The sequence below is a fragment of the Empedobacter sp. UBA7248 genome, from assembly GCF_002472945.1.
Lineage (GTDB): Bacteria > Bacteroidota > Bacteroidia > Flavobacteriales > Weeksellaceae > Empedobacter > Empedobacter falsenii_C.
Genome location: NZ_DKSU01000008.1, coordinates 245,677 through 303,347, shown reverse-complemented (window position 1 = coordinate 303,347; position 57,671 = coordinate 245,677). Strand labels below are relative to the sequence as shown.

The 57,671-nt window shown below is 31.5% G+C and carries 54 protein-coding genes (1 of these 54 running past the window's edge); 29 read left to right on the top strand and 25 right to left on the bottom strand.

What is annotated here, in order from left to right:
• The 3 genes from B4A23_RS08445 to rsfS all read right to left on the bottom strand — a co-directional run.
• Nucleotides 1-89: the start of a hypothetical protein gene (locus B4A23_RS08445; RefSeq protein ID WP_221854182.1), read on the bottom strand. 517 nt of this gene lie to the left of the window's left edge; only the first 89 of its 606 coding nucleotides appear in the window; the start codon lies at nt 87-89; its stop codon lies off the left edge, out of view.
• 130 nt (nt 90-219) lie between these two features.
• Nucleotides 220-2,232 carry an ATP-dependent zinc metalloprotease FtsH gene (ftsH, locus tag B4A23_RS08440; RefSeq protein ID WP_291118909.1) on the bottom strand — a complete coding sequence of 671 codons (2,013 nt, stop codon included), beginning with the start codon at nt 2,230-2,232 and terminating at the stop codon, nt 220-222.
• Nucleotides 2,233-2,254: 22 nt separating this feature from the next.
• Complete coding sequence (gene rsfS, locus B4A23_RS08435) at nt 2,255-2,623, bottom strand: ribosome silencing factor (RefSeq protein ID WP_038331822.1); 369 nt, start codon at nt 2,621-2,623, stop codon at nt 2,255-2,257.
• 93 nt (nt 2,624-2,716) lie between these two features.
• On the opposite strand from rsfS, the gene B4A23_RS08430 reads away from it, so the two are divergent.
• The 4 genes from B4A23_RS08430 to B4A23_RS08415 are packed head-to-tail and all read left to right on the top strand — an operon-like array spanning nt 2,717 to nt 4,845.
• Nucleotides 2,717-3,430 carry a biotin--[acetyl-CoA-carboxylase] ligase gene (locus B4A23_RS08430; RefSeq protein ID WP_291118907.1) on the top strand — a complete coding sequence of 238 codons (714 nt, stop codon included), beginning with the start codon at nt 2,717-2,719 and terminating at the stop codon, nt 3,428-3,430.
• 27 nt (nt 3,431-3,457) lie between these two features.
• On the top strand, nt 3,458-3,973 hold the full coding sequence (idi, locus tag B4A23_RS08425) for an isopentenyl-diphosphate Delta-isomerase (protein ID WP_291066851.1): 516 nt from the start codon (nt 3,458-3,460) through the stop codon (nt 3,971-3,973).
• Nucleotides 3,974-3,985: 12 nt separating this feature from the next.
• Nucleotides 3,986-4,396: a 6-pyruvoyl trahydropterin synthase family protein gene (locus tag B4A23_RS08420; RefSeq protein ID WP_286500221.1), complete on the top strand. Its 411-nt coding sequence runs from the start codon at nt 3,986-3,988 to the stop codon at nt 4,394-4,396.
• On the top strand, nt 4,393-4,845 hold the full coding sequence (locus B4A23_RS08415) for a peroxiredoxin (protein WP_291118904.1): 453 nt from the start codon (nt 4,393-4,395) through the stop codon (nt 4,843-4,845). Before B4A23_RS08420 ends, B4A23_RS08415 begins: the two co-directional genes overlap by 4 nt.
• Here the strand turns inward: B4A23_RS08415 and B4A23_RS08410 are convergent.
• From B4A23_RS08410 to lipA, 7 genes are all read right to left on the bottom strand, one after another.
• Complete coding sequence (locus tag B4A23_RS08410; RefSeq protein WP_286484852.1) at nt 4,842-5,024, bottom strand: hypothetical protein; 183 nt, start codon at nt 5,022-5,024, stop codon at nt 4,842-4,844. The two genes, B4A23_RS08415 and B4A23_RS08410, sit on opposite strands and share 4 nt — an antisense overlap.
• Before the next feature lie 16 nt (nt 5,025-5,040).
• Nucleotides 5,041-5,361, bottom strand: a complete 321-nt coding sequence (locus B4A23_RS08405) for a hypothetical protein (protein ID WP_286484851.1) — start codon at nt 5,359-5,361, stop codon at nt 5,041-5,043.
• A gap of 38 nt (nt 5,362-5,399) precedes the next feature.
• Nucleotides 5,400-6,659: a CinA family nicotinamide mononucleotide deamidase-related protein gene (locus tag B4A23_RS08400; RefSeq protein WP_291118900.1), complete on the bottom strand. Its 1,260-nt coding sequence runs from the start codon at nt 6,657-6,659 to the stop codon at nt 5,400-5,402.
• 47 nt (nt 6,660-6,706) lie between these two features.
• Nucleotides 6,707-7,444, bottom strand: coding sequence for a GLPGLI family protein (locus B4A23_RS08395; RefSeq protein ID WP_291119490.1), 738 nt, complete (start codon nt 7,442-7,444; stop codon nt 6,707-6,709).
• Between the two features lie 21 nt (nt 7,445-7,465).
• Nucleotides 7,466-8,224 carry a GLPGLI family protein gene (locus tag B4A23_RS08390; protein WP_291118897.1) on the bottom strand — a complete coding sequence of 253 codons (759 nt, stop codon included), beginning with the start codon at nt 8,222-8,224 and terminating at the stop codon, nt 7,466-7,468.
• 6 nt (nt 8,225-8,230) lie between these two features.
• Nucleotides 8,231-9,025 carry a GLPGLI family protein gene (locus B4A23_RS08385; RefSeq protein WP_291118893.1) on the bottom strand — a complete coding sequence of 265 codons (795 nt, stop codon included), beginning with the start codon at nt 9,023-9,025 and terminating at the stop codon, nt 8,231-8,233.
• An 81-nt stretch (nt 9,026-9,106) separates the two neighbouring features.
• Nucleotides 9,107-9,976 carry a lipoyl synthase gene (gene lipA / locus B4A23_RS08380; RefSeq protein WP_291118890.1) on the bottom strand — a complete coding sequence of 290 codons (870 nt, stop codon included), beginning with the start codon at nt 9,974-9,976 and terminating at the stop codon, nt 9,107-9,109.
• A gap of 135 nt (nt 9,977-10,111) precedes the next feature.
• Between lipA and B4A23_RS08375 the strand changes: the two genes are divergently transcribed.
• Complete coding sequence (locus tag B4A23_RS08375; RefSeq protein WP_291118887.1) at nt 10,112-10,603, top strand: copper resistance protein NlpE; 492 nt, start codon at nt 10,112-10,114, stop codon at nt 10,601-10,603.
• A gap of 46 nt (nt 10,604-10,649) precedes the next feature.
• On the opposite strand, the gene B4A23_RS08370 is transcribed toward B4A23_RS08375, so the two are convergent.
• Nucleotides 10,650-11,156 carry a methylated-DNA--[protein]-cysteine S-methyltransferase gene (locus B4A23_RS08370; protein ID WP_286484846.1) on the bottom strand — a complete coding sequence of 169 codons (507 nt, stop codon included), beginning with the start codon at nt 11,154-11,156 and terminating at the stop codon, nt 10,650-10,652.
• A gap of 85 nt (nt 11,157-11,241) precedes the next feature.
• Between B4A23_RS08370 and B4A23_RS08365 the strand changes: the two genes are divergently transcribed.
• Complete coding sequence (locus B4A23_RS08365) at nt 11,242-11,694, top strand: copper resistance protein NlpE (protein WP_291118884.1); 453 nt, start codon at nt 11,242-11,244, stop codon at nt 11,692-11,694.
• Nucleotides 11,695-11,749: 55 nt separating this feature from the next.
• On the opposite strand, the gene B4A23_RS08360 is transcribed toward B4A23_RS08365, so the two are convergent.
• The 3 genes from B4A23_RS08360 to B4A23_RS08350 form a co-directional block, all read right to left on the bottom strand.
• Nucleotides 11,750-12,154 (bottom strand): NUDIX hydrolase, encoded by a 405-nt coding sequence (locus tag B4A23_RS08360; protein WP_286484845.1) that lies wholly within the window; start codon nt 12,152-12,154, stop codon nt 11,750-11,752.
• A 3-nt stretch (nt 12,155-12,157) separates the two neighbouring features.
• Nucleotides 12,158-13,171, bottom strand: coding sequence for a UDP-glucose 4-epimerase GalE (gene galE, locus B4A23_RS08355; RefSeq protein WP_291118880.1), 1,014 nt, complete (start codon nt 13,169-13,171; stop codon nt 12,158-12,160).
• 96 nt (nt 13,172-13,267) lie between these two features.
• Entirely contained in the window at nt 13,268-14,383 is a 1,116-nt protein-coding gene (locus tag B4A23_RS08350) for a DegT/DnrJ/EryC1/StrS family aminotransferase (protein WP_286500229.1), read from the bottom strand.
• 100 nt (nt 14,384-14,483) lie between these two features.
• Here B4A23_RS08350 and B4A23_RS08345 point away from each other — a divergent pair, with 100 nt between their 5' ends.
• The 9 genes from B4A23_RS08345 to B4A23_RS08305 all read left to right on the top strand — a co-directional run bounded on the left by B4A23_RS08345 (nt 14,484) and on the right by B4A23_RS08305 (nt 25,478).
• Nucleotides 14,484-15,734 carry a 3-deoxy-D-manno-octulosonic acid transferase gene (locus B4A23_RS08345; protein ID WP_291118876.1) on the top strand — a complete coding sequence of 417 codons (1,251 nt, stop codon included), beginning with the start codon at nt 14,484-14,486 and terminating at the stop codon, nt 15,732-15,734.
• Nucleotides 15,735-15,889: 155 nt separating this feature from the next.
• Nucleotides 15,890-16,525, top strand: a complete 636-nt coding sequence (locus B4A23_RS08340; RefSeq protein WP_291118873.1) for a porin family protein — start codon at nt 15,890-15,892, stop codon at nt 16,523-16,525.
• A gap of 134 nt (nt 16,526-16,659) precedes the next feature.
• A complete protein-coding gene (locus tag B4A23_RS08335; RefSeq protein ID WP_038331851.1) occupies nt 16,660-17,037 on the top strand; it encodes a BlaI/MecI/CopY family transcriptional regulator in 378 nt (125 codons plus the stop codon).
• A gap of 84 nt (nt 17,038-17,121) precedes the next feature.
• Nucleotides 17,122-18,750, top strand: a complete 1,629-nt coding sequence (locus tag B4A23_RS08330) for a M56 family metallopeptidase (RefSeq protein ID WP_291118871.1) — start codon at nt 17,122-17,124, stop codon at nt 18,748-18,750.
• A gap of 54 nt (nt 18,751-18,804) precedes the next feature.
• Nucleotides 18,805-19,419, top strand: a complete 615-nt coding sequence (locus B4A23_RS08325; protein WP_291118867.1) for a porin family protein — start codon at nt 18,805-18,807, stop codon at nt 19,417-19,419.
• A 129-nt stretch (nt 19,420-19,548) separates the two neighbouring features.
• Nucleotides 19,549-22,659 carry a UvrD-helicase domain-containing protein gene (locus B4A23_RS08320; RefSeq protein WP_291118864.1) on the top strand — a complete coding sequence of 1,037 codons (3,111 nt, stop codon included), beginning with the start codon at nt 19,549-19,551 and terminating at the stop codon, nt 22,657-22,659.
• A complete protein-coding gene (gene uvrC / locus B4A23_RS08315; RefSeq protein ID WP_115001572.1) occupies nt 22,659-24,467 on the top strand; it encodes an excinuclease ABC subunit UvrC in 1,809 nt (602 codons plus the stop codon). The genes B4A23_RS08320 and uvrC overlap by 1 nt, the downstream gene beginning before the upstream one ends.
• Nucleotides 24,448-24,888, top strand: a complete 441-nt coding sequence (locus tag B4A23_RS08310; RefSeq protein ID WP_244957963.1) for a hypothetical protein — start codon at nt 24,448-24,450, stop codon at nt 24,886-24,888. The genes uvrC and B4A23_RS08310 overlap by 20 nt, the downstream gene beginning before the upstream one ends.
• Nucleotides 24,889-24,977: 89 nt before the next feature.
• Complete coding sequence (locus B4A23_RS08305) at nt 24,978-25,478, top strand: DinB family protein (protein ID WP_291118860.1); 501 nt, start codon at nt 24,978-24,980, stop codon at nt 25,476-25,478.
• Between the two features lie 285 nt (nt 25,479-25,763).
• On the opposite strand, the gene gcvT is transcribed toward B4A23_RS08305, so the two are convergent.
• Together gcvT and B4A23_RS08295 are read right to left on the bottom strand one after the other, a co-directional pair.
• Complete coding sequence (gcvT, locus tag B4A23_RS08300; RefSeq protein WP_291118857.1) at nt 25,764-26,840, bottom strand: glycine cleavage system aminomethyltransferase GcvT; 1,077 nt, start codon at nt 26,838-26,840, stop codon at nt 25,764-25,766.
• 78 nt (nt 26,841-26,918) lie between these two features.
• A complete protein-coding gene (locus tag B4A23_RS08295; RefSeq protein WP_291118854.1) occupies nt 26,919-27,281 on the bottom strand; it encodes a hypothetical protein in 363 nt (120 codons plus the stop codon).
• A 43-nt stretch (nt 27,282-27,324) separates the two neighbouring features.
• On the opposite strand from B4A23_RS08295, the gene B4A23_RS08290 reads away from it, so the two are divergent.
• Nucleotides 27,325-27,999, top strand: a complete 675-nt coding sequence (locus B4A23_RS08290) for a YiiX/YebB-like N1pC/P60 family cysteine hydrolase (RefSeq protein ID WP_291118851.1) — start codon at nt 27,325-27,327, stop codon at nt 27,997-27,999.
• Between the two features lie 171 nt (nt 28,000-28,170).
• Entirely contained in the window at nt 28,171-29,331 is a 1,161-nt protein-coding gene (locus B4A23_RS08285; protein ID WP_291118848.1) for a dicarboxylate/amino acid:cation symporter, read from the top strand.
• Nucleotides 29,332-29,392: 61 nt separating this feature from the next.
• On the opposite strand, the gene B4A23_RS08280 is transcribed toward B4A23_RS08285, so the two are convergent.
• From B4A23_RS08280 to B4A23_RS08270, 3 genes are all read right to left on the bottom strand, one after another.
• Nucleotides 29,393-30,625 carry a DEAD/DEAH box helicase gene (locus B4A23_RS08280; protein ID WP_291118845.1) on the bottom strand — a complete coding sequence of 411 codons (1,233 nt, stop codon included), beginning with the start codon at nt 30,623-30,625 and terminating at the stop codon, nt 29,393-29,395.
• Nucleotides 30,626-30,701: 76 nt separating this feature from the next.
• On the bottom strand, nt 30,702-31,793 hold the full coding sequence (locus B4A23_RS08275; RefSeq protein WP_291118842.1) for an RluA family pseudouridine synthase: 1,092 nt from the start codon (nt 31,791-31,793) through the stop codon (nt 30,702-30,704).
• Between the two features lie 11 nt (nt 31,794-31,804).
• Complete coding sequence (locus tag B4A23_RS08270; protein ID WP_125348649.1) at nt 31,805-32,773, bottom strand: PASTA domain-containing protein; 969 nt, start codon at nt 32,771-32,773, stop codon at nt 31,805-31,807.
• 91 nt (nt 32,774-32,864) lie between these two features.
• Here B4A23_RS08270 and B4A23_RS08265 point away from each other — a divergent pair, with 91 nt between their 5' ends.
• Together B4A23_RS08265 and coaD are read left to right on the top strand one after the other, a co-directional pair.
• Entirely contained in the window at nt 32,865-33,854 is a 990-nt protein-coding gene (locus B4A23_RS08265) for a D-alanine--D-alanine ligase (RefSeq protein WP_286511435.1), read from the top strand.
• Complete coding sequence (coaD, locus tag B4A23_RS08260) at nt 33,842-34,303, top strand: pantetheine-phosphate adenylyltransferase (protein ID WP_115001540.1); 462 nt, start codon at nt 33,842-33,844, stop codon at nt 34,301-34,303. The genes B4A23_RS08265 and coaD overlap by 13 nt, the downstream gene beginning before the upstream one ends.
• A 67-nt stretch (nt 34,304-34,370) precedes the next feature.
• On the opposite strand, the gene B4A23_RS08255 is transcribed toward coaD, so the two are convergent.
• A complete protein-coding gene (locus tag B4A23_RS08255; protein WP_291118837.1) occupies nt 34,371-34,967 on the bottom strand; it encodes a ribonuclease HII in 597 nt (198 codons plus the stop codon).
• A gap of 102 nt (nt 34,968-35,069) precedes the next feature.
• Between B4A23_RS08255 and B4A23_RS08250 the strand changes: the two genes are divergently transcribed.
• Nucleotides 35,070-38,249 carry a SusC/RagA family TonB-linked outer membrane protein gene (locus B4A23_RS08250; protein WP_291118834.1) on the top strand — a complete coding sequence of 1,060 codons (3,180 nt, stop codon included), beginning with the start codon at nt 35,070-35,072 and terminating at the stop codon, nt 38,247-38,249.
• A gap of 11 nt (nt 38,250-38,260) precedes the next feature.
• Nucleotides 38,261-39,850 (top strand): SusD/RagB family nutrient-binding outer membrane lipoprotein, encoded by a 1,590-nt coding sequence (locus B4A23_RS08245; protein WP_291118831.1) that lies wholly within the window; start codon nt 38,261-38,263, stop codon nt 39,848-39,850.
• 124 nt (nt 39,851-39,974) lie between these two features.
• On the opposite strand, the gene guaB is transcribed toward B4A23_RS08245, so the two are convergent.
• A complete protein-coding gene (gene guaB, locus B4A23_RS08240; RefSeq protein ID WP_115002117.1) occupies nt 39,975-41,435 on the bottom strand; it encodes an IMP dehydrogenase in 1,461 nt (486 codons plus the stop codon).
• Between the two features lie 251 nt (nt 41,436-41,686).
• On the opposite strand from guaB, the gene B4A23_RS08235 reads away from it, so the two are divergent.
• The 3 genes from B4A23_RS08235 to B4A23_RS08225 all read left to right on the top strand — a co-directional run bounded on the left by B4A23_RS08235 (nt 41,687) and on the right by B4A23_RS08225 (nt 46,838).
• Nucleotides 41,687-45,271, top strand: a complete 3,585-nt coding sequence (locus B4A23_RS08235; RefSeq protein WP_291118828.1) for a DUF2723 domain-containing protein — start codon at nt 41,687-41,689, stop codon at nt 45,269-45,271.
• A gap of 189 nt (nt 45,272-45,460) precedes the next feature.
• A complete protein-coding gene (locus B4A23_RS08230) occupies nt 45,461-45,970 on the top strand; it encodes a hypothetical protein (RefSeq protein ID WP_280035980.1) in 510 nt (169 codons plus the stop codon).
• Nucleotides 45,971-46,175: 205 nt separating this feature from the next.
• A complete protein-coding gene (locus B4A23_RS08225) occupies nt 46,176-46,838 on the top strand; it encodes a porin family protein (protein ID WP_052217543.1) in 663 nt (220 codons plus the stop codon).
• 77 nt (nt 46,839-46,915) lie between these two features.
• Here B4A23_RS08225 and B4A23_RS08220 read toward each other — a convergent pair whose 3' ends face one another.
• Genes B4A23_RS08220 through B4A23_RS08210 form a run of 3 tightly spaced genes read right to left on the bottom strand, consistent with a single transcriptional unit; the run spans nt 46,916 to nt 50,361 of the window.
• Nucleotides 46,916-48,127 carry an ABC transporter permease gene (locus tag B4A23_RS08220; RefSeq protein ID WP_291118824.1) on the bottom strand — a complete coding sequence of 404 codons (1,212 nt, stop codon included), beginning with the start codon at nt 48,125-48,127 and terminating at the stop codon, nt 46,916-46,918.
• Nucleotides 48,111-48,752, bottom strand: coding sequence for an ATP-binding cassette domain-containing protein (locus tag B4A23_RS08215; protein WP_115001533.1), 642 nt, complete (start codon nt 48,750-48,752; stop codon nt 48,111-48,113). Before B4A23_RS08215 ends, B4A23_RS08220 begins: the two co-directional genes overlap by 17 nt.
• The gene (locus tag B4A23_RS08210) at nt 48,742-50,361 is read right to left on the bottom strand and encodes a DUF4836 family protein (RefSeq protein ID WP_291118821.1); all 1,620 of its coding nucleotides are present in this window, start codon (nt 50,359-50,361) and stop codon (nt 48,742-48,744) included. The genes B4A23_RS08215 and B4A23_RS08210 overlap by 11 nt, the downstream gene beginning before the upstream one ends.
• Before the next feature lie 213 nt (nt 50,362-50,574).
• Between B4A23_RS08210 and ileS the strand changes: the two genes are divergently transcribed.
• The 4 genes from ileS to B4A23_RS08190 all read left to right on the top strand — a co-directional run bounded on the left by ileS (nt 50,575) and on the right by B4A23_RS08190 (nt 55,438).
• Nucleotides 50,575-53,982 carry an isoleucine--tRNA ligase gene (gene ileS / locus B4A23_RS08205; RefSeq protein ID WP_291118818.1) on the top strand — a complete coding sequence of 1,136 codons (3,408 nt, stop codon included), beginning with the start codon at nt 50,575-50,577 and terminating at the stop codon, nt 53,980-53,982.
• 4 nt (nt 53,983-53,986) lie between these two features.
• A complete protein-coding gene (locus B4A23_RS08200) occupies nt 53,987-54,373 on the top strand; it encodes a TraR/DksA family transcriptional regulator (protein ID WP_115001530.1) in 387 nt (128 codons plus the stop codon).
• A gap of 9 nt (nt 54,374-54,382) precedes the next feature.
• On the top strand, nt 54,383-55,027 hold the full coding sequence (locus B4A23_RS08195) for a lipoprotein signal peptidase (RefSeq protein ID WP_038331916.1): 645 nt from the start codon (nt 54,383-54,385) through the stop codon (nt 55,025-55,027).
• Between the two features lie 69 nt (nt 55,028-55,096).
• Nucleotides 55,097-55,438 (top strand): hypothetical protein, encoded by a 342-nt coding sequence (locus B4A23_RS08190; protein WP_291118813.1) that lies wholly within the window; start codon nt 55,097-55,099, stop codon nt 55,436-55,438.
• Nucleotides 55,439-55,489: 51 nt separating this feature from the next.
• Here the strand turns inward: B4A23_RS08190 and B4A23_RS08185 are convergent, their stop codons facing one another.
• On the bottom strand, nt 55,490-56,026 hold the full coding sequence (locus tag B4A23_RS08185; RefSeq protein WP_291118810.1) for a hypothetical protein: 537 nt from the start codon (nt 56,024-56,026) through the stop codon (nt 55,490-55,492).
• Between the two features lie 350 nt (nt 56,027-56,376).
• Here B4A23_RS08185 and B4A23_RS08180 point away from each other — a divergent pair, with 350 nt between their 5' ends.
• Entirely contained in the window at nt 56,377-57,609 is a 1,233-nt protein-coding gene (locus tag B4A23_RS08180; RefSeq protein ID WP_291118808.1) for a hypothetical protein, read from the top strand.
• The last annotated feature ends 62 nt before the right edge of the window (nt 57,610-57,671 follow it).

Here is a 57,671-nt window from a genome sequence, read left to right as displayed (position 1 = left end):
GGATGAAATAAATCAATGTGATTATCATCTGAATTCTCTGCTGATTTTTCAGTAGCTTTTTTAAGTAGGTTTTTAATTGCTTTCCACATGAAAACTCATGATTTTATATGAAATTAATCAATTACAGCCTAAAGGTAATAATTTTTAACAATATAATAAGAAGTAAAAAAAAAATCGTCCGATTTGGACGATTTTTTCTGTTATTTTGAATGAATTTGATTAAATATCATTTCCAGCTTCTGGTTGAATCACTTGTTCTGGGCCAGCTTCTATAGCTTCTTCTTGTTTTTCTTCGATTTGATCCAATTCGCTTACAAATTTTCTTGGTCCGAAAATTTCTTCCAAATCTTCTCTAAAGATAACTTCTTTCTCAATTAATTTTTGAGCCAAAACATCTAATTGATCACGATGTTCACTTAAAATATCTTTTGCTCTATCATATTGAGCTTCGATCATTGTTTTTACCTCTTTGTCAATTACCTGAGCAGTTTGTTCTGAATAAGGCTTGCTGAAACCATATTCATTTTGTCCAGATGAATCATAATAAGAAACATTACCAACTTCTTTGTTCAATCCGTAAATACTTACCATTGCAGAAGCTTGTTTTGTTACTTTTTCCAAATCACTTAATGCACCTGTAGAAATGTTATTGAAAACAACTTCCTCAGCAGCACGACCACCCATTGTCATACACATTTCGTCTAACAATTGTTCTGTCGTTGTAATTTGTCTTTCTTCTGGCAAATACCAAGCAGCACCTAATGAGCGTCCACGAGGAACGATAGTTACTTTAACCAATGGCGCAGCGTGTTCTGTTAACCAACCAATTGTAGCGTGACCAGCTTCGTGATAAGCGATACGTTTTTTCTCAGAAGGTTTAATCACTTTACTTTTCTTCTCTAATCCACCAATAATACGGTCAACAGCATCTAAAAAGTCTTGTTTTTCTACGACTTCTTTGTTTTTACGAGCAGCAACTAAAGCGGCTTCATTACAAACATTGAAAATATCTGCACCAGAGAAACCTGGCGTTTGTTTTGCTAAAAATTCGATTTCAACATCTTCACCTAATTTTAATGGACGTAAGTGAACCGCGAAGATTTCTTTACGTTCGTTTAATTCAGGTAAATCAACGTGAATAATACGGTCAAAACGACCTGGACGCATTAATGCTTTATCCAATACATCAGCACGGTTTGTTGCAGCAATCACAATTACGTTAGATTCTGTTCCGAAACCATCCATTTCTGTTAATAATTGGTTTAATGTATTTTCGCGTTCGTCATTAGAGCCTGTAAAGTTAGATTTTCCACGTGCACGACCAATTGCATCAATCTCATCAATAAAGATAATTGAAGGAGATTTTTCTTTTGCATTTTTGAATAAGTCACGTACACGAGATGCACCAACTCCCACAAACATTTCTACGAAATCTGATCCTGATAATGAGAAGAAAGGAACTTTTGCTTCTCCAGCAACAGCTTTTGCTAATAAGGTTTTACCTGTACCTGGAGGTCCTACTAATAAGGCTCCTTTAGGGATACGTCCTCCTAATTTTGTAAATTTTTCTGGGTGTTTCAAGAATTCAACGATTTCTTCAATTTCTTCTTTTGCACCTTCTAAACCTGCAACATCTTTGAAAGTTGTTTTGATATGATCATCACCTTCAAATAATTTCGCTTTCGATTTTCCGACAGAAAAAATTCCTCCGCCACCTCCAGCAGATCCGCCTCCGCCCATTCGTCTAAATAGTAAGAAGTAGATTAATCCGAAGAAAATTAATGAAATGAAAAGATTCATAAACAAACTTCCAAAACCATTTGAAATTTGTGTGTTAAGAACGGCAGTTTTATTCGGACTCTTTTCTACGTTAGCATAAAAATCTTTTTCAAAATTTCCTGCATCAGCAACATTGAAAATAAAGTTTGGAGCACCTGTAGCAAAAGGATTTAAAGTTTCGTTTGATTTTTTAAACTTTTTAAATTCTTCAGTATTCAGAGCTGCGTCCGTTAAATATACACTTACACGTCCTGATTCTTTTTCTAGATTGGCTTCTTTTACGTAACCTTTTTCTACATAAGAAAGGAAAGTCGTACGGTCTATGTTTTTAGTAGTTCCGCCGGCACCTCCAATATTATCAGAAAATAATAGAAAGGCAATCAGCAATAATCCAATAATGGCATATATCCATGTAGGATTAAACCCCGAAGGTTTAAAATTATTTTTTTTCAATTTTTTTTGGTTTCAGTTATGATTAATATTCCATTTCGATACGCGTCTCTACGGCATCACCCCAAAGACTTTCGATATCGTAATATTCTCTGTATTCTTTTTGGAAAATATGGACAATAACATTAGTGTAGTCCAACAAAACCCATTGATTATTTTGCGTTCCTTCTACATGAAAAGGTCTTTCTGACATTTCTGTTTTTACAGTTCTTTCAATCGAACCAGCTAAAGCACTAACTTGTGTATTTGAGTTTCCGGTACAAATAACGAAGTATTGACAAAATGCATTTTCAATTTCGCGTAAATCTAGAATTGTAATTTCTTCTCCTTTAACATTTGTAATTCCGTCAACAATGCTATCTAGCAAGTCTTTTGTATATTGAGTATCTATCATCTTTTATTTTGTAATTCGCAAATTTAGTGAATCCTTATTAAAGTTTAAACTTTTTAAAATAACTTTAACCACTCTATAAAAATAGTAAAAAAAATGTATTTAATTAGTTTTGATTCTTTGCCTAATACGAACGAGTTCTTGGTGGATTTGTCCAAAAAAGATGCCAATAGTTGGACTGTCATACATGCTAAAAATCAAACAAAAGGAAAAGGTTATGCAGGAAATGAGTGGAAAGTTGTCGCAGGAGAAAATTTAACCTTTAGTTTTTTGCTGAAAACGGATTATAGTTTTCAAGAATTAATTTATTTTAACGAATGGATTTCGAATGTTATTTGTCTATTTTTAAAACAATTTCATCCAAAATCTAACGTAAAATGGCCAAATGATATCATTTTAAATGATAAAAAGGTTTGCGGAATTTTAATCGAAAATCATCGTTCCAATGGAATAATGAATTCTGTGATTGGAATTGGAATTAATGTCAATCAAGCTGATTTTAATCACTTACCAAAAGCAACATCTATTCGAAAAGTAACTGACAAAGAATATGACATCGAGGAAATTTTGGCAGATTTAATGCATCATTTCGAGGCAGAATATTCAATTTTAGAACAGAAAAATTTCGAAGAAATTCATCAAACATATTTAGATAATCTATTTAGAAAAGATGAAATTTCGCATTTTAGATTGGATGGAGTAGAAGTAGACGGAATTATTAGGGATGTAAACGAGGCGGGAAATCTTTTGATTGAAATCAATCAAGAATTGCGAGAATTTAAGCATAAAGAAATCGAACTTCTTTTTTAATCCTACATAAATGGTTATTTTTGTTTTATGGAAGAATTTGTAGTTTTAGTTGATCAGGACGATCAAAAATTAGGATTGATGGAGAAGCAACAAGCTCATGTGGCTGGTTTGTTGCATCGTGCATTTTCTGTTTTTGTATTCAATTCCAAAGGAGAATTGATGATTCAGCAACGAGCTGCGAGCAAATACCATTCGCCAACGTTGTGGACGAATACATGTTGTAGTCATCCGCGTGATAACGAAACATACGAACAAGCGGCGCACAGACGTTTGGAAGAAGAAATGGGATTTGATTGCGAATTAGAATATAAATTTAATTTCATCTACAAAGCACATTTAGAAAATGATTTGATTGAGCATGAATTAGACCATGTTTTTATCGGAACATTTGATAATGAACCAAAGCTAAATCCTGATGAAGTGATGGCTTATCGTTGGGTAGAATTGGATGATTTGAAAAAAGATATGGAAAAAAATCCTCAGAATTATACAGCTTGGTTCAAAATAATTTTTGAACATTACGTTTCGTATATCGAAGAATAAAAATTTATACAAATGAAAGTTACTGTCAACAGAAAAGCACATTTTAACGCTGCGCACCGATTGTTTAACAAGAATTGGAGCGATGAACAGAATTTTGAAGTTTTCGGAAAATGTTCATACCCAAATTATCATGGACACAATTATGAAATTATTGTGGCGGTGAAGGGTGAAGTTGATCCAGAAACTGGTTTTGTGATGAATTTGGACGAATTACGAAAAATAATCGCGGTTGAAGTTGAAGAGTATTTGGATCATAAAAATTTGAATGTTGATATTGAAGAATTTAAAACTATCAATCCAACTGCCGAAAATATCGTGATTTTGATTTGGAATAAAATTAGAGCAAAATTAGCGACTGATTTAGAATTGAAAGTAACCTTATACGAAACTCCACGTAATTTCGTAGAATACGCAGGCGAATGAAATTAGGCGATCATATTCCAACTTTTTCGTTGGAGGATAATAAAGGAAATTGGTTTAATTCGGACGAGTTTTTGTACAAAAAATATTTTGTTTTATTCTTTTATCCAATGGATTTTACACCAATGTGTACAAAAGAAGTCTGTCAATTTCGTGATGTAAATGCAGATTTTAATACTTTAGACGCTGTGATTGTTGGAATAAATGGACAATCAACATCTTCTCACGAGAAGTTTTATTCGAAACATCAACTCAACTTTCCGTTGCTTTCTGATAAAGGCGCAAAGTTGTCAAAATTGTTAGGAATTAAAAAGAAATTTGGCTTAATCACACCACGAGAAACTTTTGTATTCAATAAACAAGGAAAATTAATCAAACACATTGTTTCAAATGTCGCAGAAACGCACATCGAGGAAGCAATGCAAGCAATAAAAAAAGACCAAGAAAATTAGTTTTCTTGGTCTTTTTGTTTGTATAACATTTTTCTTATCACTACTCTGTAGATAAAAAACATTACAGTTCCAATTGCCGAATAAACCAACATTGTTTGGACATCGCTTTTATCGAACAAATATTTTAGTCCAAATAACGCGAAAAAGAAAATTAAACTATAAATTATATTTTGTTTCATGTGGTAAAATTAGGGATTAATCCCATTTCATATTAGTTTTTTTCATGTCATCTGTTGGTTCATCAATTTCTATTATATTAACTATAATCCAAATAGAATAATCACAATTTCTAAATATTTCATTTTCTTTCTGTTTATCTTGGGTTATTACTTTAGCATTATCTAAATCTTCTTCATCTAAAGTTAAATGTATTGTTGATGAATTATCAGTAAAATAATATGATTCATTTTTATCTTTTAAAACTTTACCATAATATACTTTTATGTCATCTTCTTCATTTGAATTTTCTAGGATTAGGCAGATAGATTTATTTAGTAGTTTTTTACGATTTCTCATTTATTAATTCATAATGCTTGTGATTTTCTAAAAAATTATTAACACTCCTCTCTCACAAACTGAATTGCCAAATTAAGTGCATTATTGGAAACAATTTTGATGAAATCTTCTCGATCTAAATAGGGATAAAAATATTTTTGATTTAATACTTTTTCACCATTTGTGACAGAAATCCAAACTGTTCCAACTTCTTTTCCATCTTCGCCTTTATTTGGACCAGCGACACCAGTTGTAGAAATACTAATATCCGTTTTTAATTGATTTCGAACACCTTTGGCCATTTCTTTAGCAACTAGTTCCGAAACAACTGTAAATTCATCAATATCAGATTGATTGACGTTTAGCAAATTTACTTTTACCGAAGTGTCGTATGAAACTATTGTTCCGAAATAATAAGCCGAACTTCCCGAAACAGATGTGATTAAGCTTGCGATATTTCCTCCAGTACAACTTTCTGCAGTCGAAATTGTCAATCCTTTTTCTTTTAAAATATCACCTAAAACTTGTTGCGCACTTCCTGAATTTTCGGAAATTAGAAATTCTCCAGCAATTAATTTGAATTGATTAATTTGATGTTGAATTTCATTTTCTAAAAATTCTTTATTCGTTCCAAACGCTGAAAATCGTAAATCAATAGAAGTTCGGTTTGGTAAATACGCCAAATGAATAAATTCAGGCAAATTATTTTCCCAATCTTCAATTAATAGAGCCAAATCACTCTCAGGAATTCCGCTGACCAAAATATCACGATGAACAATAGTTTCTGATTGAAATTGATTTTGTAATCTCGGAATAATTTCATCACGCATCAAACCTTTCATTTCAAAAGGAACACCTGGTAAATTGATGATAATTTTATCATTAATTGTAGTCCAAAGACATGGTGCTGTTCCATATTTGTTCTGAATAAAAGTTGATTTTTCTGGAATTAATGCTTGATCTTGATTCAAACTATTTAACTCTTTTGCGTAACCTCTTGTTTGAAATAATTGAACAATATTCTCTAAAATTTTGGGTTCTTGAACTAATTCACAATTTAAAAATTGACACAAAGCTGCTTTGGTTTTATCATCTTTTGTCGGTCCTAAACCTCCTGTTACAATAACGATATTTGATTTAGAAATTCCTCGTTCGAAAACTTCAATAATATGACTCATTTCGTCTTGAACAGAAATTATTTCTTCCACTTCAATCCCAATCGTATTCAATTGTTTGGCGATAAATGCCGAATTTGTATCAACAATTTGTCCGATAAGAATTTCATCACCTATTGTGAGTAATGTCGCTTTAATTTTCATACACAAAAAAACTTGCTTAAAGTTAAGCAAGTTTCGGGTTTTTATAATTATTTTTCAACTCCTTGATTGGCGGCTTCTCGTTGAATTTGGTTTGAATCTTCTATCATTTGAAGGAATTCTGCTTGAGAAACTTTCTTTAATTGATTATTAATTTTGAAAACAGGAGCTTTTTTTGATTCTTTTTTCTTGATTGCATTCCAAGAAATCATTACTTCAATATCATCTCTCATATATTTATAATGCAATTCTAAAATCAAACCTTTTGTTCCGTAAAATTTATCTGGCGAATATGCGTACAGAATTTGAGATGTATACCAAGCGATTAAATCATAGTTTTTGTGTTTTGCTGTTGCTTCTTTTACTTCAAAACCTAGAATGTTTTTTGTTTTACCAGTTTCTACGAAATCCACTTTTTGCAAAGAATCGTAAACAAGCAATTTATTTCCTGTAAACATATTCGTTTCATTATAATATAAATTTTCCTTGTAATTAAAAATTGGTTTTTCTCCAATCTCAGATCCAATTCCCATAAAACCTTGCGATTCTTGTTGAGAATTATTTACTTTATCAATATATTGTGTTTGACTTTCTGTTTGATTGTAGTTAAAACTATAAAATTGGTTAGGAATTTTTTTTGTGGTTTTTAAAAATTCTTCACGTTGTTTTTGATCTGGATAATATTGTTTTAAATTTTCTAAAGCTTTATCCGTAAAATGAATTTGAGGTTGAACTTCGTATTCAATTTCATAAAATTGAGCATTTGCAATACTAGAAATCAGAATAATTAGTGCTATTATTTTTTCATTTTAGTCCTTTTTTTCTATTCCTTGATTATTAGCGTCATTTCTTTTTTTATCAAGATCTTCCCAAATTTTCTCTAATTCATCGCTCGAAACTCTATTTCCTTTTGTCGGAACAATAAATTTGAATTTAGTTTTTTCTTTGATGGAATTTGCTTTATAAACTCCAAAATATTTCCCCATTTCATCTTCATAAAAAATTTCAAGATCAAGGACTAAACCGCCTGGACTTTTGAAATTAATAAGCATCAAATCTGTTTTAATTTCTGGAACAAACCAAGCTACAAATATTCTGTCATTAAAATTTGCTGTTGCTTTTTGTACTTTATATCCGAGAATATTTTTTGTTTCATTTGATAATTTCCAATCAAGATTATTTATATTATCGTAAACAATATATTTTTTTCCATAAACATCTTGTTGCATCAACGTTTCTTGTTTTGCATGATTGAAATAAGTTGTTCCAAAATACATATATGGTGCACTTTTCTTGATAAAAACAATCTGTCCTTGCCCATTCTGAACTTTTGGTAATTCAATTGCATTTGCTTCATCTTTATTCAAAATAAATTTAAAATCTAAAGCAGGAGGATTTTCATTCTGATCGATATTTTGTTTTCTTACTTCAGGATCAGAAATCTCTTTATAAAAATCTAAACCTTTTTCATTGTATTTTACTTTAATCTGAGTCTCATATTCTACTTCATAAATCTGAGCATTTGCAAAACTTAAAAATAATACAATAAGTGTAATTAGTTTTTTCATATAAGCTTATTTTTTATCAACACCTTCCTGATTATACATCGCACTTCTTCTATTGTTTGCTTCTTGTTCAATTTTTTGATACTCTTGAGGCGTTACAACATTATCATTTTTACCTGATTCTGTTACTAGATTTTTAAACTTATACTTTTTAGCATTTTTATTAATCGTAAGTACTCTAACGTAGTTATTAACTTTACCAACATTTTCTGCTTCAAGAAAAATATTCATTTCCAACACAAAACCTTCAATCGGTTTTACTGTAATTGGCATGAAATTAAAATCAATTTCTTTTGTAAACCAAGCTTCTACATTATATTCAGTATTATATTTATTGTATTTAGCAGTTGCTTTGTAAGCTTTATAGCCAAGAATTTCTTTTGTTTCATCTGTAAATTTCCAATCCAATCCTTCTAAAGGAGTTTTAATAATGTAATTTTTTCCATAAAGATCAACTTTTCTATAATTCTCTCCTTTTATGAGATTAGAATAAGTAAGACCAAACGGCAAACCAGGAGCTGAATTTTTCACTCCACCTTGCACTCCTTGTTGATTATCAATTTTTTCTTGTTCAATTGTATTTAACTCTGTTTTTGAAGAATAAATTTTAAATTCAATCGGTTTTGCATTTGTATGTTGATCAATATACCATTTTCTTGTTTCAGGATCTTTTGTGTCTTTATAAAATTTTTCTAAATATTCAGGTGTATATTCTGGATGATACTTGGTTTCGATAAGTACTTCATAAATCTGAGCATTTGCAAAACTTGAAAATAATACAATAAATGTAATTAGTTTTTTCATATTTAGTGATTAAGATTTAAATATAACAAAAAAGAGACACAATAACTTGTGTCTCTTTAAAATATGATGAAATAAATCTATTTATAAAATGTGTTTCTCTGCGTGATAAGAAGAACGAACCAACGGGCCAGATTCTACATGACGGAATCCTAATCCACGTGCGAAATCTTCGTATTTCTTGAATTGTTCTGGTGTGATAAATTCTTTCAAAGGTAAATGCTTTTTCGTTGGCTGTAAATATTGACCAATTGTAATGACATCTACATTTGCATCAGCAACTTCCTGTATTGTTTCGAAAACTTCGTCTTCAAACTCACCCAAACCAAGCATAATCCCTGTCTTTGTACGACGTTGACCTGCTTCTTTTGCATAACGTAAAACTTCTAACGAACGATCATATTTTGCTTGAATACGAACTTCACGCGTTAAACGACGAATCGTTTCCATATTATGAGAAAGCACTTCTGGAGCAGCTTCTACTATACGATCGATGTGTTTTTCGACTCCTTGAAAATCTGGAATCAAAGTTTCCATCGTTGTTCCTGGGCTAATTCTACGAACAGCATGTATTGTTTCTGCCCAAATAATCGATCCCATATCTTTTAAATCATCACGGTCAACAGAAGTTAAAACCGCATGTTTTATTTGCATTAATTTGATAGAACGCGCTACTTTTTCTGGTTCTGCCCAATCAACTTGCTCTGGACGACCAGTTTTTACACCACAAAAACCGCATGAACGCGTACACACATTTCCCAAAATCATAAATGTTGCAGTTCCTTCACCCCAACATTCGCCCATATTAGGACAACTTCCACTTTGGCAAATGGTGTTCAATTTATACTTATCTACTAAACCTCTTAATTCGCGATGTTTTTTCCCCGTAGGCAATTTTACACGCAACCATTCAGGTTTTTTTACTCTTCCATCTGGTAATAGCTCAACACTCATACATTACTTTTCTGATTGGCTAATTTACAAAGTTTTTTTGAAAGCTATTACTTCCTAAATAAATGAAATAAAAATATAGTTTTTAACATTTTTTGGAATATTATTTGGATTTTAATCAGTTAAAATCAATAACAAATGAAAAACTCAATTATCCTTACACTTATTTTTAGCTCAGTAATTTATAGTTGCGAAACAAAGACAGATAAAGATCTTATAAAAACTGAAGAAGCAACAACTGATCATAAAGATTCAACTATTCAAAAAGAACCAATAAACTCATCAGATACAAATATTATTGATACTCATAATGCGAAAACTTCTATTGATTGGGTAGGAACTTATGAAGGAATTTTACCATGTGCTGATTGTCCTGGAATTAAAACAACTGTAACTTTAAATAAGGATGAAACTATAAAAGTAGTTTCTGAATATATGAAAGGTAACCAAAAATTAATAGATGAAGGTCGTTTCCAATGGACTGCTGATAATAATGCTTTGTATTTAGATACAAAAGATAAAAATCGACATTTTTATAGAGTAGGTGAAAATAAACTAATTATCCTATCTCAAGAAGGTGAAGATATCAAAGGTCCATTAGCAGATAAATACATTTTATTAAAAAAGTAAGATTATTAAATCAATATGAAAGACAGCAATTAAGCGGTCTTTCATATTAAAATAAGTTTAATTGTTGCGACTCTAATTCCAACAAAAATTGTTTACGTTTCTTTCCGCCTGCATATCCAGTTAACGAACCATCTGAGCCAATTACGCGATGACAAGGCACTACGATTGCAATTTTGTTTTTTCCGTTCGCATTTGCAACTGCTCTTATCGCTAATAAATCTCCAACAGCTATCGATTGTTCTTTGTATGATCTTGTTTCTCCAAATGGAATTTTGATTAATTCGTTCCAAACTTTTTTCTGGAAATCTGTTCCAATCAAATCAAGTGGAATGGTAAATTCTTTTAAATTTCCTTTAAAATAATCGTTCAATTCATTTTCTAGACGATTCAAAATATCATCATCTTTTTCCAAAATTTCACCCAAGTTTTCTATTTCTTTGAGTTGTTTTTCGGTTGATTTTCCATCAAAAAACTCTAACATACAAAGTCCTTTTTCCGACTTTATTGCAAGCATTTCTCCAAGAGGTGTTTGTATTTTTTTTGAGCGAAACATTTTATAAAATTTTAGTTGAAAGTTAGAAAAATATAGTCGTAATTTGGTATCAAATTTGTTGTTAAAAATATCATAAAATTAATTTATGAAAAAATCTATTTTCGCGAGTATTTTCGCATCTTTCATTATATTCTCTTGCCAATCAAAAGGTGTTCAACAAGAACAAAAAAATACAGATTCTTCTAAAGAAATTACAGAAGCTGTAAAAAAAGAACACAATTCTATGAATTCGTTGGATTGGGCTGGAAAATATGAAGGAACTTTACCTTGCGCCGATTGTGAGGGAATAAAATATATTGTTGAATTGAAAAAAGATGGTAACTTTTTTATTGAACAAGAATATTTAGGAAAAGAAACGGTTTACCAAGACGAAGGATTTTATAAATGGGATGCTTCTGGAAATGTTTTACATTTAAATTCGAATGTAAGTCCGTTAGTGTTGAAAGTTGAAGAAAATAGATTGAAAGTTTTGGATCAACAAGGAAAAGAAATCACAGGAAATTTGAAAGATAAATACATCTTGAAAAAAAATAAATAATAAAAAATAAAAGGCAATCTCGATTATGGATTGCCTTTTATTTTTGAAATTATTTTTAGTTCAATAAATGATCTTTTGTCAATTTTTCAAAAACTTTGATTACACCAATTACTTGAATTTCCTCTTGTAAATATTCTTCAAAAGTAAAATAGTTGTAAGCTTCAATTTCGTTTGTTGGTTTTATTTCTTCGTTCAAATCGTACAAAAAACAATCTTGTTCCATCAAAAGATTCTGTTCTCCATACGCTTCAGCCGTAATATGACAATAAAAATTGAGGTCTTCTTTTACCAAATCTAAACTCAATTCTTCTTTTATTTCTCTTACCAAAGCTGTTTCAGAATTTTCACCTTTATCAATTTTTCCACCTGGTAAATACCACGCTTTTTTATTTTTACTAAACGTCAAAAGAAGTTTATTATTTTTAATAACTAATAAACCCGCTGTTGGTAATTGAATCATCTTTTATTTTTCTAAACTTTTTTGCCATTCCCAAGCAGTACGCATACTTTCTGACAATTTTGTTTCAGGTTTCCAACCTAATTCTTTTTCTGCTAAAGAATTATTTGCATAAGCTTCGATAATATCACCTGCACGACGCTCTTTGATTTCGTATTTTAATTTCAAATCATTGGCATCTTCAAATGCGTGAACAACTTCTAAAACCGTAGATCCTGTTCCTGTTCCAAGATTAAAGAATTCTAGCTTTGCTTTATTTTTATTTTCGATCAAACGAGTTACTGCTTTTACGTGTGCATCAGCCAAATCATTTACATCGATATAATCACGAATTGCCGTTCCATCACGCGTCGGATAATCATCTCCCCAAACCGATAATGCTTCTCTGATTCCAGCCGCAGTTTGTGTAACATAAGGAATTAGATTATTTGGAATTCCTTTTGGTAATTCTCCAATTTTAGCTGTCGGATGCGCACCAACTGGATTGAAATAACGTAAACAAATCACATTTTTATCAAATGCTGCTGAGAAATCTTCTAAAATTTCCTCTCCCATTTGTTTCGTTTTTCCATAAGGAGATTCAGGTTTTTTCAGTGGAGTTTGCTCATCAATAGGCATTTTATCCGCTTGTCCGTAAACTGTACAAGACGAACTGAAAATAATATTATCAGCATCAAAATCTTTCATTGCATCCAAAAGATTAATCAAACCTAAAAGATTATTACGGTAATACATTAACGGTTTTTCAACAGATTCTCCAACTGCTTTATGCGCTGCGAAGTTGATAATTCCATCTATTTTATTTGTTTTGAAAAATTCGTTTACTTTTTCTTGATCTTTTAAATCAATCTCAAAATAAGTTGGTTTTGTTCCAGTAATAGAAGTAATTTTATTCAACACACCAATTTCTGTGTTCGATAAATCGTCTATAATCACAACTTCATAACCTGCATTTTGTAAAGCTACAACTGTGTGCGAGCCAATATAACCCAAACCTCCAGTTACTAATATTTTACTCATTTTTAATATTTAGTTTTTATAGTGAAATCAAATTTAGGAAAATAAAAAAGCTTCTGAAACAAATCAGAAGCTTTTTCGTATTATTTTTAGGATAAATTATTTTCCAAAAAATTCGCGAACAGCTGAAGTGATGTAAGCCAATTGCTCCTCATCTAACTCTGTGTGCATTGGTAAAGACATTACTTCTTCTACCAATTTGTTTGTATTTGGGAAATCTGCATCATTATAATGCCCGTTATCATACGCTTTTTGTTTGCGTAATGGAACAGGATAATAAATCATCGCAGGAATTTCTTTCTCAGTTAAAAACGCTTGTAATTCATTACGTTTTCCATTTGTTACACGTAACGTATACTGATGGAATACGTGAGTTGTGTCTTCTCCTTTTACAGGCGTTAATAATGCATCAATATCTTTAAAAGCATCTGTATAATAAGCCGCAGCTTTGTTACGAGCAGCGTTATAATCATTTAAGAAAGGTAATTTACGACGTAAAACTGCTGCTTGAACAGAATCCAAACGAGAGTTAACACCAACTTCATCGTGGTAGTAACGTTTGTACATTCCGTGATTTACAATTCCACGTAGACGATGTGCAATATCATCATCATTTGTAAAAATTGCTCCACCATCACCATAACAACCTAAGTTTTTTGAAGGGAAGAAAGATGTACAACCAATATGACCAATTGTTCCAGCTTTTCGACCTTTGTAATCCGCTCCAATAGCTTGTGCAGTATCTTCTACAACATATAAGTTATGTTCTTTTGCAATTGCCATAATCTCGTCCATATTCGCACATTGACCAAATAAATGAACTGGAATAATTGCTTTTGTTTTTGGCGTGATTGCCGCTTTCAATTTTTCTGTATCAATTGTAAAAGTATCATAATCAACGTCAACTAAAATCGAATTTAATTTCAATAAATCAACAACTTCTACTGTTGCAGCAAATGTAAAATCTGCCGTAATTACCTCGTCACCTGGCTCTAAACCTAAGGCCATCAAAGCAATTTGCAACGCATCAGTTCCGTTTCCACAAGGAATTACGTGTTTTACATTTAAGTAATCTTGCAATTCAGTTTCGAATTGTTTTACTTCTGGTCCATTAATAAAAGCAGCCGAATCCAAAACATTCAAAATTGCTGCATCAACGTCTCCTTTTATTTTTTGATATTGACTTTGTAAGTCAACCATTTGTATTTTTTTCATAACTTAATGAATCTTTCAAAATCTACAACTTTAAAAAGTCGTTATTATTACAACAAATGTACAAAAAAAGCTCATTCTAAATTTTTAACTTTGCAACATTGTGCAAGGATTTTATAACACATCAATTAAGGCGTACGGAATGGCGCTAAAATTGGCTTCGAATTTTAATGAAAAGGCAAAACTTTGGGTAGATGGAAGAAAAAATTGGGAAGAAAAAATAGCTTCTAAAATTTCAGAAACCGATAAAGTTTTGTGGGTACATTGTTCATCTTTAGGCGAGTTTGAGCAAGGTCGACCTGTTATCGAAGCGTTGAAAGAAAAATATCCAACCCATAAAATTGCGGTTTCATTCTTTTCGCCTTCTGGTTATGAAATTAGAAAAAATTATCAAGGCGCAGATGTTATTTTTTATTTGCCTTTGGACACAAAATCGAATGCAGAAAAGCTGATAAAAGTGCTTCATCCAGAGATTTTGATTTTAGTGAAATACGAATATTGGTTCAATTTGATTACAGAATTACATCAGCAAAACATTCCAACAATTGTAGTTTCATCTATTTTTAGAGAAAGTCAAAACTTTTTCAAGAAAGATGGAAAAAATTGGTTTGCGAAAAAATTAAGTTTGATAAATCATTTCTTTGTTCAAAATCAAAAGTCAAAAGATTTATTAGATTTTATCAATATCACACAAAATACAATTGCGGGAGATACGCGATTTGATCGTGTCAAACAAATTATTCATCAAGATAATCAATTGGATTTTATGAATGATTTTAAACAAAATTCGAAATTAATTGTGGTTGGAAGTTCTTGGCCAAAAGATGAAGAATTATTTGTGAATTTAATCAATCAAAAATTAACTGATGATTGGAAAATTGTTTTTGCGCCACATAATTTGAATGATACTGAAATCAATTCGTTTCTAAGTAAAATCAATCAAAAAGCAGTTAAATTTTCAGATTTAGAAAAAACTTCGCAACAAGATTTAATCGATTCGAAAATATTTATTCTCAACACAATTGGTATTTTATCAAAAGTCTATTTTTATGCAGATATTACCTATATTGGCGGAGGTTTTGGTGCAGGAATTCATAACACGTTAGAAGCTGTAACATTTGGAAATCCTGTCGTTTTTGGTCCTAAATACAAGAAATTTCAGGAAGCTGTGGATTTGATAGAAGTTGGCGGAGGATTTTCTATAGCTAATCAACATGAATTTGATACAATTATGAATCGTTTGATGAATGATGAAAATTTCCGAAAAGAAAGTGGAAAAAAAGTTGGAGATTTTGTTCAAAATTCACCAAATGCGACTAAAATTATTTTAGAATATTTAAATGATATTTTGTAAATCTTAAAATTTTATCAATTTTTAACAAAAAAGGCACAGAAATTGTGAATCAAAAAAGCATTATTGATTTTTTTTAAGTGTAAATCAATCTTCAGTATGAATAAAACTTTACTTTTGAATTAAATATTATAACTCAGACTTAAGTAATAAAAAAAATGAAAAAACTAATCTTAGGAATAGCACTTTTTGGTGGATTAAGTGCAGCAAACGCGCAAATTGATTTAGGAGTAAAAGGAGGTCTTAACTTTCCAACTTTATCTGGTGATTCTAGAAAAATTTACTCTGATAGCCAAGGAAATGGTTTAGGGACTAAATTAAGAACAGACTTTTATGTTGGTGGTTATGCACACTACAAAATAACGGATCAAATTAGTTTTCAACCAGAACTTCTGTATTCTAAACAAGGAGCTGGATTAAAAACAAATGACAATTCAAAAGCTAAATTTGTAACACATAATATTAATATTCCTTTAATGGGACGTTATGAAATTATGGATGGTTTAAATGTTGAGTTTGGTCCGCAATTAGGATTTTTAGTTTCTGCTAAAATGAAAACTGAAGAAGGAAAAACAGATACTAAAATAAAAGCTACAGACAATTTCAAAACATTTGATTTTGGTTTAAACTTCGGAGCTGCATACAAAATTACTGATGAATTAGAAATTAATGCTCGTTTTACAAAAGGATTATCAAACATTAATGATTATTATCCAACAGGAATTGATAATAACTTTAAATTGACAAATACTTACTTTAGCGTTGGTGTAGCATATAAATTAGCTGAAATGTAATTCATTTCGAATTTAAATATAGGAAGGAGCTTTTTTGCTCCTTTTTTTGTGCTTTATCGTTAAATAATTCTAAAAAAACTTTGTCATGTTAAATTAAATTCTATATTTGTAGTAGTAAAAATACAGTTGTAGATATGAAAGTTAAATTATCAAGAAGAGAAGAGGAAGTGATGGAAGTTATCTGGAGCGGAAAACAAGTTTTTGCGAAAGATATTATCGATTCTTATGACGATCCAAAACCTGCGAATACTACAATTTCTACCTTATTAAAGAGGATGCACGACAAAGGTTATATTGATTACGAGCAAATGGGAAACTCGCGTCGATATTATGCTTTGGTAAAAAAAGATGATTATTTTTCGAAAGAAGTAAAAGGAATGATTTCCAACTTTTTTAATAATTCGGCAACACAATTTGCTTCATTTTTTGCTAAATCGAACAATATGTCGGTCGAAGAATTAGAAAAATTACGTGACATAATTGACAATGAAATAGACCGTAAAAAGAAATAGCCTATGGTTGCGTTTTTTATAAAATTTATTCTTTGTTCCGGATTTTTATATTCGTTTTATAAACTTTTTTTGGAACGTGAAAGCATGTATAAAATCAATCGATTTTATCTGTTGTTTTCGTTGATATTTTCGTTAATCGCGCCTTTGTACAAAATTGATTTACCTATCACAGCGACAGAAACAAATATTTCGCCCGAATTATTGGCTTTTCTAATGCAAAATCCTGAATTGTTGCAACAAGAAAAAGGAATCAATTTTGGTGATATTTTGAATGTTATTTACATTTTTGTTGGTGTAATATTTCTTGTAAGATTTATCTACAATTTGTACGAATTGATGTTCAAAATTAAAACTGAGGAAAAAATCAAAGATCAAGAAATTACATATATTCTTGATTTAGATTCGAATCAACCGTATAGTTTTTGGAAATATATTTTTATTCCGAAAAAGCAACTAAAAAGTTTACATCAAAATTTAATTGATCACGAAAAAGCGCATTGTATTCAGAAACATAGTTTGGACATTTTGTTGATTGAAATTTTTCAAATTCTTTTTTGGTTCAATCCGTTTATTTATTTCTATAAAAAATCAATCAAACTAAATCACGAGTTTTTGGCAGATGAATATGTATTGAAAAGAAACTCAGATTTAAAAACTTACCAACATCAAATTTTGGATTGTATTGCAACGCAAAATCCATCTATGATGGCAAGTAATTTCAATTTTATTCTAACTAAAAAACGCCTACTTATGATGACAAAAAATACATCAAAACGAAAAGTAAAAATTCTGTCTTTTGCTTCTTTACCTTTTATATTGAGTGCTTTTGTACTTTTTAGCCAAAAATCGTTCGCGCAAGAAGTTGAGAAAAAAGCTCAAAAAGTGGAACAAGCGTTGGAAAAACCTGTTCAATCGCAAGCCGAAATTCTACTTGATCAAGCAACTACTTTAAGAGATTCGCTTCTCAAAACAGATCAAGCTAAAACAACAACTCCAATAGAAAAAGTGATTACGAAAGATGAGTTAAAAACGATTTTGAAAAGTAATGCACAAAACAAAATTATCTTGAATGATGCTGGAGATATTATTCTGAATGATTCTATCAAAATAAAAGATATTGTCTTGAAAAAAGAGTTGACTCCAACGATTTTATATGGAACGGACGGAAAAATTTTGCAAAAAATTGATCCAAAAGATATAGACAAGGTTTTTGTAAGAAGTAATGAAGGTTTGATAGAAATTATCAAAAAAGATTCAAGTATCATCAAAATTTTCAATTCTGAAAAAGACATTCCGAATATCAATAAAAAAGTAAAAACAGCTAAAATGCCAACAGTAAAAAATAATATTACGTTGAAAAATGGTTACTCTATTTATACAGATAAAAATGGTGTTGAGCACAAAATTATTAGTTCTGAAATTGATAAGGTTTATATTACAAATAATAAAAATGGTGAATTTGATTTATCCAAATCTCCTAAAACAATTACAAGTTTAAAAGTTGATAATAGAAATAGTGATGATATGAATATTACGATTCTTCCAAGGAATGGATATTCAGTAGATTATAAATTTACGGAATCTAATGAATCATTATCTAAACAATTAGATAAAAAGCTAACAGAGTTGAAGCTTGATGAGCAAAATACTAAAAAGCAAATAAAAGAAATCGAAATACTACAAAAAGAAGAGCGTAAAAAGAATAAAAATTAGTACCTTTTTTACATTATTGTTATATATTTACTCAAACTTTAAAATTTTACTTATATGAAAAAATGTTTATTTTTTATTCCATTATTAGCTTTCGCTATTAATACAAATGCTCAAACTAAATTTGGAGCTAAAGCAGGTCTTAATGTATCAAATTTATCTGGAGATAACCAAAATGCTGATGCAAAAGTAGGTTTTCATATTGGAGGTTATGCTAATATTAAATTTGCTGAGAAATTTGCGTTTCAACCTGAATTGTTATATTCTACACAAGGAGCTAAAGAATCTGGAGAAATTTATGTTAATGAACAAATTGGTAACGTAAATGCTGACGTAAAGTATAAATTAGATTATATTAATGTTCCCTTAATGTTTAAATTTTATCCTACACAAGGTTTTAATATTGAAGCTGGTCCGCAAGTAGGCTTTTTAGTAAGTTATAAATTAAATGTAAAAACTACTGCGCTAGGACAAAAAATTGATGAAGATGTAGATATGAAAGATTACTTAAAATCTATAGATTTCGGATTAAACATTGGATTAGGATATGAGTTTTCAAATGGTCTTAATGCAGGAGCTCGTTACAATTTTGGGCTTTCAAATATCTCTGATGAAAACGGAGGAGATATCAAAAATTCTGTATTTTCTGTTGGTTTAGGATATTCATTCTAATCATTCTTTTATAACATATTTATAAAAATAAGGAAACTCGTTCGGGTTTCCTTTTTTAGTACGTCATGTTTTGGCATTCTGATTTTCTATTTTTGAGAAGATTGTTTAACTTTCCTAAAAATTCAGAATTTGTTACAAGCAGGCGATTTCAAAATTTACAATGCTTCCGCTGGAGCAGGTAAAACTTACACCTTGGTGAAGGAATTTCTTTCGTTGTTATTAACCAATGAAAGCGATTATCATTTCGAGCATATTTTAGCCATTACGTTTACCAATAAAGCGGCTGGCGAAATGAAGGAACGTATTATCGAAACTTTAGAAGAAATTGCAAAAAATCCTAATCCAAAAGAAGATCAATATATTCTAGAATTAGCTTCGGAGCTGAATTTGAAGCCTGAAATCATTAAGACAAAAGCATACAATATTCTGATTGCAATTCTTCATAATTATTCTAAATTTTCGATTTCTACGATTGATAAATTTAATCTTCGATTGATGAAATCTTTTGCGCAAGATTTAGGTTTATCCATGAATTTTGATGTCGAAATGAATACAAATGAAATCATTAATGAATCCGTTGATTTATTGTATTCAAAAATTGGGGAAGACGAAAAACTAACGCAAACAATGATCAAAATTGCGTTGGATAATATGGACGAAAATAAATCGTGGGATATTCGAAAAACGCTTTCTTCAGACACTTCGGACATTTCTAATGATCGCCATTTACAAGATTTAGAAAAATTAAAAAACATTTCGTTAGACGAATTTATTCGTTATCGAAAAGTCATTTTTGATGATATAAAAACTTTGAAAGATGGTTTGATTACAATCGGAAATGAGTTTTTCGAATTGCTTGCAAACAATGGAATTTCGGTAAATGAATTACCAGGAAAAAGTCGTGGAATTGCTGCTTTTTTCCAGAAATTAAAAAACTTTGATGGTTTTGGTTTGATTTTACCAACAGATGCGAATACAAAAGATATTTTGGAAGGTGGTTATCTTTCGAAAGTGAAAGATGCAACAGCAGAATCTATTTTTCTTCAAGTGAAAGATTTGTTCGAAAAAGCTGCGAATATCAATGATCACTTACTTTTGTTAACCTCAATTCAAAAAAATATATCCTCGATTTCGTTGATTAATGAAGTTGAAAAATCATTGGATTCGATCAAAAAAGATTCAAATGTTTTATTGATTAATGAATTCAATACCATCATCAGTAAAAATCTGCAACAACAACCTGCCAATTTTATTTATGAGCGAATTGGCTCGCGCTACAATCATTATTTTATTGATGAATTTCAGGATACATCGACATTGCAGTGGAATAATCTAAATCCGTTGGTCGAAAATGCACGCGCGCAATCTGACACGATTATGTTGGTTGGCGATGCAAAACAGTCTATTTATCGCTGGCGAGGTGGAAATCCTGCGCAAATGATTGATTTAATTGATCGAAAAGAGGAAGAAAATATTAAAGTTGAAGAGTTAGAAAAAAACTGGCGTAGCCACGAAAATATTATTCAATTTAACAATGAATTGTATTCGTTTATCGCGCCACAACTCAATTTGCCGAGTTTTCAATATTTGTACGAAATCGGAAATAAACAATTAACTAATCATCAAAAAGATGGTTTTGTCAAAATAGATTTTATTGAGCAAGAAGGTCGTTCGAAAGATTTATTTAAAGAACAAAATTTAGAATTGGTTCTAAAAACAATTGAAGATTGTCGAGCAAATGGTTTCTCATTAAATGATATTGCGATTTTGGTTCGTAGTAATGCGCAAGGGATTTTGTTAGCAAAATATTTGACCGAAAATAATTTGGTTGTGATTTCCAATGAAGCTTTGTTGTTAAAAAATTCATTCGAAATTCAATTGATTGAATATTTATTCAAAATCACTTCAAATCCACAAGATGAACAATCGAAAATTCGTTTTTTGATGGTGGCTTATGAATTAGAATTATTCAAAACAGATGATTTAACAATCACTGTCGAAAAAGCATTAAAAGGAGATTTACCAAAGTTTTTAAAATTAACCAAATCAATTGGAATTGATTTAGATTTTATTCAAGATCAAAACCTTTCGTTGTATGATTTTACAGAAAAAGCGATTCGAACTTTACATTTACAAGAACGTTCGCCCGCTTATATTTTGAGCTTTTTGGATGTTATTTTAGAATATTCATCAAAAAATGAATCTGATCTGAATTCATTTCTTGAGTTTTGGTCGACAATCAAAGATAAAGCGAGTATCAAAACACCAAAAGGTGTCGATGCGATTCAAATTATGACGATTCACAAATCGAAAGGATTGGAGTTTCCAGTTGTAATTTTGCCGTTTTTAGATTGGCAAAGTAAGAATTCTAAAATTTGGATTCCTTTACAAAAAGATGAAGAAAATCCGTTTGAAACATTTTATGTTGGAATTAATAATGAATTAAAATCAATCAAAAATGAGGCGATAAAATCGAAGATTGACGAAGAAGAGAATTTGGTTCAATTGGATGAAATTAATACGCTTTATGTTGCAACAACTCGTGCAAAAGAGCAACTGTATATGATTGCACTAAAACCAAAAGAGTCTTCGAAATCTAAAAATATTGCAAATTATTTACACGAATTTGTTTTTAGTAAAGGTTTTTCTGAGGATGAAGTTATTTTGAAAGGTTCTTCTGAACGAATTTCAACTCCAAAAATCATAGAAAATTCTTCGGCTGAGTTAAAAATTTATTCTTCGGATTGGAATACACGTTTAGTAATTAATACCAATTCAGAAAAAGCGCAAGAAAAGTTGAAATTCACAGAATTTGGAAATACAGTTCATAACATTTTATCACAAATTGTTACACAAAATGATTTGCCAAAAATCATTGAAAGTGAAAAACAACGTGGTACAATTTCTGCCGAAAATGTAGAACATCTGCAAAAAACCTTGCAAAATTTATTACAAGATGCTAAATTAGTTCCATATTTTGCTGAAGGTTTAACGGTTTTGAATGAACGCGATTTTATTGATGAAAATGGACAAATTTTAAGAGCTGATCGTGTGGTAATTGATGCAGAAAATAATTGTTCGATTATCGATTATAAAACTGGTCAGCCAGATTTAGATCATCATTTTCAAGTGAATAGATACGCCGATTTTTTTAGAAATTTAGGTTATAATATTCAGACCAAAATCCTGATTTATATTGATGATGAACAGCAAAAAATAAATGTTGTAGAGGTATTTTGATGAATGAAAATGTAAAATTAAAATTAGCGAGTTTACCTGAAACGCCCGGTGTTTATCAGTATTATAACAAAAAAGGAGATTTGTTATACATTGGTAAAGCGAAAAACTTGAAGCGTCGCGTGAATTCGTATTTCAATAAACAACACGATTCGAAACGTTTGCGTGTTTTGGTGAGCAATATTGATAACATCGAAACCATTAACGTAAATTCTGAATATGATGCGTTGTTGTTAGAAAATAATTTGATTAAAGAGCATCAGCCACGATACAATATTCTGTTAAGAGATGACAAAACCTACCCTTGGATTTGCATCAAAAATGAACGATTTCCACGTATTTTTTCGACTAGAAATGTCATCAAAGATGGTTCGGAATATTTTGGGCCATATTCTAACGGAAAAGCGATGAAAGTTTTGTTAGGATTGATCAAAGAATTGTATCAACTAAGAACGTGTTCATATGATTTGAGTGAAAAAAATATCGAAAATCATAAATTCAAAGTTTGCTTGGAATACCATATTGGTAATTGTCTTGGACCTTGTGAAGCTTATCAAACCGAGGAAGAATATAACGAGCAAATTTCGGCAATTCGTAATATTATCAAAGGAGAATTTAACGAAGCAAAGCAATATTTGGTTAACCAAATGACAAAATATGCTGCTGAATTGAAGTTTGAAAAAGCGCAAATGATTAAAGAAAAAATCGAGGCGTTACAGAATTATCAATCTCGTTCTACAATTGTTTCGCCTACGATTACAAATGTTGATGTTTTTTCGATTACGTCGGACGAAGAATATGCGTATGTCAATTTTATGAAAATTTATCACGGAGCAATCATACAGTCGCATACAGAGGAATGGAAAAAGAAATTGGATGAAACGGATGAAGATTTATTGGAGCGCGCAATTATTGATTTTTCGGATCGATTTAATTTAACTTCGAAAGAAATTTATGTCCCGTTCGAATTGAGTTTAGAAATTCCGTTCAGAAAAATTACAGTTCCAAAAATTGGCGATAAAAAACATATTGTAGATTTATCGTTAAAAAATACACGAATTTATCGTTTAGAACAGCTCAAACAAACCAAAATCGTCGATCCTGATCGTCATACAAATCGTATCATGAATCAAATGAAAGTTGATTTACGTTTGCCTGCAGAACCTCGACATATAGAAGGTTTTGATAACTCTAATATTCAAGGAACGAATCCTGTTTCGGCTTGTGTGGTATTCAAAAACGGAAAACCAAGTAAGAAAGATTATCGCATTTTCAATGTTAAAACCGTAGAAGGACCAAATGATTTTGCGACGATGGAAGAGGTGATTGAAAGACGATATTCGAGAGTTTTGGCTGAAGGAGAATCTTTGCCTCAATTAATTTTGATTGATGGTGGAAAAGGGCAATTAAGTTCTGCTCTAAAATCGATTGATCGTTTAGGATTGCGCGGAAAAGTTTCGGTGATTGGAATTGCGAAACGTTTAGAAGAAATTTATTATCCAGATGATCCTTATCCGTTATATTTGGACAAAAATTCTGAAACCTTGAAAGTGCTTCAACATGTGCGAGATGAATCGCATCGATTTGGAATTACACGTCACCGAAATCGACGAAGTAAAAACGCTTATAATTCGGTTTTGGAAGAAATAGAAGGTATCGGTCCGCAAACAATTAAAGAATTATTAACAAAATTTAAATCGGTCGAACGAATAAAAAATGCATCTTTGTTAGAATTAACCGATTGTATAGGAAAATCTAAAGCAAAAAAAATAAAAGATTATTTTTCGAATGATGAAAAATCTACTAATTGACAGAGATTTAACGTCTCTTTTGAACAATCCAAAGCTACAAGCCACTTTGGCAATTGTTCCTATCACTTTATTTGTACTTGGCTTGTTAAGTTATTTTGGAATTTTTTATTCTATGTTTAGCACGCTCGATGCGCAGCTAGGACATTTAGGAAGTTCTAAATCGTTATTGAGTGCGTTATTAGGAAATCTTATCATTTTTATCTTCTTGGTATTGATGAGTTTTTTCACTGGCGTGATTTCTTTTGTATACTTTATTGTACACGCTTTAAAGAATCCAAATTTGATAAAAAGTGATGATCGCTTGGTCTGGATTACGATTATTATTTTTGGAAATGGAATAGGAATTTTTGTCTATTGGCTGACTCAAATCAAGCGAAAAAAACCTCGTCCAATTATTGATTTATACACAGACGATATTTAAAAATATAAACTGCTTTACAATTTAGTAAAGCAGTTTTTTTTATGAATTATTTCAAAAATTTGTACCTTTTAACTACAAATCAAAACAACATGAAAATAGTAGAATTATTAGCAAAAGAATTGCAAAACGAGTATCAAATTACCAAAGAATTTATTGCAAGATTTCCTGAGGATAAAACGACATACAAACCTCACGAAAAAAGTATGGACATTACAATGTTGACAAATCATATTGTCGAAATATTTGCGTGGCCAGCTTTGATCTTAACAACTGATAAATTAGATTTTGCTGCAGGAGATTACAAACCGACAAGTTTTACTTCTGTGCAAGATTTACAAAAGAAATTAGACGATGATTACGAAGTGGGTGAAAATGCGCTGAAAAACGCAACGGATGAAGAATTGAATAATAATTGGAAAATTGTTGCTGGTGATGCAGTCTTCGCAGATTTTACAAAATATGAAGCAATTCGTCATGCGTTAAATCAAATCACGCATCATCGTGCTCAATTAGGGGTATTTTATCGTTTATTGGGAATAGATTTACCTTCGAGTTATGGACCAAGTGCTGATTCTCAAAAGTTTCAATAAAAAAAAGACCTCTTAAATAAGAGGTCTTAAAATCATAATTAGTGTTAATTGTATTACTGATCAGTAATATTGTTATCTCAAAAATATTACATATATCATATTTAAACAAATCTAAGTTGTGTTTTTTTTAAGAAATATTAACAATTTTATAATATTCGTAGTTAATAATCTATTTTATTAATTTTATCTAAAAAAGACATCAATAAATGTATCAATTAATATGAATTCATAAAAAAAGCTTTCGAAATCCTCGAAAGCTTTTTTGTATTTTGATTTTATATTGTTTTAAACAAAAGGAGTTTTTACAACTTCTGCTAATACATTTTTATCACGAATCTGAATTCTAATTGTTGTTCCAACTTTAGCAAAATCTGTATGAACGTATGCTAAACCAATTCCTTGTTTCAACATTGGAGACTGCGTTCCTGATGTTACAATACCGATTGTATTCTCGTTGTCATCTACAACTTTATAATCGTGGCGAGGAATTCCTCTTTCGATCATTTTGAAACCAACTAATTTTTTCTCAATTCCAGCTTCTTTTTGAGCTTTCAAAATATCAGAAGAAATAAAGTTTGTATCTAATTTCGTAACCCAACCTAAACCAGCTTCTAATGGAGTTGTATCATCGTTGATATCATTTCCGTATAAACAGTAACCTTTCTCTAAACGCAACGTATCACGAGAAGCCAAACCACAAGGCTCGATATCGAAAGATTTTCCAGCTTCCATAACTTTGTCCCACATTTCGTTTGCTTGTTCATTCGCGAAATAAATCTCGAAACCTCCAGAACCAGTGTAACCTGTTGCAGAAATAATTACATTTTCCATACCTGCAAACGTACCAATTGCGAAATGATAGAACGGAATTTCAGCCAAATTAACATCTGTCAACGCTTGCATTGCTTCAATTGCTTTTGGACCTTGGATAGCTAACAAAGACATCTCATCAGATTTGTTTGTTAATTCTGCACCAAACGTATTGTGTTTGTTCATCCATTCCCAATCTTTATCGATGTTAGATGCATTTACAACTGCCATCCATTCATCATCAGAGATTTTATAAATGATTAAATCATCTACAATTCCTCCTTTTTCGTTTGGCATTGCATTATATTGAGCTTGACCAATGGCAACTTTCGTTACATCATTCGTCAATAAGTGTTGTAATAAGTCTGTTGCTTTTTCTCCTTTCACAAAAAATTGTCCCATGTGAGAAACGTCAAAAACACCAACTTTTTCGCGAACAGCAAAGTGTTCTTGGTTAACACCTGCGTATTGCACTGGCATTTCATATCCAGCAAAAGGAACCATTTTCGCACCTAAATCTTTGTGCTTTTGGTTTAATGCAGTTACTTTCATTGTTTGTTTGCTTTGATAAGTTTATAATTCTCCCAAAAATAAGGAATTAATTGTTAGGAAAATTTCTTAAATAGAAGATTATCTAATTTTGTGAATAATTTTTAAATCCCCTTCCGTCGCTTTATACGGCTCGAAACGCATAACCGATTTTCCTTTACCAAATTTGTTCATAAACTTTTCGTTTATTTTTCCTGATAATTTCAACGGTTGACAACCTTCACAAGGAATAATCAAAATGGTATCGTTTGTTTTACCTTTTACTTTTACAATTTCGTACGAATAATCTGTATCCAAACGAGAATTAATAACATTTTCAATTGGTTTATCGAAGCTTTCAATAAAGAAAACACGTCGATCTTTGTTACTTCCAATAATAATTGCAACACCAACTAAAATCAATAAAACGACAATTGATATGGTCAAAATTTTTTTAAAATCCATCTTTTTGGTTAATTCGTAGATTAAAAGTAATAATTCATTCTGAATGAAAAAAATATTCGTTTTATTTCCTATCTTTTTACTCCTATTTACATTGATAATGAATAGTTGTACAAAATCAAAAATATTAAAAGAAAAACATACAATTTCATTACAAAATATTCAAAATGGTGATTTGATTTTTGTTGGTGCGCAAATAGAAGAACTTTCGGGCGCAATAAATAGAGTGACAAAAATAAATGACGAAACCAATTTTGATCATGTTGGATTGATCGAAAAAACGGCTGATTCTATTTTTGTTCTACATGCTGCACCAATGGGCGGATCACAACGAGAGGAAATTCATCATTTTTACATTTCTCAAACCGAAAAGAATAATAAAATTGTTATTTATCGTCTCAAAAATGAATATCAATCTACGATTCCTCATGCAATTGAAAAAGCTAAAACAATGCTAGGAAAACCTTATAATTGGTTATATATTTTGAATGATGACGAATTATATTGTTCCGATTTTGTGGAAAGAGCCTTTCGTGATGATAACGTTTTTGAACTAATTCCGATGAATTTTAAAAACAAAGAAACCGGAATTATTGATAATTTTTGGATAGATTTTTATCGTAAAAAAGGAAAAGAAGTTCCGCAAGATGAACCTGGAACAAATCCAAATCAGTTGGCTAATTCTGAGAAATTAATTAAGGTTGGAGAGGTGAAACTTTAAAATAATTTTGAAAAACTAATATGCTTGTTATATAAATCAGAATGACAGTATACTTTTTATTTTGTACTTTTTTAATGTCATATAATTTAGTAAAGAGATTTAAATATTTTCTAAAACATATTTAGTCTATTAAATTAATAGAGTTTATATTTGTCGCAAATTTTGTGTCAAATGTTAAAAAAGATTGCGAGCAATACATTATTTCGATTGCTTTTGGGTGTGATTGCCGGTTTGGTTTTAGGAAATTATCTGAATGAAAATACAATTCAAATTGTTTTATCCTTAAAATATTTTACAGGACAATTAATCTTCTTTTTGGTTCCGTTAATTGTAATCGGTTTTATTGTTTCTTCAATTACGAAATTAAGCGAAGGCTCAGCTAAAATAGTAGGTTTTTCATTATTAATTGCGTATTTATCTTCGATAGGAGCAGGGTTGTTTTCGATGATTGCAGGTTATCAAATTATTCCAAATTTATCCATTCCAACTTCGGTGGATTCGTTGCGAGAAGTTCCAAAAATCTTATTTCAATTAGATATTCCGCCAATTTTTTCGGTGATGACAGCATTGGTTATTTCGTTGATGTTGGGAATGGGAATTTTGATTACAAAAGCGAAGGAATTAGAAAAGATTTTTGATCAATTCAAAGATATTGTGATTCTTTTGGTGAATAAAGTTTTGATTCCTATTTTACCTTTTTTTATTGCTGCGAATTTCGCGGTTTTGAGTTATGAAGGTTCTATTGAAAAGCAATTACCAGTTTTCTTAAAAGTAATTTTGATTGTTATTGTTGGTCATTTTATTTGGATGACATTAATGTATACAATCGCAGGATTTTATCATAAAACAAATCCATTCAAACTTTTAAAATATTATCCACCTGTTTATTTAACGGCAGTTGGAACAATGTCTTCGGCGGCGTCTTTGGGAGTTGCGGTAAAAGCGGTGAATGATAGTAAGGTAATTAAACCTACGATTTCTAATTTTACGATTCCATTTTTCTCGAATACACACTTATGTGGCTCGGTTTTGACGGAAGTTTTCTTTGTGATGACAGTTTCGCAAGTATTGTACGGTCATATTCCAGATGTTGGAACAATGGTAACTTTTGTCTTGCTTTTAGGCGTTTTTGCTGTTGGTGCACCAGGAGTTCCGGGAGGAACAGTTGTGGCTTCGTTAGGATTAATTTCAAATGTTTTAGGATTTGATGAAGCTGGAATTGCTTTAATCTTGACTATTTTCGCATTACAAGATAGCTTCGGAACAGCGTGTAACATTACAACTGATGGTGCATTGAGCATGATTGTAGATAAATATGCTGAAGAGAAATAATTTCAACTCATCTATAAAGCAAAAAAAATCACTTCATTTCGAAGTGATTTTTTTTATGAATTTATTTTCTTCTTCCTCGATGAGGATTCTTTGGTTTTGTATCTTTTTTTGGTTTAAAACCAGTATTATTTTTCTTGAAATTATTATTACTATTCGCGTCAGGTAATTTATAAAACTCTTTTGGCGTTTTAATCACTGTCACATAATTACCAATTAATTTCTCAATATTTGCCAAATCTCCTCTTTCGTCAGCAGCACATAAAGAAATGGCTTTTCCTTCGCGTCCCGCACGACCAGTACGTCCAATTCGGTGTACATAGGTTTCAGGAACATTCGGTAATTCGTAATTGATCACATAAGGTAATTGATCAATATCGATTCCACGAGCAGCAATATCAGTCGCAATTAATACTTTTAATTTTTCTTCTTTGAAATCATTTAAAGCACGTTGTCTAGCATTCTGAGATTTATCACCATGAATTGCAGCAGCTGGAATTCCTGCTTTTTCCAAGTGTCTTACCAAACGATTTGCGCCGTGTTTTGTTCGTGTAAAAATCAAAGTACGATCTTCTGGATGCTCATTTAAAATGCTAACCAAAAGTTTTACTTTCATGTCTTTGTCTACATGATAAACAAATTGCTCAACCGTTTCGGCAGTCGAAGAAACAGGTGTTACGCTAACTTCTTTTGGACGACGAAGAACTGAATGAGAAAATTTTCGAATGTTTTTTGGCATTGTTGCCGAAAAGAAAAGTGATTGTCTTTCTTTTGGAATGATTTCTAAAATCTTTTTGATTTCATGAACAAACCCCATATCCAACATACGATCGGCTTCATCTAAAACAAAAATCTCGATTTGATTAATTTTTAGATGTCCTTGTCCAATCAAATCTAACAAACGGCCTGGCGTTGCAATTAAAATATCAACACCATTTTTGATAGCACCGATTTGTGGATTTTGATTAACACCTCCAAAAATCGCCAAATGTTTCAATGGTAAATTTTTACCATATAGTTTGAAACTTTCGTTGATTTGAATGGCTAATTCACGCGTCGGCGTTAAAATTAATGTTCTAATTTTTCTTCCTTTGCTCGGAGAATTTGTTAAGTTTTGTAGAATAGGAATCGCAAAAGATGCCGTTTTTCCTGTTCCTGTTTGCGCGCAACCAATAATATCATTTCCTTCTAAAACTAAAGGGATAGATTGCTCTTGAATTTCAGTTGGTTCTGTATATCCAGCCTCTTCAATTGCTTTTAAAATTGGTTCAATTATATTTAATTCTGAAAAATTCATTGATTAAAATCGTGTAAGTTTTTATATAGAAATAGATAAGCACTTCCGTCGAAGTGCTTTATAATTAAAAATAAATCTATTCCATTTCTTTTGCGTTGCGATCAATTTTTTCATCAGGTTCTGTTGCATGAACAGAGTTTACCGAATAATTTCTCCAACGTTCTAAAATATCTATCATATCAGCAGGCATCGGAGATTCGAAATACATACGTTCTCCTGTTGTAGGATGATCAAATCCTAATGTACGTGCGTGTAAAGCTTGGCGTGGACAAGCTGCGAAACAATTGTCAACAAACTGTTTGTATTTGTTGAATGTTGTTCCTTTCAAAATGCGATCTCCACCATAACGAGCATCATTGAATAAAGGATGTCCCAAATGTTTGAAATGCGCACGAATTTGATGTGTACGACCAGTTTCTAATTTACATTCGACCAACGTAACGTAAGAAAAATTCTCCATTACTTTATAATGTGTCACCGCATGTTTACCTTGATCTCCATCAGGAAAAACAGCCATTTGCATACGATCTTTTAAATGTCGACCAATATGTCCTGTAATTGTTCCTTCTTGTTCTGCCAAAACTCCCCAAACCAATGCATTGTACAAACGGTCTGTGGTGTGAGCTGCAAATTGTTCTGCTAAACTTGTCATTGCAACTTCTGTTTTCGCAATAACCAAAAGTCCGCTTGTGTCTTTATCGATACGATGTACCAAACCAGGACGTTCCATTTGATCTGACATTGATGGTAAATTATCAAAATGAAACTTTAAGGCATTTACCAAAGTTCCTGTATAATTTCCATGTCCAGGATGCACAACCATTCCAGGTTCTTTATCAATTACGACAACTTGATCGTCTTCGTAAATAATTTTGATCGGAATATCTTCTGCTATAACTTCATTCTCACGTGGAGGAGTTTCTAACATAATCTGAATAAAATCTCCAGGCTTTACTTTGTAATTCGATTTTACAGATTCATTGTTCACTAAAATGTTTCCGTTATCGGTTGCTTGTTGAATTTTATTTCTTGTTGCGTTCTCAATTCTAACCATTAAGAACTTATCTATACGCAATAACGATTGACCTTTGTCAACCGTTATTGAAAAATGCTCGTATAATTTATTGTCGTTTTCCTCTTGTAAGAAATCTTCTAAATCTTCTGTCATTTATTCTCTTTCTATTCTATAATAATCTCTTCCGGAGCTTTAGGCGCTTCTGTAGGCTTTTGTTGCTCTGTAGGCTGATTATTTTGTTGTTGCTGTTGTTGCATATCTTTGATCTGCTGTTCAGCTTTTTGTGTTATAATATCTCTATATTGAGAACCGCTAATTGTATCTTCGCCAAAGTTTTTGTACTGAACATCCAATTCTTTTAACTGCGTTCTAATTTTATCGCGAGGTTCTGTTGATAACCAAATATCAATTGGTTGACCTTGATCGTAAGTATCCGTAGCAAATGGGAATTGATAAACAACTCTTGCGTTGATTGTATCATGAGAAGCTCCAATAAATTTGATTTGACCAATCTCGAAGAAATTATCTTTGATTGATTTTTTAGCTTCTGTCAATGTTAAATTAACCAAATTAGGCATTCTAACACCAGATAACATTCCGCGTCCTAATACCAAATCAACTGTCGCAAAACGAGGTAATTGTTCGCCTGCTTTTACAATTTTTCCGTTGTATAATATTTTAAGAACTGCATCTTTTGCTAAATCTGGTTCGTAAATTATTTTTCCGATTTTAAGACCAGAAATTTCTAATTGTGTAAACGCCAAACGTTTTGATTTTCCAACTAAATCTGGTAATTCAACTGGACGATAGGTTTTCGGATTTGATTTAATAAAGATACGACGACCTTCTTTTACACGTGATTCTGCTGCTGGATAAAAATCCATAATTGCAAAAGGTTTCGTATTTGGATCAAAACGAGAACTATCTACTTCGTATGTCAAACCAAGTTCTTCTAACTTAGCTGTAGCATCAGTAATATTCATTTTAGATAAATCCGGAACTTCAACAAATTCATTGTGATTTGTATACGAATCTAACCAAACGTTAAAAATAAAATGGTAAAGCCCAAATGATAGCGCTATTACAATAGCTACATTCAGCAAAACTTGAATGATTGATTTTACTCCTTTCATTGAAATGATAAATTGTCGCACAAATATAGTTTAAAAATAATATTTATGATTGATGTCAAAGTTCTATATTTGAATAAATTTTAAATTAAACATGTTAAGAGTAGCAGTTGTAGCAGGTGGATATACGGATGAAAGCGTGATTTCGTTGAAAAGTTGCGAGTTAATTTACTCAAGTCTAAATCCAGAAAAGTACGACAGAACAAGGGTTCGAATCTTAAAAGAAGGTTGGTTTGCCGAAATTGATGGCGAAAAATATCCAATCAATAAAGGTGATTTCTCATTTGAAAAAAATGGAGAAAAAATTACGTTTGATGTCGTTTTTAATACAATTCATGGTACGCCAGGAGAAGATGGTTATTTGCAAGCGTATTTTGAAATGATTGATTTGCCATACAATGGATGTCCTTTTTATCAATCTGCCTTAACATTTAATAAAAAAGATTGTATTGCAGTATTGAGCAAATATGGGATTCCGCATGCGAAATCAATTTATATTAATCAAGGAGATCAATATTCTGCAAAAGAAATTATTGATCAAGTTGGTTTACCTTGTTTCGTAAAACCAAATCGTTCAGGATCTAGTTTAGGAATTTCGAAAGTTCATAAAGAAGAAGAATTTGAAGCAGCCATGCAAAAAGCTTTTCTTGAAGATAAAGAAGTTTTGATTGAATCTTTTTTAGATGGAACAGAGGTTTCGGTCGGAGTTTTAAATTACAAAGGAGAAACAATGGTGTTGGGAATTACGGAAATTGTTTCGCACACAGAATTCTTTGATTATGATGCAAAATATAACGGTTTATCAGACGAAATTACGCCAGCTCGATTAACACCAGAAGTTGAAGCAAGAGTAAGAGAAATTGCGGCTAAAGCATATAAATGTATTAATATGTCTGGATTTTCTCGTTCAGAATATATTATTGTAAATGGAGAACCGCATTTTATTGAAATGAATACATTACCAGGTTTTTCTCCTGCAAGTATTTTTCCTCAGCAAGCTGCTCATGCAGGAATTGCGTTAGAAGATTTGATGGATAGTGAAATAGAATTTGCTTTAAATAGACCTTCAGCATGGATAGAATAGCCGTATTTCCAGGATCTTTTGATCCAATTACTTTAGGACATTTAGATATTATAGAGCGTGCAGTTCCTTTATTTGATAAGATTATTGTTGCAATTGGAACAAATTCATCGAAGAATTATATGTTTTCTTTGGAGCAACGAATTAAGTTTATTGAAGATTCTGTTGCGAAATTCGAAAATGTAGAAGTGATGGCTTATAAAGGTCTGACTGTCGATTTTTGTGATGAGGTAAATGCACAATTTATTTTACGTGGACTTCGTAATCCAGCCGATTTCGAATTTGAAAAAGCGATTGCGCACACAAACCGAGCAATTACAAATCATAATATCGAAACAATCTTTTTATTAACATCTTCTGGTAAAGCTTACATCAGTTCAAGTATTGTTCGTGATGTCATGCGAAACGGAGGGAAATATGAGATATTAGTTCCAGATGTTGTGAGGATTTAGAATAACGTTATATAATATTATATATATAAAACGAGAGCATTTATATAAATGCTCTCGTTTTTATTTTCTATAAATCTAAACTTAATTGATCTGGTAATAATTTAAATGTCATTCTGTGATAAGGAGTAGCTCCAAATTCTTTTATTGCTAAACGATGAGCTTTTGTTGGATAACCTTTGTTTTTTTTCCAATCGTACATTGGAAATTTTTCGTGTATTTTTTCCATATATTCATCACGATACGTTTTTGCTAAAATAGATGCTGCCGCAATATTCATATATTTTGAATCACCTTTTATAATACATTCGTGTGGGACATCATGATATTTATTAAAACGATTTCCATCAACAACAATCAAATCTTTCGGACAATCTAATTGATCTATTGCTCTATGCATGGCCAAAAAACTAGCGTTTAAGATGTTTATTTCATCAATTTCATTTGGCCAAACAATTCCAATTGCCCAATATTTAGCATTTTCTTCTATAAATTTTCTCAACGAATTTCTTTTCTTTTCAGATAATTGTTTTGAATCATTAATAATATCGTTTTCAAAATCTTCTCCCAAAATAACTGCTGCTGCTACAACTGGACCACTTAAACACCCCCTTCCTGCTTCATCACAACCTATTTCATATTCGTGATTTGATAAAACTTTATACAATTTTTTATTTTTTTAACAAAGTTATCAAAATTTAGCATAAAAAAGTTTTGTAAATGTTATAGAAATCTTAAGTTTATGAAAGTTTTAAAAATGTTTTAACAGATGAGGAGAAATTTAAAAAACTTGTTTGTATTAGGAGGACTTCTTTTAGGAGCTTCTTTATATGCGCAAGAAAAGACAGTTACAGGAACTGTAACAGACTCTGATGGACTTCCAGTAGCTGACGCTGTTGTAAAAACTACATCAGGAAAAGAAGCTTATACTGATGAAAATGGAGTGTTTAGTATTGAAGCTAAGCAAGGAGATTTAGTTACAGTAGAAGCGATGGGGTTACCAACTCAAAGTTTTTCAGTTGGTGCAGGTTCAGAATACAAAGTAACACTTAAACCTTCTGAAACAGTAGAGTTAGAAGGAGCTGTAGTAACAGCTTTAGGGATTACTCGTGATAAAAAATCATTAGGATACGCTTCGCAAGAAGTAAAAGGAGATTTATTAACTAATTCTAGATCTTCTAATCCTTTAGCTGCATTATCAGGTAATGTTGCAGGTGCGCAAATTTCTACGCCTAGTGGAAATATTGGTGGGTCTGCACGTATTACATTACGTGGTATTAGCTCTATTACTGGTGAAAATAGACCATTAATTGTAATAGATGGTATTCCTATGGATAACTCTAACTACAATTCTACGAATACACAACGTGGAGCTGGAGGACGTGATTATGGTGATGCATCTTTCGATATCAATCCAGATGACATTGAGACGATGAGTGTGCTTAAAGGAGGACCTGCAACGGCACTTTATGGTTCTCGTGCTGGAAATGGAGTTATCTTAATTACAACAAAAAGAGGTAAAAAAGGACGCGATGAGGTTACTTTAAATACTGGTATTTCATTGGAACAAGTATCTATTTTACCTAAGTTACAAAAACAATATGGTGCTGGTTCTGGTAATACAGGTAAATTCTCTCAACAAACAATAAATGGTAAAACATATAATATGGTTTCATACCAAGTTGATGAGAGTTGGGGACCAAAATATGATCCAAATACAAAAGTTTTACAATGGGATGCATTAGATCCTTTAGATGCAGCTAATTATCTGGTTGAAACACCTTGGGTTACTCCTAAAAATGATGTAGACTCTTTTTTTAATACAGGTATAACCTATACTAATTCGTTAGCATTTTCTAAATCTTATGAAAATACAACTGCTAGATTATCATTATCAAACGTAAAACAATCAGGGATTGTTCCAAATACAGAATTAGAAAGAACATCTGTTGGTTTAGCAGTTGATACTAAGTTTAATGATAAATTTACTGCATCTGCTAATATGAATTATATCGTTTCTGACGCTTTCAATAGACCAGAAATTGGATATGGTGATAATTCTGTAATGCAAAAAATGTTACAATTTGGACAACGTTCTTTAGATTACGAACGTTTGAAAAATTATAAAACAGTTACAGGAGAACAGAAAACTTGGAACAGATCTGCTTGGAATGATGCAACACCTAAATACTCTGATAACCCATATTGGACTATTTATGAAAATACATCAAATGATAAGCGTAACCGTGTGTATGGTAACGTTGAGTTGAAGTATGATATCTTACCAGGTTTATACGCTGTAGGTAAAGCAATGTTTGATCACTATGATTTAAAAGTACAAGAAAGAGTAGCAGAAGGATCTCAAGCAACATCAAGTTATCGTGAACAACGTAGAGATTTAACTGAGATTAACTACGAAGGGCGTATTCATTACAATAAAAAATGGGAAGGCTTTAGTATTAGTGCATTTGCTGGTGTAAATAGACGAGACTTCAAAAATTCAGTGATTGATGGAATAACGAATGGAGGATTAATCATTAAAAATTTATATAATCTTTCTAATGGTTTTGAACCTGCAACTGTAACAAATGCACAATTTCATAAGAGAATTAACTCTGTTTTTGGAGGGGCTTCATTAGGTTTTGCTGATATGTTATACTTAGATTTAGGTGTAAGAAATGACTGGTCATCGACACTTCCAATAAATAATAATTCATTCTTCTATCCATCAGCAACATTAAGTTTTGTTTTTTCTGAAGTGATTAAACAAGATTGGTTAACATTTGGTAAAATCCGTGGAGGATGGTCTAAATCAGGAAATGATACAGATCCTTACAAATTACGAGATATTTATGTAAATAATGTATATAATTCAGTAGGATTTGGAGGCTCACCATATTTTATGATGAGTTTAGATAAAAATAATCCAAATTTAAAACCAGAAACTAAGAAATCTTGGGAGGTTGGTATTGAAATGGCTATGTTCAAAAGCCGATTATCATTTGATGTAACATACTACAACCAAAAAACATCTGATTTGATTTTCCCAGTTCAAGTTGGACCTGAAACAGGATACAATAGACAGTATTTGAATGCTGGAGAAATGGAAAATAAAGGTATTGAAGCAATGTTAAATATTGTGCCAATTCGTTCAGAAGAATTTGAATGGGGAGTATCATTTAACTTTTCAAAAAATGAGAATAAGTTATTATCATTAACTGACGGTATTAGTAACTTAGTGTTAACAAATGCTCCATTTAATGCACAGTTAGTTGCTTCTGTAGGTGAAAAATATGGTCAGATTAGAGGAACAGATTTTGTATATGATGACAATGGAAACAAAGTAGTTGGTGAAGATGGGTTATATCTGTCAAGTGATGTTAAGAATTTAGGATCAATTTTACCCGACTACAATTTAGGTATTCGTAATAGTATTTCATATAAAGGATTATCATTAAGTGCATTATTAGATATACAAAAAGGAGGTAAATACTTCTCAACTTCTAATATTTTTGGAATGAATTCTGGGATGTTAGAAGAAACAGTTGCGAATGGTGTTCGTGAAAATGGTATTGTTTCTCAAGGAGTAGTTTGGGATGCAACAGCAAATGGTAATCAAGGTGCCTATGTTCAAAATACAAAAGTAGTAGATGCTATGGAATATTTCCCTCATTATTATTCTGGACCAGCTGCTCAAAATGTATTTGATGCTAGTTATGTGAAATTACGTGAGGTTACGCTTTCTTATACATTTCCAGAGAAATTTAGAGGACCATTTTCTAATGTAGTTGTATCTGCATTCGGAAGAAATTTAGCTACTTGGGGATTAGATAATAAGAATTTTGATCCAGAAATGACTACTGCAGGTAGTGGAAATATTCAAGGTTTTGAAGGAGGGTCGTTACCTTCTACAAGATCGTTTGGTATGAATCTTAAATTACAATTCTAAACTAAAAGAAGATGAAAAAAGTTAAAATATTATTGATTGCATTATCGTTAGGATTTACAACTGTAGGATTGACGAGTTGTGATAATCAATTTGAAGAAATCAATACAAACCCAAATAATCCTGAAGAAGTTCCTATGGGTACCTTATTTAATGGTACTAATAGATACTTGATGGAAGAAACTAGAAATGGATGGTGGTCTGCTCGTATTTCATTACCTTGGATGCAATATTCAGCGCAAAATGTGTATTTAGACGAAGACCGTTATGCATACCGTGATGCAAATCAGGCTGAAGCAGGTTGGTTAGATTTGTATAGAGCTGCATCTAATTACAGACAAATTATAAAATACGCCCAAGATCCAGAGTATTTAAAAAGATATAACTATGCTGATGCAGAAAATACAATTGCTTCTGCACGTATTATGTTAGCCTATACGTTTGATAATTTGGTGACACATTTTGGTGATGTGCCTTATTGGTCTTTCGGATCTCAAGATGCAGATTTTCAAGCATTAGATATAGATAAATTTAAGACTCCTGTTTATGCAAGCCAAGAAAAAATTTATAAAGATTTATTGAAGGAATTAAAAGAAGCAGAAGCTCAATTATCTTCATCTAAAACAGGAATCCAAGGTGATTTAATATACAATGGTAATGTTGAAAATTGGAAAAAGTTTGCAAACTCATTACGATTAAGAATTGCAAATAGAGTGAAAGCCAAATTACCAGAGGCGAAAGATCATATTTCAGATGCTCTAGCAAAAGGTGTTATTACAGATAATTCAGAAAATGCGCAATTAGCATTTGAAAATTCTTCTGCTAATGGTAATCCATTTTGGAAAATGTATTATACAGGTACGGCTAGAATAGATTTCTTCCCTAACAGAACTTTTATACAATTATTAAAAGGGGAGAAGGGAACTTTTGCTAGGGTAGACCCTCGTTTATATAGTTTTGCGGCTCCAAAAGGATTAAATTGGGCTGAATATAATGAAGGTTATATTAAAGGTGCGTTAGCTGATTATGTTGGTTTGCCATATGGTATTCCAAATGGTTTAAAAGCTCAAGTAGAGGATTTTAGTAAATTTAATTTATTTTCTAAAACAGTATTAAATGCAAATAGACCAGAGGTGCTGATTGAAGCTTCTGAAGTGAACTTTATCTTATCTGAAAATAAAGGATGGAGTCAAGCTGAATATGTAAAAGGTATAGAGCAGTCAATGTTGAAGTGGGGTGTTTCTTCAGATGACATAGCTACGTATGTTACTGGTTTACCTGCTGCAAACCAAGAAAATGTATTGGTACAAAAATACATTGCGTTATTTATGCAAGCAGATGAAGCATGGAATGAATACCGTAGAACAGGTTACCCAAATGGTAATATTTTATTGATGCCAGGTGCTCAAGGAACATTAATGGATGGTACAACAACTTATACATTTACTCCGCAGAGATCTGGAAATGTAGTAGCGAAAGATATTCCTGCACGTTTAAGATACCCATCTATTCAACAAACTTTGAATGGTAAAAGTTGGGAAGCAGCGACTAGCAAATTATCTAACAAAGATGAAATTGATTCAAAATTATATTTTGCAAAATAATATAAGAGTTATATAGTTAATAAAAGACCACCTCTTTAGAGGTGGTTTTTTTTTTATAGCTAAAATTTAGACATAAAAATAGCAGGCTAATATTAGCCTGCTATTTGTTTTATAATACTCTTTCTTAATTCGAATAATTAGGAGCTTCTTTTGTGATTACAACATCATGTGGGTGAGATTCGTGTAACCCAGCGCCTGTGATACGTACAAATTTTCCGTTTTCAATTAAATCTTGAATTGTTGGAGTTCCGCAGTATCCCATTCCAGCACGTAATCCACCGCATAATTGGTAAACAACTTCTGCAATAGAACCTTTGTGAGGAACACGACCTTCGATTCCTTCTGGAACTAATTTTTTCGCATCAGCTTGAAAATAACGATCTTTAGAACCACGTTTCATTGCAGCTAAAGAACCCATTCCTTGATATGCTTTGAATTTACGACCTTGGAAAATAATTTCTTCTCCTGGCGCTTCATCTGTTCCAGCGAATAAACTTCCTAACATCACCAAGTTTGCACCAGCAGCAACTGCTTTTACAATATCACCTGATAATTTGATTCCACCATCTCCAATAATTGAAACGTTTCTTGTTTTTGCGTAAGAATGAACATCGTGAATAGCAGAAAGCTGAGGTACACCAACACCAGCTACAACACGAGTTGTACAGATAGATCCTGGTCCAACACCAACTTTTAAAGCATTTGCTCCAGCATCAATCAAAGCTTTTGCAGCTTCTGCAGTTACAATATTTCCTCCAACAATATCTAATTCTGGGAAAGCATTTCTAACTTCAGCAACTTTACTAATAACTCCAGCAGAATGTCCGTGAGCTGAATCTAACGCTACGATATCAACACCTTTGTTTACTAAGGCTTGAACACGCTCTAATGTATCAGCACCAACTCCAACACCTGCTCCAACACGTAAGCGACCTTTTGTATCTTTACATGCATTAGGGAATTCAGTTAAATTGTCAATATCTTTAATTGTGATTAATCCAATTAATTTATTGTTTTCGTCAACGATTGGTAATTTTTCGATGCGGTAACGAGAAAGAATTTCTTTTGCTTTCTTAAGGTCAGTATCAATATCAGAAGTTACGATATTTTCTTTTGTCATCACGTCTTCTACCAATTGATCGAAGTTTTCTTGGTAACGAATATCACGATTTGTAATAATTCCAACCAATGTTCTATCTTCTTCAACAACTGGTAAACCAGAGATTTTGTATTTCTCCATTAAGTTTACTGCATCTTGCAACTTGTGATGACGAGATAAAGTAATTGGATCAGAAATCATTCCGTTTTCCGAACGTTTTACCATATCAATTTCATTCGCTTGTTCTTCGATCGACATATTTTTGTGAACGAAAGATAAACCTCCTTCACGCGCTAATGCAATCGCTAATCTTGCTTCGGATACAGTATCCATCGCAGCAGAAACTATCGGAATGTTAAGGGTGATATTGTCTGTGAATCTTGTTTGTAGAGATACTTGGTTCGGTAATATCTCTGAGTAGGCAGGCACTAATAACACATCGTCAAAAGTGAAGCCCGTTTGTAGAATTTTGTCTGTTAAAGGCATTGCTTTTTGCATTGCAAATTTAGATGAAAAAAGTTTAGAATCAAAACTATTTGAGAAAATGTATCTTTATTTTGAAGGATTTGATGTTTTGTTAATATGTAAATGAATCGATTAGAAACTTTAAAATTAATTTTAAAATATTCGATAAATCTATATTGTTTAGATGAGATTCTAATCAGAATTTAATCATTTCAATCCTAAGCTATATCAATTTTTTATCTTATTTTCGCAAGATAGTTTATTAAAACAAAATGGATATAAATTTCAAAAAGTGGAACAACATCTTGGGTGTTGTGATGTTCTTGATAGCGACAATATTGTATTTGGCGTCGATGGAGCGTTACCTGAGTTTGTGGGATTGTGGTGAGTACATTGTATCATCAGCAAAATTGGGAGTTACGCATGCGCCAGGAGCAGCTTTGTTCCAAATAATGGGAGCAGTTTGGTCTGGTTTAGCTTTTGGTGACGGAAGCAAATATGCCATATTAATCAACAGTACATCTGCCTTATATAGCGCAGGAACAATTATGTTTTTGTTTTGGACAATTACATATTTTGCTCGAAAAATGTTTGCAAAAACGCAAGATCCAATGAATGTTGATGCAATTGAGCTAAATGCTTCTCAAAAAATTATAACATTAGGAAGTGGATTAGTTGGAGCCGCAATTTTTATGTTTAGCGACACATTCTGGTTTTCTGCGGTAGAAGGAGAAGTTTATGCAATGGCATCTTTCTTCACAGCGTTATTATTTTGGCTGATTACAAGATGGGATCAAGTCGCTGATACACCTAGAGGAAACAAATGGTTGGTAATTATTTCGTTGGTGATTGGTTTATCGGTTGGTGTTCACTTAATGGCAATGTTAGCAATTCCAGCAGTTTGTTTTGTATACTATGCTCGAAAATATAGATTTACAATCAAAAGTTTCTTAATCGCAAATGTTATTACATTGATTATTTTAGCTTTTGTATTCAAAATAATATTCCCAGTTGTAATGACATTCTTTGGTAGAACAGAGATTTATGTAGTCAATAATTTGGGGATGCCTTTCAATTCTGGGACAATTATCGCCGCTATTATTTTAATCGCAGTTTTCTATTTTGCAATTAAATTAACGCAGAAATATGGTTCAGCTTTATTGAATACAATTTCGTGGTGTGTGATTTTTATGTTGATTGGTTTCTCATGTTGGTTAGTTATTCCGATTCGTGCCAATGCAAATCCTCATATGAATTTGAATGATCCTGATACAGCTTTGGGTGTTTTAGATTATTTTAATCGTGAACAATATGGTTCTTGGCCTGTGATGTACGGACCAGTTTTTACGGCTCATATTGCAAGTGACGGAATCAAGCGTGATACTAACGGAGCACCAGAAAGTACAGTTCGTAGTTCTGAATATATTAAGGATAAACGTACAGGAAAATATTTGAAAGTTTCAGATCGTTTAGATTATACATACGAAGATAAATATGTAAAGTTTTTCCCTAAAATGTTCAGTCCAGACCCAGGTGTAATGGAGAATTATGCGGCAGTTTATGCTTTTCCAAAATTCTCTTTGAATGCACAATATGCTGGTGATAAAGAAGCGCAACAAATGTACGCTCAATTGGTAGAAAAGCGTCAAAACAGACAATTAAAAGTCGCAGAACTTAAGAAATATGGTGAGATTTTAGATATTGAACCACCTACATTTGGTGAACAATTTAATTACTTTATTGATTACCAAATCAACTATATGTTTATCCGTTACTTTATGTGGAATTTCTCTGGTCGTCAAAATGATTTAGAAGGTAATTTCGAGATTACAAAAGGTAACTGGATTTCAGGAATTCCATTTATTGATAATCCACGTTTAGGTGATCAATCAAAATTACCAGATGAATATAGAAATGATGGAACAAATGTGTATTTCATGTTACCATTATTCTTAGGTTTAATCGGATTATTTACACAATTAAACAGAAATTTTGTCAACTGGTGGTCATTGTTGTCATTGTTTATTTTAACAAGTGTCGGAATCATCTTTTATACATCTGTAAAACCTTTCGAGCCTCGTGAACGCGATTATGCATTAGTAAGCTGTTTCTATGCATTTGCGATTTGGGCAGGATTGGGTGTGCAAGGAGTTTATTTATTACTTCAAAAATTGATGAAGAAAGAATTGAAACCGTCTTTAGCAATTGGAACAACTGTTATTTTAGCTGGTATTCCAATTTTAATGGGAGCTCAAAACTGGGACGATCACGATCGTTCTGAGCGTTCTGTAGCTTATTCTTTGGCTTACAATTATCTGAATCCGCTTGATAAAAACGCTATTCTTTTCGTGTATGGTGATAATGATACTTATCCACTTTGGGGATTACAAGAAACCGAAAATTTCCGTGATGATGTAAAAATCGCGAATTTAACGTTGGCTGCTTCTCCATGGAATTTAGAGCAATTATTACGCAGAACGTACAATGCAGCACCACTTCCAAGTGATTTGAAACCGAAAGATTATCAATCTGGAACTAACGATCAAATTTTTGTTGTTGGAGGTTCTATTAAAAATATTTTTGATCAAATAAATGGTTTCATCAAACCAGGATCTAATCAAACATTAGAAACGTTAAGTCAAATGCCAATCGAGCAAGTTGGTCAATATTTATCTGATCCTGAAATTGATCCAAACCAAGTGATGTCAGTTTATAAAAGTTTAAAACCTTTGCAAAAATATATCACAACAGATAGTATGACAGCTAAAGAAGCAATGGATTTCATTTTGGATAATAAATCACCAGAGAAACAAGCTTTAGCAGATTATTTTGGTTATCCAATTGGTGGAGCAAATTATTTACCTGTTTCTAAAATTGTAGTTCCTGTAAATAAAGCAAACGCGCTAAAATACGGAATTGTAAGTGCAAAAGATGCAGATAAAATGGTTGATTCAATCACAATTAATATCAAAGCATCAAGTTTGTTCAAAAACAATTTGTTGTTGTTGTCAATGATGGCGAAATACAATTGGGATCGACCTATTTACTTTAGTGGAGGAGGAATTTCTGATCCAGAAAATACATTCTACATGAATGATTATTTATTGAATGCTGGAATGAGTTATAAATTAGTTCCTATTTATACACCTTTTGGTAAAGGAGGAATTATTGGTGCTTCTGATAATGACATGTTACTAAGAACATTCAATTCGTATAAATGGTCTGGATATAATAATCCTGATGCGTCATTTAGTTTGACAGAGCGTAATTACACCTCTTCTTATAGAAATACTGCGGTTCGTTTAGCAGATGATTTATTGAATGCTGGACGCAAAAAAGAAGCGATTGCAGTTTTAGACAAAGTGATGTTAGAAATTCCTGCTTTAGCGAAATACGATATTGGTTATGGGGTAAGTAGAATTGCTGGAATTTATTTGAAAGCTGGTGAGGATAAAAAAGCGCAAGAATTGTTCGCGCACGTTCGTAAAGAAGCAAATGCAAAAATTGCTTTCTTCGAATCGTTGCCTTCAGGGAAAGGATATTCAATTGGTTCTGATTTAGCCGCGGCTAAAAATGATTTGATGATGTCAATCTACAATGAAGCTTCCGCTTTAGGAGAAAGAGGTGATAAAGAAAAAGCATTGAAAGTTTTCGAATCTGCTTATAATCCTGTTTTAAAGAAATTCGAAACCTTATATAAAGAAGTTGTTGCAGATGGAAAAGTTGATGCAGCTGATCAAGCAAAAATCATGAATCAGTTTAATTATTTAGACGAAATGATTGGTGTAGCAGCAGAAATTGATACAAATTATGCGAAACAACAACAGAATATTTTATACAAAATGGTCGGACAATAAGTCAAATCAATAAAAACAGAAAAGCTCCAAAATTATTTTGGAGCTTTTTTTGTATAATAAAGTTTTGAATATTAAGTAATTGTTAATTTTAGTATGTTTTATCATTATTGATTTTTAGAGTTTGGCACACAAATTGAAATTATACAAATAAGTTTAACAAAATTGTAAATATTTTAAAACATTATAAAAATGAAAAAAGTATTATTAACAGCTGCTTTAGCAGTAGCAGGTATGGTAGGAGTTTCAGCACAAACGTCAGGAGTAGAAGGTACAGTACACGTGGGTATTCCAGTAGGTAATGCATCAGATGTTTCTTCTTTTAACCTTGGAGTAGACTTAGCTTACTTACATCCTATTGCAAATAATTTCAAATTAGGAGCGAAAGTCGGGTATGACCATTTTATTGCTAAAAGTGATTTTAAAGATTTAGGAGGAGAAGATTTTGGGTTTATTCCATTAGCAGCAACTGCAAAATACGAATTCAGTAACAATTTATTTATTGGTGGAGATTTAGGTTACGCAATTGCTACGAAAAGTGGTATGGATGGAGGTTTATTCTGGCAACCAAAATTTGGTTATTCAGGAGCTAACTTTGATGTATATGCTGGATATAAAGGAATTGCTACAAGTAATAACTATGGATTTGATAAAAAGTTTAATGCAGATGCAGTTTCTTTAGGATTTGCTTATAAATTCTAATAACAAGAACAACTTATAATTGATACAAGCTACATCGAAAGATGTAGCTTTTTCATTTTAATTCAATTCTTTAAATGTTAAATATTTGAATTAAAAACCATTGTTAATCATTGTTTTAAGATTGTTAAAGTATGGTTTTAACATTATTTGGCACAGCACTTGAAATTATGAATGCATCATAATTAGAACTATAAAATTTAAAAAGATGAAAAAATTATTTTTTATTGCTGCTGCAATGTTAGGAGTTGTTAGTTTGAGCGCACAAGAAAAAACAACATCTGCACAATTTGGTATTAAATCAAGTGCAAATATGTCTTCATTTAACGGGAAAGACGTGAACAATAATGATTATAAGGTTGGTTTTGGAGCTGGTTTGTATGGACATTTTCCAATTACAGAACAGTTTGCAGTTCAGCCAGAGGTTAATTTTACACGAATGGGGGGACGAGAAAAAACTGACGTAACAGAAGTTGGAAACACGACGGTCAAAAATTACAATAAAACGACTTTAGATTATATTCAAGTTCCAGTAATGCTTCAATTTTATCCTGCTGGAAGTCGTTTTAATATAGAGGCTGGACCTCAATTTGGATACAATGTATATGCGAGTAATAAAACGCAAGTTAGTACTTATGTAAACAACACGGTGTACAATACGGAAGAAAAAACTGACATTAAAGATAATGTAAAAGATTTTGATTTCGGTGTTAACTTTGGTTTGGGATATAATGTAACAGATAATATCAATGTTGGAGCGAGATACTATATGGGATTAACTAAAATAGGAGATAATAAAAACAACAACAATGTAGAAGTTGGTGATGTGAAAAATCATTCGTTTTCTGTAGGAGTTGGATATTCGTTCTAATCGAGAATATTTAAGTATAAATAAAAAGGATTCTGAGTTTATCAGAATCCTTTTTTATGTTTTTATAAAATTTAGCATTAATCTTTCAACGCAATTTTTTTGATCGATTGTGTCAAAATTATTTTATTAATAATGAATAAAATGATTACGATTATTAATCCAAAACCGATCACTTCCCAAACGTGAGAACTTTCTGTTGCCATAAATTTTCCGACTTTTTCTTTGATGATATCTAAAACAAAATAAACTAACGGAATAGAAATAATATAACTGAATAACATAAATATAATCGAAAATTTCAGATACGGACGAGCCAATTGATTGATGTTGTAACCAATCAAAAATAAATCTTTCGTTTTGTGTTTATTCTTTTCAATCATCAATTGAAAGTTAATAATCATCAACCAAATCGCTGCAAAAACAATGATTAAACCAATAAATAAAACCAACGAAAAAGCTAATTTCAGATAATACGTCAATTCATTATTTTTCAATTCATCTTTGTTGATATCATAATTTTGTTGCTCAAAATAAGTCGAAGCATTTTCATCTCCTTGAGATTTTGTTTCTACAACAATTCGTGAAGGTTCTGTATTTTTTTGAGGTGCGTACGTTTGATTTGCCCACTCCAAAAAGTTTTCAGGAACCAAAATTGTATTAATTTTTGTAGTAAAATCGACAATTCTTGCTTGATATACTTTCTGATTTTCTCCTTTTCCTAAAACCAATTGAAAAGGAATTTTAGTAAATAATCCTTCCGAAACTTGTGGTAAACCTTGACTTGTTGCAAAACCGAAATTGTATAAATTCAAATAACTTTTTGGAATAATAATCGGAATAAAATCTTGGCCTTCTTGCCATTTCCAATCTGATTCTTTTACATCAATAAAATCTTCTGGAACAGATTCGAAAAATAAATCAGTCGAAAAACCACGAATTCCAGCAACGCCACCAACTTGCAATTTTACAGGAAATTGACTGCTTTTGAATGTTCCGACTTTTGCTACAAAATTTTGCGATTTCAAATCGTTAATTTCATTTTCACTAAAACTTGGTTTTTCTCCAGTCAACGTTTGTAAAGACGATATTTTTTTGTTTAAGACCACATAATTTGCTTTCCAAACTGAACTATCTTCTCCAAAATTTTTAGCATAATCCAAATAAATTGTTCCAGCCAAAATCAAGATGAAAAATCCAATGATTGAGAAAAAACAAAAGGTTGTAATTCGCAAGAAACTTAGGTTTTTACGAACTAATTTTTCGATTAAAGTTTTAGAGTTGAATGACATTTGCAAGGCGTTTATCGTGAATTTCGTGTAAGCTTGTAAAGATGATTCCAGCGTTATTTTTTGTAGCTTCTTCGGTAACCAAATCAATCAGAAGTTGTTGATTTACTTCATCTAAATGACTAAAAGGTTCGTCTAAAAGCAAAAAATCAAATGGTTGACAAAGTGCACGAATCACAGCAATTCGTTGACGTTGACCATAAGAAAGATGAATCGCTTTTTGATGTAAATGACTTTTTAAACCAACTTTTTCGATCCATTCAATAATTTGATTTTCGGATTGATGTTGCGTTAATACATTTTTTAATTGAATATTTTCCATCAAAGTTAATTCTTCAAACAAATGTAAACCTTGAAAAACATACGCAATTTTTTCACGTCTAATTTTTGTCCAATCATTCAAAGAATAATTCTTAATATTTTGTCCATCAAACAAAACTTCTCCGTCATAATCTTTTCTATCACCATACAAAATATTAATCAACGTCGATTTTCCAACACCAGAATGTGCAACGATTTGATAAATATTTCCGCTCGAAAAAGTGTATGTATTTTTCCAAATTTCAGATTGTTCGAACCCAAATTCTTTCAAAGGATGCGGAACAAGTTGACTGATTTTAATTTCCATTTTGTTGTGCAGCTTGATTGAAAAATAGTGAATAAGCTTGGTCTAAAAGTAAGAAAATCACTTCCAAACTATTTTTATCCGTTTTTTTCATATGTATTTTTCCTGTTTTTGTGTATTCATTCGAAACGCGGTAATCGATGTGATCAAAATAAGATAAAACCGTTTGCATTTCTTTCGTATTTCCGAACGGAATTTGTTGATAAATATAATTTTGAACTTCTTTTGGGTATTGATCAAAATTTAAATTCACGTAACCAAACATCGGATTTGAAGCTTTTGTAGCATATTCTGATGTAACAAAATTTGAAGAACTTACCATGTTGTTTAAATATTGATTCATGATCGATTGATTATTTGTGATGTACATCAAATTGTTTTTGTACGTCATATAAATCTTCATATTTGTCGAAAGTGGCAGCATGTAATAAGATCCAATTTTCTGAATATTTTCTTGATGGGCTTTAATAAATTCGTTGAAGAAAAGATCATTTTTCATTTTTCCACCCAAAACAAATTGCGGATAAACAACCTGCTTAATAAAAGCTTCTTTCTTACCAAAAAAATCATTTGGATTGAATGCTTTTCCGATTTCAAAATCATAAATGCTAAACAATGCTTCGCCTTCAAAACTTTGTTCTAATTTGTTCAAATCGATTTCGTATTGCTCTAAAAAAGTAGTCAAGAAATTTTGATTTTCGAACACATATCGCGTGTTGGCAGGATAAATACCAAGTCCAATATTCATGTAACTTTGTGCAGGAAAATATTTAAAAAAATCAGTATTGATTTTTGATTTCCACATCGGATGTTTTTGCAATTCAACTTTTGTAATCGCATCTGGATGAAATTTCTGTGTAAAACTAATTCCGTCCGAAGTAAATGAAATAAAATTAACCCAAGAACTTTTTGTAAAATCAAGATTTTTCTTTTCAGAACTTTCGTGTTTTGAGAAGTTTTTCAAAAAGTTTCCAGTGTACCAAATGTTGATATCCTGCGAGTTTTTAACAAAATCTCCAAAACTATTATTTTCCTTCGCAAGTGAATGTTTATCGTTGATAATTTTCGTAAAATAATCTTGAATCGCTTTTTCTCCAACTCCAAATTCAGAAACAATCAATAAAAATTGAGATTTATTCCAAGCCATAAACGGTTTATTGAATCCAGAAATCGTCGTAAAACCATCTTTCTTTTCAAACGAAATATCTTTTTTGTATAAACCTTTGTAAATGGTTGATAAATGTTTTTCAAACTGATCTTTGTCGCGCATATTTGTAATCAACGCAACCATATTTTTTCCATTAATTTTTTGTCCAAAAAGGTAAATAGGACTGATGATATCTACTCCCGAAGAGGTTGGATTGTTTTTGATATCATTTAATAATTGATCAAAAGTCGGATCTTGATTTTTAAGTTCGCTTTCGGCTAATTGATAAATTTTGTATTGTTCTAATTTCTGAAAATTACCTTTTTCTGCAATTGATTTTGGATTTATCAACGCAACAAAATCTGCATCTGTTGGAATCAAAACCGTATAATCTTCGTTTTTGGAACAACTTGCAAAAAGCAAAATAATGAATAGAATCGAGTAATATTTGAAGCCTTTTTTCATCGAAAAAATATCTTTAAAAATTGTTGTTAATTATTTGGTTAATGCTGAATTAAATCTGAAATCATCTGATTTTTATTCAAGAATTGTTAAATCTATAATATCGGGATAAATTTAAGCAATTATTAATATGATTTTCGTTTCTATAACAATAAAAATATGTAAAAATTTCTTATATTCGCACTCCTTGATTTAGAAGAAATAAGAAAGAATTCGATGGCAAAAAAGTTTAGAGAATATAAGCACTTAGACTTGGTACAAGTCTCAAAAGAAACGTTAGAAGATTGGAAACAAAATAATGTTTTCGAGAAAAGTATTTCTACGCGTGATGGAAATCCATCTTTTGTGTTCTATGAAGGTCCTCCTTCTGCAAACGGAAAGCCAGGGATTCACCACGTTTTAGCACGTTCTATCAAAGATATATTTTGTCGTTATCAAACGTTGAAAGGAAAACAAGTTTTCCGTAAAGCGGGTTGGGATACGCACGGTTTACCAGTAGAGTTGGGAACTGAGAAAGAATTAGGAATTACCAAAGAAGATATTGGAACTAAAATTTCAATTGAAGAATATAACGAAGCGTGTAAACGTACAGTAATGCGTTACACAGATTTGTGGAATGATTTGACTGAAAAAATGGGTTATTGGGTGGATATGGAAGATCCATATATCACGTATAAACCAAAATATATGGAGTCTGTTTGGTGGTTATTGAAACAAATCTATAACAAAGATTTGTTGTACAAAGGTTATACAATTCAACCATATTCTCCGAAAGCTGGTACAGGTTTATCTTCACACGAGTTAAATCAACCAGGAACTTATCAAGATGTTACGGATACAACGATTGTTGCTCAATTTAAAGTAAAGAAAGATTCTACGACTCTATTCAATAATTTTGATGGAGATGTGTATTTCTTAGCTTGGACAACAACACCTTGGACGTTGCCATCAAATACAGCGTTAACAGTTGGTCCAACTATCGATTATGTTGTAGTTGAAACATTCAATCAATATACATTCGAGCCAATTCGCGTAATTTTAGGAAAACCATTGGTTTCTAAGCAATTCGGAAAACCATATTTCTTAGCAGAAACAGAAGAAGATTTCAAAGTTTATGCGGCAGGAAATAAGACAATTCCTTACAAAATTGTTGGAGAATACAAAGGTGCTGATTTAGTTGGAACGCGTTATGAGCAATTATTACCTTGGGCGTTGCCTTACGAAAATGTAGAGAATGCATTCCAAGTAATTTCTGGAGATTTCGTAACAACAGAAGATGGTACAGGTATCGTACACACTGCGCCTACTTTTGGTGCGGATGATGCGCGTGTTGCAAAAGATGCGGGTGTTCCTCCAATGTTGGTATTAGATACACATGGAAATCCTGTTCCTTTGGTAGATTTACAAGGTCGTTTTGTGGCTGATTTACCTGAAGGTTACGGAGGTAAATATGTGAAAAATGAATACTACGATGATGGAACTGCTCCTGAAAAATCGGTTGATGTAGAAATCGCGATTTTATTGAAAGAGCAAAACAAAGCCTTCAAAGTAGAGAAATATAAACACAGCTATCCACATTGTTGGAGAACAGACAAACCGATTTTATATTATCCATTGGATTCTTGGTTTATCAAGGTGACGGATGTAAAAGATCGTATGGTTGAATTGAATAAAGAAATCAATTGGAAACCTAAAGCGACTGGTGAAGGACGTTTCGGAAACTGGTTAGAAAATGCGAATGATTGGAATTTATCTCGTTCTCGTTATTGGGGAATTCCATTGCCAATTTGGAGAACAGAAGAAGGGGACGAAGTGACTGTAATTGGTTCTGTAGAAGAATTAGTTGCTGAAATTGAAAAATCAATTGCGGCAGGCGTAATGACTTCTAATCCTTTCCAAAATTTCGAAGTTGGAAATATGACAGAAGAAAACTATGATTTGATCGACTTACACAAAAATGTAGTAGATGAAATTACATTAGTTTCTGCATCTGGAAAACCGATGAAACGCGAAGCTGATTTGATTGACGTTTGGTTTGATTCTGGAGCAATGCCTTATGCGCAAGTTCACTATCCATTCGAAAATAAAGAATTGATTGATAACGGAACAATGTATCCAGCTGATTTTATTGCAGAAGGTGTCGATCAAACACGTGGTTGGTTCTATACATTGCATGCAATCGGAACATTAGTTTTTGATTCGAAAGCGTACAAAAATGTAATGTCAAACGGATTGGTTTTAGACAAAAACGGACAAAAAATGTCTAAACGTCTAGGAAACGCAGTCGATCCATTTGATACATTGGCAACTTATGGTCCTGATGCAACGCGTTGGTACATGATTGCGAATGCGCAACCTTGGGAAAACTTGAAATTTGATATTGCTGGAGTTGACGAAGTTCGTCGTAAATTCTTCGGAACATTATACAATACCTATTCATTCTTCGCTTTATATGCGAATGTAGACGGATTTACATTTGAGGAAGAAGAAATTCCTGTAAATGAAAGAGCTGAATTGGATCAATGGATTATTTCTGAATTGAATACATTAACGAAAAAAGTTGATGCATTTTTAACTGATTATGAACCAACAAAAGCAGCTCGTGCAATTCAAGAATTTGTGATTGATAATTTATCAAACTGGCACGTTCGTTTATCAAGAAGACGTTTCTGGAGAGGTGATTATTCGAAAGATAAAATTGCAGCTTACCAAACATTGTACAGAGTTTTAGAAACTGTTTCAATTTTAGGTTCGCCAATCGCACCATTCTTCATGGATCGTTTATACAAAGATTTGAACGCAGCTACAGGTAAAAATGCAGCAGAATCTGTGCATTTAGCAGATTTCCCAGTTGCAGACGAATCATTGATTAAAGCCGAATTAGAAGAGCAAACACATTTAGCACAAACGGCAACAAGTATGATTTTATCACTTCGTAAATTGAGTGATAATAAAGTGCGTCAACCATTACAAAAAGTAATGATTCCTGTATTGAATGATACGATGAAAGCTAATTTGGAAGCTGTATCAGAACTATTGAAACAAGAAGTTAACGTTAAAGAAATTCAACTTTTAACAAACGAAGAAGCATCAAATCTTTTAGTGAAATCTATCAAACCTAATTTCAAGACTTTAGGTCCGAAATATGGAAAAGAAATGAAAGCTATTTCGGCTGCTACAGCAGAATTGACGAATGAAGAAATTGTTAAATTAGAGCAATCAGGTAAAATAGATTTGTTAATTGACAACAAAACATTAACTTTAGATTTAGAAGATTTTGAAATCGCTACAAAAGACATCCCAGGATGGACTGTAGCGTCTAATTCTACATTGACAGTAGCACTTGATTTACAATTAACTGAAGAGTTAATTAATGAAGGTGTTGCACGTGAATTGGTAAATAGAATTCAAAATCTACGTAAAGAAACCGGACTAGAAGTAACCGACAAAATTATACTTAACTTAAAAAATGATGAATCAATCGTAAATGCAGTCGAGCAAAACAAAGATTACATTTGTTCTGAGACATTAGCCGAAGATCTTGTTTTACAAGACCAAGTTGCAAATGGGTCAGAGGTTGAAATTAATGGATTGATGACGCAAATTGCGATTACTAAATTGTAAGCGTATGGCAACAACAGATGAAAAAGTAAGGTACTCTGATGCAGAGTTGGAAGAGTTTAGAGCAATAATTCAAGAGAAATTAGATCAAGCGATAAAAGATTACGAATTATTGAAAGAAGCTTACACAAACGATAGTAACAATGGTACTGACGATACGTCTCCAACGTTCAAAGCGTTTGAGGAAGGTTCTGAAACCATGTCGAAAGAACAAAATGCACAATTAGCAGCACGCCAAGATAAATTTATCCGTGACCTGAAAAATGCATTGTTACGTATTTCGAACAAAACATACGGTATTTGCCGTGTAACAGGAAAATTAATTAACAAAGATCGTTTGAAATTAGTTCCGCATGCTACATTAAGCATCGAAGCTAAAAATATGCAACGTTAATCAAGTATTTTGAAAAAAGTAGTACTCATTACCATTTTGGTTTTAATCATAGACCAAATCTCAAAATTTTACGTAAAAACACACTTTTTTTTAGGTGAAGACGTAGATGTTTTGGGTTGGTTTAAAATAGCATTTGTAGAAAACCCTGGAATGGCATATGGAATGCATTTCGGAGGAGAAACAGGTAAAATCGTTTTATCACTTCTACGAATTGCTCTAATCGGAATGATTATCTACTATATTAATGCATGGTCGAAAAAACTAAATAATAATTTCTTTATCATTCCGATTGCGCTTGTTTTGGCAGGCGCAATAGGGAATGTATTAGACGGAATTTTTTATGGAGTTATTTTCGATAAAGGAACTACTTACAATGAAATGTTTCAGGATTGGGTAGGGTATCAAGGTGTCGCACAAGCAAACTTTGCTGGTTATTCTGGTTGGTTTACGGGCTGTGTCGTAGATATGCTTTATTTCCCAATTGTGGAGTTTGATTGGCCTTCTTGGATTCCAATTATAGGTGGACAACATTATAAGTTCTTTCAGCCTGTATTTAATATCGCAGATTCGGCTATTTTTATTGGAGGACTTACTTTGTTCCTTTTCCGTAAAAAAGCCTTTACAACCGAAAATGGCGTAAGATTAAGATTTTAAAAAGATAATCCCTCAGTTCAAACACTGAGGGATTTTTTATTATATTTATTTGAACAAGAATTGATTTTTATGAATAGTTGGTTTAATCTTTTAACTGAAAGTTGTGACAAGAATGATTTGTCTAAATATGTCACGATTTATCATATCAAAAGTTGTTCTTATGATAAGAGCTTTATAGGTAAAAGTATTTCTTTAGATGATATAATTTCAATCATTAATAAAGATTCTATTAATATTCAAAATGATATTTTGGAAATATTTGTAGCAATAAAGGAAGATGATATAAGTGATTTAATCGTAATATATAATCCTTTCGAATTATTTGAGAATTCCTATGTTTATAAAGTAATTTCTAATATTAATGAAGAACTGAAGAATCAGTTTATCATCAATTCTGAACAGATTAAATAATAAAAACTAAACTTTCCTTCATCAAAATATTTTTTAGATGATTATAATATTTTACATCGAAGGAGACGGAGCGTACGTATAATCATCATCTTTTTTGTAAATCAACTTCGAATTTAGATCTTGTAATTCTGTAATTTTTCCATTCTTCTTGATGATTTTTAATTTTGAAACTTCATTCGTTTTCCGATTTTTCAGTTCAAGAATATTCTTTACTATTTTAACATCATAATTATCAGCTTGCATTAATATAGATCTAGCGATAATATCTCCATTTTCATCAGGTACGATTTTCGATTTATACTCTGTTTCTTCAGGGTAACTATTTGTTCTTATAAAAGCAGAATAATCATTGACTTGTAAAATTATTTCATAAGGAGATTCGGCTGGTAATAATGTGTCTTTTTCTAGTTTCCAAATAAAGTATTCGTTGTTAAAAGTTGGTTGATATAATTTAGCTTTCGGAGGTTCTGGAAGAGATGGAACTTTCTTTATTTTAGGAGGTGCTAAAGTTGTTTTCTTTTTATTTTGCCCAAAGGAAATATTAGAAATAACAATGAATATTAGAAATAATAATTTGGTAGTTTTCATAAGAGTTGATTTATATGAAATTACAAAAAAACTATTAATAATAATAAAAAACTCCTTTCAATTTCTTGAAAGGAGTTCTTTGTTATGGTCTCTACTGAGTTTGAACTACTACTTCTATGTTTTAAATTATTTGCATAATTTTTTTAATCGAATTTATTCTAAAATCCTAATTTTTTAAATGTTTAAATGAAGTAAAATAAATTACGTTATATTATATTAGCTAATGAATTTTAGATGATTACGTTTTTTTTTGTGATCAAATCAGATGATTTTCTATAAACTTTTTTATTCAATTAGTTTAAGCAGAATTAATCATTAAATACATATAAAAATTCATATAAAATGATTTTATGATGAAATTATTATTTTTATTATCGGTATTTACACCGACTTTTCTTTTAGCTCAACTTCCGGATATGATTAGTAAGCCTAAGATTATTGTGAATAAAAAAATTGAAGCTAACAAGGCACAGGTCTTTTTAATTTATATTAATGATTATTCAACTTCTTCATGCGTGCTTTCTGAAGAAGAAGAACTTCGTCGAAATTTTGATTCATCTGATTTTACAATTTTCAATATTTGTGAGAACAGTGATTTAGAATTTCCTAACGAAACAATTAAGTTGAGATCTCAAAAACAAGGAATTATTTTTTGGAGCGGAAATGTAAATGAAAAGCCGATTGTAAAAGAAGGAAACCTTCAAAATGCGACTGAATTTGTATCAAAACAATTAGGAGTGCAAAAAGAATCTACTTATGTTTCAAATACAAAAAAATGGAAAGCAGAAATAGATGAGCTTACCAAAACAAATATCCCTACAAAAGTTTCTAAAGAAGTAAATGGGGCTATCATAAATACTTTGGTCTATGATAATCTTAGAGCTGATAAAACAATTTCTTTAAATAGGATATTTTCAGAAGCAGATTTTTTTAAATTGAAAACTATAGAAATGAATTTTTTAGATAATGAAAATCAAAAAATAAATTTAAATAAAATTACTTTTGACGAAAAAGGATTTCCTACAATGATTAAAAAACGTAATTCGGATGATCTCATTATTTTAACATTCGATAATCAATTACTAAAATCTACTTTAGAGAATGAGCAGTTGACGATCTATACCCACAAAGAAAATCAAGTAATGGGATTAATTCAACAAAAAGATTTCAAAAAACTATTAGTTTACCATCTAGAAAATAAAAATTTGTTAGAAGACGTTTATTGGATTAATACTGATCTTGATAAAGAAAAAAATAATTATTATGATCAAAAAAAGATGGTAAATAATTGTATTGTTAGTTATAGCAAAGATTATACAAGTAGTGAATGTGAAAGTACTCCAGGTATATTTCCTTATAAGATTAATAAGGAAATGCAGTCAAGTAATAGTATATTGAAATTAAATATAAAAATTGAAGATATTGGTAATGGAGTATTAGAGGTATTTAAATCAATTGCTAATGAAGATTTCGAAAAAGTAGGGGAAATTCAATTAAATGAGAGAAAATTAATAAAAAGTTACACAGTTTTTTCCAATGGAAAATCAGTAAAGGTAGATTATAATTACACTTATTATAAATAAAAGTAAAAAACTCCTTTCAAGAAATTGAAAGGAGTTTTAAAGTGGTCCCTACTGGATTCGAA

Coding starts and splice junctions, on each gene's coding strand:
- B4A23_RS08275 (WP_291118842.1), bottom strand. CDS start 31,793: ATGACAGAAGATTTAGAAGATTTCTTACAAGAGGAAAACGACAATAAA.
- ileS (WP_291118818.1), top strand. CDS start 50,575: ATGGCAAAAAAGTTTAGAGAATATAAGCACTTAGACTTGGTACAAGTC.
- B4A23_RS08430 (WP_291118907.1), top strand. CDS start 2,717: ATGTATTTAATTAGTTTTGATTCTTTGCCTAATACGAACGAGTTCTTG.
- idi (WP_291066851.1), top strand. CDS start 3,458: ATGGAAGAATTTGTAGTTTTAGTTGATCAGGACGATCAAAAATTAGGA.
- B4A23_RS08340 (WP_291118873.1), top strand. CDS start 15,890: ATGAAAAAACTAATCTTAGGAATAGCACTTTTTGGTGGATTAAGTGCA.
- B4A23_RS08405 (WP_286484851.1), bottom strand. CDS start 5,361: ATGAGAAATCGTAAAAAACTACTAAATAAATCTATCTGCCTAATCCTA.
- lipA (WP_291118890.1), bottom strand. CDS start 9,976: ATGAGTGTTGAGCTATTACCAGATGGAAGAGTAAAAAAACCTGAATGG.
- rsfS (WP_038331822.1), bottom strand. CDS start 2,623: ATGATAGATACTCAATATACAAAAGACTTGCTAGATAGCATTGTTGAC.
- coaD (WP_115001540.1), top strand. CDS start 33,842: ATGGATAGAATAGCCGTATTTCCAGGATCTTTTGATCCAATTACTTTA.
- B4A23_RS08180 (WP_291118808.1), top strand. CDS start 56,377: ATGATGAAATTATTATTTTTATTATCGGTATTTACACCGACTTTTCTT.
- B4A23_RS08325 (WP_291118867.1), top strand. CDS start 18,805: ATGAAAAAATGTTTATTTTTTATTCCATTATTAGCTTTCGCTATTAAT.
- B4A23_RS08270 (WP_125348649.1), bottom strand. CDS start 32,773: ATGAAAGGAGTAAAATCAATCATTCAAGTTTTGCTGAATGTAGCTATT.
- B4A23_RS08185 (WP_291118810.1), bottom strand. CDS start 56,026: ATGAAAACTACCAAATTATTATTTCTAATATTCATTGTTATTTCTAAT.
- B4A23_RS08360 (WP_286484845.1), bottom strand. CDS start 12,154: ATGATTCAATTACCAACAGCGGGTTTATTAGTTATTAAAAATAATAAA.
- B4A23_RS08420 (WP_286500221.1), top strand. CDS start 3,986: ATGAAAGTTACTGTCAACAGAAAAGCACATTTTAACGCTGCGCACCGA.
- galE (WP_291118880.1), bottom strand. CDS start 13,171: ATGAGTAAAATATTAGTAACTGGAGGTTTGGGTTATATTGGCTCGCAC.
- B4A23_RS08250 (WP_291118834.1), top strand. CDS start 35,070: ATGAGGAGAAATTTAAAAAACTTGTTTGTATTAGGAGGACTTCTTTTA.
- B4A23_RS08190 (WP_291118813.1), top strand. CDS start 55,097: ATGAATAGTTGGTTTAATCTTTTAACTGAAAGTTGTGACAAGAATGAT.
- B4A23_RS08375 (WP_291118887.1), top strand. CDS start 10,112: ATGAAAAACTCAATTATCCTTACACTTATTTTTAGCTCAGTAATTTAT.
- B4A23_RS08215 (WP_115001533.1), bottom strand. CDS start 48,752: ATGGAAATTAAAATCAGTCAACTTGTTCCGCATCCTTTGAAAGAATTT.
- B4A23_RS08415 (WP_291118904.1), top strand. CDS start 4,393: ATGAAATTAGGCGATCATATTCCAACTTTTTCGTTGGAGGATAATAAA.
- B4A23_RS08310 (WP_244957963.1), top strand. CDS start 24,448: ATGAAAAATCTACTAATTGACAGAGATTTAACGTCTCTTTTGAACAAT.
- B4A23_RS08235 (WP_291118828.1), top strand. CDS start 41,687: ATGGATATAAATTTCAAAAAGTGGAACAACATCTTGGGTGTTGTGATG.
- gcvT (WP_291118857.1), bottom strand. CDS start 26,840: ATGAAAGTAACTGCATTAAACCAAAAGCACAAAGATTTAGGTGCGAAA.
- B4A23_RS08220 (WP_291118824.1), bottom strand. CDS start 48,127: ATGTCATTCAACTCTAAAACTTTAATCGAAAAATTAGTTCGTAAAAAC.
- B4A23_RS08200 (WP_115001530.1), top strand. CDS start 53,987: ATGGCAACAACAGATGAAAAAGTAAGGTACTCTGATGCAGAGTTGGAA.
- B4A23_RS08385 (WP_291118893.1), bottom strand. CDS start 9,025: ATGAAAAAACTAATTACATTTATTGTATTATTTTCAAGTTTTGCAAAT.
- B4A23_RS08350 (WP_286500229.1), bottom strand. CDS start 14,383: ATGAAAAAAATACAAATGGTTGACTTACAAAGTCAATATCAAAAAATA.
- B4A23_RS08225 (WP_052217543.1), top strand. CDS start 46,176: ATGAAAAAATTATTTTTTATTGCTGCTGCAATGTTAGGAGTTGTTAGT.
- B4A23_RS08410 (WP_286484852.1), bottom strand. CDS start 5,024: ATGAAACAAAATATAATTTATAGTTTAATTTTCTTTTTCGCGTTATTT.
- B4A23_RS08335 (WP_038331851.1), top strand. CDS start 16,660: ATGAAAGTTAAATTATCAAGAAGAGAAGAGGAAGTGATGGAAGTTATC.
- B4A23_RS08370 (WP_286484846.1), bottom strand. CDS start 11,156: ATGTTTCGCTCAAAAAAAATACAAACACCTCTTGGAGAAATGCTTGCA.
- B4A23_RS08210 (WP_291118821.1), bottom strand. CDS start 50,361: ATGAAAAAAGGCTTCAAATATTACTCGATTCTATTCATTATTTTGCTT.
- B4A23_RS08280 (WP_291118845.1), bottom strand. CDS start 30,625: ATGAATTTTTCAGAATTAAATATAATTGAACCAATTTTAAAAGCAATT.
- B4A23_RS08265 (WP_286511435.1), top strand. CDS start 32,865: ATGTTAAGAGTAGCAGTTGTAGCAGGTGGATATACGGATGAAAGCGTG.
- B4A23_RS08330 (WP_291118871.1), top strand. CDS start 17,122: ATGTATAAAATCAATCGATTTTATCTGTTGTTTTCGTTGATATTTTCG.
- B4A23_RS08290 (WP_291118851.1), top strand. CDS start 27,325: ATGAAAAAAATATTCGTTTTATTTCCTATCTTTTTACTCCTATTTACA.
- B4A23_RS08305 (WP_291118860.1), top strand. CDS start 24,978: ATGAAAATAGTAGAATTATTAGCAAAAGAATTGCAAAACGAGTATCAA.
- guaB (WP_115002117.1), bottom strand. CDS start 41,435: ATGCCTTTAACAGACAAAATTCTACAAACGGGCTTCACTTTTGACGAT.
- uvrC (WP_115001572.1), top strand. CDS start 22,659: ATGAATGAAAATGTAAAATTAAAATTAGCGAGTTTACCTGAAACGCCC.
- B4A23_RS08285 (WP_291118848.1), top strand. CDS start 28,171: ATGTTAAAAAAGATTGCGAGCAATACATTATTTCGATTGCTTTTGGGT.
- B4A23_RS08365 (WP_291118884.1), top strand. CDS start 11,242: ATGAAAAAATCTATTTTCGCGAGTATTTTCGCATCTTTCATTATATTC.
- B4A23_RS08230 (WP_280035980.1), top strand. CDS start 45,461: ATGAAAAAAGTATTATTAACAGCTGCTTTAGCAGTAGCAGGTATGGTA.
- B4A23_RS08400 (WP_291118900.1), bottom strand. CDS start 6,659: ATGAAAATTAAAGCGACATTACTCACAATAGGTGATGAAATTCTTATC.
- B4A23_RS08295 (WP_291118854.1), bottom strand. CDS start 27,281: ATGGATTTTAAAAAAATTTTGACCATATCAATTGTCGTTTTATTGATT.
- B4A23_RS08390 (WP_291118897.1), bottom strand. CDS start 8,224: ATGAAAAAACTAATTACACTTATTGTATTATTTTTAAGTTTTGCAAAT.
- B4A23_RS08245 (WP_291118831.1), top strand. CDS start 38,261: ATGAAAAAAGTTAAAATATTATTGATTGCATTATCGTTAGGATTTACA.